The sequence below is a fragment of the Frankia sp. CcI156 genome (assembly GCF_001983015.1).
Lineage (GTDB): Bacteria > Actinomycetota > Actinomycetes > Frankiales > Frankiaceae > Frankia > Frankia casuarinae.
The window spans coordinates 1-57,671 of the sequence record NZ_MOMD01000021.1; the positions used below are offsets into that span (position 1 = coordinate 1).

The 57,671-nt window shown below is 70.2% G+C and carries 58 protein-coding genes and 5 pseudogenes (1 of these 63 running past the window's edge); 21 read left to right on the forward strand and 42 right to left on the reverse strand.

The window, feature by feature from the left end:
• Positions 1-285, reverse strand: a 285-nt coding sequence (locus CcI156_RS09335) for a transposase family protein (protein ID WP_139341459.1), incomplete at its 3' end; no start/stop codon positions are given.
• 689 nt (positions 286-974) lie between these two features.
• Positions 975-1,425 (reverse strand): annotated as a pseudogene (locus tag CcI156_RS27680) (protein-tyrosine phosphatase family protein).
• A 196-nt stretch (positions 1,426-1,621) separates the two neighbouring features.
• Here CcI156_RS27680 and CcI156_RS09345 point away from each other — a divergent pair.
• A complete protein-coding gene (locus tag CcI156_RS09345; protein ID WP_076805320.1) occupies positions 1,622-2,065 on the forward strand; it encodes a hypothetical protein in 444 nt (147 codons plus the stop codon).
• A gap of 205 nt (positions 2,066-2,270) precedes the next feature.
• Here CcI156_RS09345 and CcI156_RS09350 read toward each other — a convergent pair whose 3' ends face one another.
• The 10 genes from CcI156_RS09350 to CcI156_RS09395 form a co-directional block, all read right to left on the reverse strand.
• Positions 2,271-3,506: an MFS transporter gene (locus CcI156_RS09350; protein WP_023840326.1), complete on the reverse strand. Its 1,236-nt coding sequence runs from the start codon at positions 3,504-3,506 to the stop codon at positions 2,271-2,273.
• Positions 3,503-3,892 carry a CrcB family protein gene (locus CcI156_RS09355; protein ID WP_011436736.1) on the reverse strand — a complete coding sequence of 130 codons (390 nt, stop codon included), beginning with the start codon at positions 3,890-3,892 and terminating at the stop codon, positions 3,503-3,505. The genes CcI156_RS09350 and CcI156_RS09355 overlap by 4 nt, the downstream gene beginning before the upstream one ends.
• Entirely contained in the window at positions 3,889-4,236 is a 348-nt protein-coding gene (locus CcI156_RS09360; RefSeq protein WP_076805386.1) for a DUF190 domain-containing protein, read from the reverse strand. The genes CcI156_RS09355 and CcI156_RS09360 overlap by 4 nt, the downstream gene beginning before the upstream one ends.
• Positions 4,233-4,754, reverse strand: a complete 522-nt coding sequence (locus CcI156_RS09365; RefSeq protein WP_011436738.1) for a CrcB family protein — start codon at positions 4,752-4,754, stop codon at positions 4,233-4,235. Before CcI156_RS09365 ends, CcI156_RS09360 begins: the two co-directional genes overlap by 4 nt.
• Positions 4,755-5,048: 294 nt before the next feature.
• Positions 5,049-5,456 (reverse strand): arsenate reductase ArsC, encoded by a 408-nt coding sequence (locus tag CcI156_RS09370; RefSeq protein WP_076805387.1) that lies wholly within the window; start codon positions 5,454-5,456, stop codon positions 5,049-5,051.
• 35 nt (positions 5,457-5,491) lie between these two features.
• Positions 5,492-6,277 (reverse strand): MIP/aquaporin family protein, encoded by a 786-nt coding sequence (locus tag CcI156_RS09375; RefSeq protein WP_076805321.1) that lies wholly within the window; start codon positions 6,275-6,277, stop codon positions 5,492-5,494.
• A gap of 9 nt (positions 6,278-6,286) precedes the next feature.
• Positions 6,287-6,808: an ArsI/CadI family heavy metal resistance metalloenzyme gene (locus CcI156_RS09380; RefSeq protein ID WP_023840324.1), complete on the reverse strand. Its 522-nt coding sequence runs from the start codon at positions 6,806-6,808 to the stop codon at positions 6,287-6,289.
• A gap of 389 nt (positions 6,809-7,197) precedes the next feature.
• Positions 7,198-8,571, reverse strand: a complete 1,374-nt coding sequence (locus CcI156_RS09385; RefSeq protein WP_051623968.1) for an alpha/beta hydrolase — start codon at positions 8,569-8,571, stop codon at positions 7,198-7,200.
• Positions 8,572-9,287: 716 nt separating this feature from the next.
• Positions 9,288-9,668 (reverse strand): hypothetical protein, encoded by a 381-nt coding sequence (locus tag CcI156_RS09390; RefSeq protein ID WP_011436745.1) that lies wholly within the window; start codon positions 9,666-9,668, stop codon positions 9,288-9,290.
• A complete protein-coding gene (locus tag CcI156_RS09395; RefSeq protein ID WP_076805322.1) occupies positions 9,665-9,922 on the reverse strand; it encodes a hypothetical protein in 258 nt (85 codons plus the stop codon). The genes CcI156_RS09390 and CcI156_RS09395 overlap by 4 nt, the downstream gene beginning before the upstream one ends.
• Before the next feature lie 146 nt (positions 9,923-10,068).
• On the opposite strand from CcI156_RS09395, the gene CcI156_RS09400 reads away from it, so the two are divergent.
• The gene (locus CcI156_RS09400; RefSeq protein WP_198031033.1) at positions 10,069-10,386 is read left to right on the forward strand and encodes a hypothetical protein; all 318 of its coding nucleotides are present in this window, start codon (positions 10,069-10,071) and stop codon (positions 10,384-10,386) included.
• Between the two features lie 72 nt (positions 10,387-10,458).
• On the opposite strand, the gene CcI156_RS09405 is transcribed toward CcI156_RS09400, so the two are convergent.
• Entirely contained in the window at positions 10,459-10,818 is a 360-nt protein-coding gene (locus tag CcI156_RS09405) for a type II toxin-antitoxin system PemK/MazF family toxin (RefSeq protein ID WP_076805323.1), read from the reverse strand.
• Complete coding sequence (locus CcI156_RS09410; RefSeq protein ID WP_035733467.1) at positions 10,815-11,084, reverse strand: hypothetical protein; 270 nt, start codon at positions 11,082-11,084, stop codon at positions 10,815-10,817. Before CcI156_RS09410 ends, CcI156_RS09405 begins: the two co-directional genes overlap by 4 nt.
• A gap of 658 nt (positions 11,085-11,742) precedes the next feature.
• Between CcI156_RS09410 and CcI156_RS09415 the strand changes: the two genes are divergently transcribed.
• The 5 genes from CcI156_RS09415 (at position 11,743) to CcI156_RS25570 (ending at position 15,194) form a co-directional block, all read left to right on the forward strand.
• Complete coding sequence (locus tag CcI156_RS09415; protein WP_076805324.1) at positions 11,743-12,948, forward strand: acyltransferase; 1,206 nt, start codon at positions 11,743-11,745, stop codon at positions 12,946-12,948.
• Between the two features lie 96 nt (positions 12,949-13,044).
• Positions 13,045-13,437, forward strand: a complete 393-nt coding sequence (locus CcI156_RS24700; protein ID WP_076805325.1) for an AMP-binding protein — start codon at positions 13,045-13,047, stop codon at positions 13,435-13,437.
• A 54-nt stretch (positions 13,438-13,491) separates the two neighbouring features.
• Positions 13,492-14,361 (forward strand): tryptophan 7-halogenase, encoded by an 870-nt coding sequence (locus CcI156_RS09425; protein WP_076805326.1) that lies wholly within the window; start codon positions 13,492-13,494, stop codon positions 14,359-14,361.
• 2 nt (positions 14,362-14,363) lie between these two features.
• Positions 14,364-14,942 (forward strand): alpha/beta hydrolase, encoded by a 579-nt coding sequence (locus CcI156_RS09430; RefSeq protein WP_083718399.1) that lies wholly within the window; start codon positions 14,364-14,366, stop codon positions 14,940-14,942.
• Positions 14,943-15,029: 87 nt separating this feature from the next.
• The gene (locus CcI156_RS25570; RefSeq protein WP_023840318.1) at positions 15,030-15,194 is read left to right on the forward strand and encodes a hypothetical protein; all 165 of its coding nucleotides are present in this window, start codon (positions 15,030-15,032) and stop codon (positions 15,192-15,194) included.
• Positions 15,195-15,245: 51 nt separating this feature from the next.
• On the opposite strand, the pseudogene CcI156_RS27475 reads toward CcI156_RS25570, so the two are convergent.
• Positions 15,246-15,887: pseudogene (locus CcI156_RS27475) on the reverse strand (transposase); the annotation flags it as partial.
• A gap of 176 nt (positions 15,888-16,063) precedes the next feature.
• Here CcI156_RS27475 and CcI156_RS09440 point away from each other — a divergent pair.
• Positions 16,064-16,540 carry an NUDIX pyrophosphatase gene (locus CcI156_RS09440; RefSeq protein ID WP_198031032.1) on the forward strand — a complete coding sequence of 159 codons (477 nt, stop codon included), beginning with the start codon at positions 16,064-16,066 and terminating at the stop codon, positions 16,538-16,540.
• Here CcI156_RS09440 and CcI156_RS09445 read toward each other — a convergent pair.
• The 3 genes from CcI156_RS09445 to CcI156_RS24705 all read right to left on the reverse strand — a co-directional run bounded on the left by CcI156_RS09445 (position 16,525) and on the right by CcI156_RS24705 (position 18,502).
• Positions 16,525-17,136, reverse strand: a complete 612-nt coding sequence (locus CcI156_RS09445) for a hypothetical protein (protein ID WP_076805327.1) — start codon at positions 17,134-17,136, stop codon at positions 16,525-16,527. The two genes, CcI156_RS09440 and CcI156_RS09445, sit on opposite strands and share 16 nt — an antisense overlap.
• Positions 17,137-17,210: 74 nt before the next feature.
• Entirely contained in the window at positions 17,211-18,179 is a 969-nt protein-coding gene (locus tag CcI156_RS09450) for a tyrosine-type recombinase/integrase (protein WP_076805328.1), read from the reverse strand.
• A 29-nt stretch (positions 18,180-18,208) separates the two neighbouring features.
• Entirely contained in the window at positions 18,209-18,502 is a 294-nt protein-coding gene (locus CcI156_RS24705; RefSeq protein ID WP_023840315.1) for a hypothetical protein, read from the reverse strand.
• On the opposite strand from CcI156_RS24705, the gene CcI156_RS09455 reads away from it, so the two are divergent.
• Positions 18,501-19,451 carry a site-specific DNA-methyltransferase gene (locus tag CcI156_RS09455; protein ID WP_175637562.1) on the forward strand — a complete coding sequence of 317 codons (951 nt, stop codon included), beginning with the start codon at positions 18,501-18,503 and terminating at the stop codon, positions 19,449-19,451. The genes CcI156_RS24705 and CcI156_RS09455 overlap by 2 nt on opposite strands.
• Positions 19,452-19,483: 32 nt before the next feature.
• On the opposite strand, the gene CcI156_RS09460 is transcribed toward CcI156_RS09455, so the two are convergent.
• From CcI156_RS09460 to CcI156_RS09485, 5 genes are all read right to left on the reverse strand, one after another.
• Positions 19,484-19,801, reverse strand: coding sequence for a hypothetical protein (locus tag CcI156_RS09460; RefSeq protein ID WP_011436758.1), 318 nt, complete (start codon positions 19,799-19,801; stop codon positions 19,484-19,486).
• On the reverse strand, positions 19,798-22,548 hold the full coding sequence (locus CcI156_RS09465) for a Tn3 family transposase (RefSeq protein WP_076805329.1): 2,751 nt from the start codon (positions 22,546-22,548) through the stop codon (positions 19,798-19,800). The genes CcI156_RS09460 and CcI156_RS09465 overlap by 4 nt, the downstream gene beginning before the upstream one ends.
• Positions 22,549-23,132: 584 nt before the next feature.
• Positions 23,133-24,167: an AAA family ATPase gene (locus CcI156_RS09475; protein WP_076805330.1), complete on the reverse strand. Its 1,035-nt coding sequence runs from the start codon at positions 24,165-24,167 to the stop codon at positions 23,133-23,135.
• A 7-nt stretch (positions 24,168-24,174) separates the two neighbouring features.
• A complete protein-coding gene (locus tag CcI156_RS24710) occupies positions 24,175-24,498 on the reverse strand; it encodes a hypothetical protein (RefSeq protein WP_139341461.1) in 324 nt (107 codons plus the stop codon).
• A 137-nt stretch (positions 24,499-24,635) separates the two neighbouring features.
• Positions 24,636-25,343 carry a histidine phosphatase family protein gene (locus CcI156_RS09485; protein WP_076805332.1) on the reverse strand — a complete coding sequence of 236 codons (708 nt, stop codon included), beginning with the start codon at positions 25,341-25,343 and terminating at the stop codon, positions 24,636-24,638.
• Positions 25,344-25,762: 419 nt separating this feature from the next.
• Here CcI156_RS09485 and CcI156_RS09490 point away from each other — a divergent pair.
• Positions 25,763-26,320: pseudogene (locus CcI156_RS09490) on the forward strand (recombinase family protein); the annotation flags it as partial.
• Positions 26,321-26,372: 52 nt separating this feature from the next.
• On the opposite strand, the gene CcI156_RS09495 reads toward CcI156_RS09490, so the two are convergent.
• Both CcI156_RS09495 and CcI156_RS09500 read right to left on the reverse strand, forming a co-directional pair.
• Complete coding sequence (locus CcI156_RS09495) at positions 26,373-27,782, reverse strand: hypothetical protein (protein WP_139341462.1); 1,410 nt, start codon at positions 27,780-27,782, stop codon at positions 26,373-26,375.
• Positions 27,783-28,045: 263 nt separating this feature from the next.
• A complete protein-coding gene (locus tag CcI156_RS09500; protein WP_011436765.1) occupies positions 28,046-28,480 on the reverse strand; it encodes a hypothetical protein in 435 nt (144 codons plus the stop codon).
• Positions 28,481-28,653: 173 nt separating this feature from the next.
• Between CcI156_RS09500 and CcI156_RS09505 the strand changes: the two genes are divergently transcribed.
• From CcI156_RS09505 to CcI156_RS25575, 5 genes are read left to right on the forward strand one after another with little or no spacing between them, the layout of a single operon-like run.
• Positions 28,654-29,070, forward strand: coding sequence for a hypothetical protein (locus CcI156_RS09505; RefSeq protein WP_011436766.1), 417 nt, complete (start codon positions 28,654-28,656; stop codon positions 29,068-29,070).
• A gap of 8 nt (positions 29,071-29,078) precedes the next feature.
• Positions 29,079-30,521, forward strand: a complete 1,443-nt coding sequence (locus CcI156_RS24715) for a relaxase/mobilization nuclease domain-containing protein (protein ID WP_217697684.1) — start codon at positions 29,079-29,081, stop codon at positions 30,519-30,521.
• Between the two features lie 12 nt (positions 30,522-30,533).
• Positions 30,534-30,713 (forward strand): hypothetical protein, encoded by a 180-nt coding sequence (locus CcI156_RS09515; protein ID WP_023840308.1) that lies wholly within the window; start codon positions 30,534-30,536, stop codon positions 30,711-30,713.
• The gene (locus CcI156_RS09520; protein ID WP_076805336.1) at positions 30,707-32,632 is read left to right on the forward strand and encodes a toprim domain-containing protein; all 1,926 of its coding nucleotides are present in this window, start codon (positions 30,707-30,709) and stop codon (positions 32,630-32,632) included. Before CcI156_RS09515 ends, CcI156_RS09520 begins: the two co-directional genes overlap by 7 nt.
• Positions 32,633-32,647: 15 nt before the next feature.
• A complete protein-coding gene (locus CcI156_RS25575) occupies positions 32,648-33,505 on the forward strand; it encodes a hypothetical protein (RefSeq protein WP_011436769.1) in 858 nt (285 codons plus the stop codon).
• Positions 33,506-33,608: 103 nt separating this feature from the next.
• On the opposite strand, the gene CcI156_RS09530 is transcribed toward CcI156_RS25575, so the two are convergent.
• The 9 genes from CcI156_RS09530 to CcI156_RS09575 form a co-directional block, all read right to left on the reverse strand.
• Entirely contained in the window at positions 33,609-34,661 is a 1,053-nt protein-coding gene (locus tag CcI156_RS09530) for a zeta toxin family protein (RefSeq protein ID WP_076805337.1), read from the reverse strand.
• Positions 34,651-34,962, reverse strand: a complete 312-nt coding sequence (locus tag CcI156_RS25580) for a hypothetical protein (RefSeq protein WP_011436771.1) — start codon at positions 34,960-34,962, stop codon at positions 34,651-34,653. Before CcI156_RS25580 ends, CcI156_RS09530 begins: the two co-directional genes overlap by 11 nt.
• A gap of 50 nt (positions 34,963-35,012) precedes the next feature.
• Entirely contained in the window at positions 35,013-35,591 is a 579-nt protein-coding gene (locus CcI156_RS09540) for a DUF4913 domain-containing protein (RefSeq protein ID WP_011436772.1), read from the reverse strand.
• Positions 35,566-37,374, reverse strand: a complete 1,809-nt coding sequence (locus tag CcI156_RS09545) for a type IV secretory system conjugative DNA transfer family protein (RefSeq protein ID WP_076805338.1) — start codon at positions 37,372-37,374, stop codon at positions 35,566-35,568. The genes CcI156_RS09540 and CcI156_RS09545 overlap by 26 nt, the downstream gene beginning before the upstream one ends.
• The gene (locus CcI156_RS09550) at positions 37,359-37,814 is read right to left on the reverse strand and encodes a hypothetical protein (protein WP_217697685.1); all 456 of its coding nucleotides are present in this window, start codon (positions 37,812-37,814) and stop codon (positions 37,359-37,361) included. Before CcI156_RS09550 ends, CcI156_RS09545 begins: the two co-directional genes overlap by 16 nt.
• Positions 37,815-37,870: 56 nt before the next feature.
• Entirely contained in the window at positions 37,871-38,557 is a 687-nt protein-coding gene (locus CcI156_RS09555) for a recombinase family protein (RefSeq protein WP_023840304.1), read from the reverse strand.
• 166 nt (positions 38,558-38,723) lie between these two features.
• On the reverse strand, positions 38,724-39,968 hold the full coding sequence (locus tag CcI156_RS09560) for a nucleotidyl transferase AbiEii/AbiGii toxin family protein (protein WP_076805339.1): 1,245 nt from the start codon (positions 39,966-39,968) through the stop codon (positions 38,724-38,726).
• An 8-nt stretch (positions 39,969-39,976) separates the two neighbouring features.
• Entirely contained in the window at positions 39,977-40,222 is a 246-nt protein-coding gene (locus CcI156_RS09565) for a hypothetical protein (protein ID WP_139341463.1), read from the reverse strand.
• Between the two features lie 1,078 nt (positions 40,223-41,300).
• Entirely contained in the window at positions 41,301-43,748 is a 2,448-nt protein-coding gene (locus CcI156_RS09575) for a Tn3 family transposase (RefSeq protein WP_076805341.1), read from the reverse strand.
• Between the two features lie 87 nt (positions 43,749-43,835).
• Here CcI156_RS09575 and CcI156_RS09580 point away from each other — a divergent pair, with 87 nt between their 5' ends.
• A complete protein-coding gene (locus CcI156_RS09580; RefSeq protein ID WP_076805342.1) occupies positions 43,836-44,402 on the forward strand; it encodes a Tn3 family transposase in 567 nt (188 codons plus the stop codon).
• Here the strand turns inward: CcI156_RS09580 and CcI156_RS09585 are convergent.
• The 3 genes from CcI156_RS09585 to CcI156_RS09595 all read right to left on the reverse strand — a co-directional run bounded on the left by CcI156_RS09585 (position 44,330) and on the right by CcI156_RS09595 (position 47,682).
• Entirely contained in the window at positions 44,330-45,214 is an 885-nt protein-coding gene (locus CcI156_RS09585; protein WP_076805343.1) for a ZIP family metal transporter, read from the reverse strand. The genes CcI156_RS09580 and CcI156_RS09585 overlap by 73 nt on opposite strands.
• Positions 45,215-45,629: 415 nt before the next feature.
• Complete coding sequence (locus tag CcI156_RS09590; RefSeq protein ID WP_011436781.1) at positions 45,630-47,015, reverse strand: HAMP domain-containing sensor histidine kinase; 1,386 nt, start codon at positions 47,013-47,015, stop codon at positions 45,630-45,632.
• Positions 47,008-47,682, reverse strand: coding sequence for a response regulator transcription factor (locus tag CcI156_RS09595; protein WP_076805344.1), 675 nt, complete (start codon positions 47,680-47,682; stop codon positions 47,008-47,010). The genes CcI156_RS09590 and CcI156_RS09595 overlap by 8 nt, the downstream gene beginning before the upstream one ends.
• A gap of 212 nt (positions 47,683-47,894) precedes the next feature.
• Between CcI156_RS09595 and CcI156_RS09600 the strand changes: the two genes are divergently transcribed.
• Entirely contained in the window at positions 47,895-49,169 is a 1,275-nt protein-coding gene (locus CcI156_RS09600) for a hypothetical protein (protein ID WP_076805345.1), read from the forward strand.
• A 182-nt stretch (positions 49,170-49,351) separates the two neighbouring features.
• Positions 49,352-49,429 (forward strand): annotated as a pseudogene (locus tag CcI156_RS26780) (IS6 family transposase); the annotation flags it as partial.
• 254 nt (positions 49,430-49,683) lie between these two features.
• On the opposite strand, the pseudogene CcI156_RS27685 reads toward CcI156_RS26780, so the two are convergent.
• Positions 49,684-49,776: pseudogene (locus tag CcI156_RS27685) on the reverse strand (recombinase family protein); the annotation flags it as partial.
• 354 nt (positions 49,777-50,130) lie between these two features.
• Here CcI156_RS27685 and CcI156_RS09610 point away from each other — a divergent pair.
• The gene (locus CcI156_RS09610; protein WP_254847349.1) at positions 50,131-51,618 is read left to right on the forward strand and encodes a recombinase family protein; all 1,488 of its coding nucleotides are present in this window, start codon (positions 50,131-50,133) and stop codon (positions 51,616-51,618) included.
• A gap of 102 nt (positions 51,619-51,720) precedes the next feature.
• On the opposite strand, the gene CcI156_RS09615 is transcribed toward CcI156_RS09610, so the two are convergent.
• The 4 genes from CcI156_RS09615 to CcI156_RS09630 form a co-directional block, all read right to left on the reverse strand.
• On the reverse strand, positions 51,721-51,972 hold the full coding sequence (locus CcI156_RS09615) for a hypothetical protein (protein WP_023840299.1): 252 nt from the start codon (positions 51,970-51,972) through the stop codon (positions 51,721-51,723).
• A gap of 619 nt (positions 51,973-52,591) precedes the next feature.
• Positions 52,592-52,870 (reverse strand): hypothetical protein, encoded by a 279-nt coding sequence (locus CcI156_RS09620; protein ID WP_076805347.1) that lies wholly within the window; start codon positions 52,868-52,870, stop codon positions 52,592-52,594.
• 948 nt (positions 52,871-53,818) lie between these two features.
• Positions 53,819-54,733 carry an aminoglycoside phosphotransferase family protein gene (locus tag CcI156_RS09625; protein WP_076805348.1) on the reverse strand — a complete coding sequence of 305 codons (915 nt, stop codon included), beginning with the start codon at positions 54,731-54,733 and terminating at the stop codon, positions 53,819-53,821.
• The gene (locus tag CcI156_RS09630) at positions 54,730-55,947 is read right to left on the reverse strand and encodes an XRE family transcriptional regulator (protein WP_254847350.1); all 1,218 of its coding nucleotides are present in this window, start codon (positions 55,945-55,947) and stop codon (positions 54,730-54,732) included. Before CcI156_RS09630 ends, CcI156_RS09625 begins: the two co-directional genes overlap by 4 nt.
• Positions 55,948-56,178: 231 nt before the next feature.
• Between CcI156_RS09630 and CcI156_RS24735 the strand changes: the two genes are divergently transcribed.
• Together CcI156_RS24735 and CcI156_RS09640 are read left to right on the forward strand one after the other, a co-directional pair.
• A complete protein-coding gene (locus CcI156_RS24735) occupies positions 56,179-57,084 on the forward strand; it encodes a hypothetical protein (RefSeq protein WP_217697686.1) in 906 nt (301 codons plus the stop codon).
• 10 nt (positions 57,085-57,094) lie between these two features.
• Positions 57,095-57,671 carry the 5' portion of an ATP-binding protein gene (locus tag CcI156_RS09640; RefSeq protein ID WP_076805392.1) on the forward strand. Its footprint extends 17 nt past the window's final position, so 577 of the gene's 594 nt are visible here — the first part of the coding sequence; its start codon is at positions 57,095-57,097; the stop codon falls past the right edge of the window.

Consider the following 57,671-nt stretch of genomic DNA (forward strand, 5'->3'; position numbering starts at 1 on the left):
CTCCTCGGGCACTCGAGAGACGCCGAGCAGGCCCGCGACCGCCTGGCCGGCGTCGGCGGACCATTCACCGATCGCGGTGAACGACCGCGCCCCGGCGAGCACCGCGCAGGTCGCCAGCGTCAGCACAGCGGCCAGGCTGTGCCGCCTGCCGCGGGGCTTCCGGGGGTCCGGTAGCTGGTTGAAGACCGCCAGCAGACCCGCCGGCGACGGAGGCTGGTTGCCGGCGCCGACGGCAGCCAGCCGATCGAGAACAGGGGCAGGCGGTAATACTGGTGCGGCGGGCATGGCACCTCGAGACGATCATGACGGTGTAGGAACCTCCATGATCTCCAGGAGCCGTGCCCGCACCCATGACGCCCCCGGCCTCGCGTCAGAAGCGCGCTACGCAACCCCACTKGAAGCCCCACACAACGCCGAAAGTCTGCTTACCAGCAAACTTGCCGAGGCCCTGGGTCCCCACCGCGATCGGTTTTCTTGCCCGGACTGGATCCGCACCGCCGCGGCCACCGTGTCCCGATGAACGTCGAGCCCCGCGCAGYGCGGGAACACAACCTCCACCCCTACCTCCCTTCCCAACCAGGAAACACCCTCCAAGGTGCGTTACCCGGGGAAGCCTGAACACGGAAACTGAGGAACGCGCTCACGGCAGCAGGAACAAGTGCCCCAGGCCTCCGCCGCCATACTCAAACACGGGCTCGTCCGCACCAGAGACAGCCGACGTCGACCGGGCAACGCCCCACCATCATCCCAGACACGGCCCGGCACCCAGCAAACAGCCCACCGCAGCCCCATCAAATTCTCAGACAAAATCATCCTGTGGCTATCCGACGTTCCACAGCCGCACGGTGCGCTCGTTGCCGCCGCTGGCCAGCGGTGTGCCCGTCCGGGCGAAACGCCCCCGACAACACCCCGTCGGTGCGTACGAGTGGCGGGCGGCACCCTGGAGCGTCTTCCAGGCCAGGCGAGCAGCCCGGTCAACGGTTCGGGAACCGGGTCACCCAACGGCGCTGCCAGGGGGTCTCGATGGCCCGGTGGTGATGGTGTTCCCGGGTCCAGGCGACAGCGTCCGGTGGGTCCAGTCCGGCCAGAACGGCGAGGCAGGCAAGGACGGTGCCGGTGCGGCCGACGCCGCCCCCGCAGGCGACTTCGACCGCCGTGCCGGCCCGTGCCTGCTCGTGCAGCGCCCGGATGTGCCGGGCGGCCTGGTCCTGGTCACGGGGACAGGAGGAAGTCGGGCCAGTCGATCCACGTGCGCGGCCAGTCCAGCTCCCCGTCGTGGCGGCGGCGAAGACGGCTGGTTCCCAGGTAGAGGCGGATCCGGATCACGAAACCGGGCAGACTGGTGCCTTCACCGCCAGCCGGTCGAAGAACACGGGCCGGTAGATAGCGGAACGCTGGAAGAGCCCCTACGCAAAAATCTGACAGGCTCTCACTGCTACATCAGGCTGGAAATCCTCGCCAAATCCGACCCGGCCGGCGACGGACTCACACGACACGCACAAGATAGCCGTGATACCACGGCCACTCACCGCATAACCTGAACATGGAGGATCGCGCAGGGACGATCTTCTAACACCACACCAGCGGACGTGACCCGAACATCGATCGGGAGAGGAATCCGATGACGCGCAAGCACCTCGTCAGCACAGCAGCGAGCGCTGCACTTGCCGCCGGGCTGGCCCTGACCGGCGCAGCACCGGCCCGGGCAACTACCGCCCACGTCGCCCGCAGCGTGGCCACTCCCGACYCCCGCGCCTCCTACCGGCTGTGGACCCAGCGCGGATACGGGTACGCCGACGTTACCAAGACCTGGTCTGCCCAAAAGGGCTACCCGGGCTTCTACCATGGCACCGTCTCAGGCTGGGTCTACCATTACCACGCTCCCGCCAACCGCAAGGTCGCGGTGCAGGTGAGCGCCGACGGCCGTGTTTTTCCCCCGGAGGGCGCGACATCGAGCTACCGGTACTTCTCCGTCAAGTACGCCTACACCAAGCGGGTTCTGGTCCGCGCCTGCCTGTACCGCTCCGGCGCCAAGGGCGTGTCCTTCTGCGGCCCCTGGAAGTGACCAGCGGGCATTCCCCGTTGGCCGCCGTCAACTCCGCGCTCCGCGCGTCCTGCGACGCGCTGCCCGCGGCCAGGTGCGCGATCCACACCGGCCAGGTGAACCCGGGACAGGACGCCCGGGCGTGGAGTGGGTAGGCCTGTTGAGGTGGACGGGCGGGCCTCGCRTCCTCCTGCCCGACGATTAGCGTTAGCGTCGTTGTGCCTGCTCAGGGGCGGATGCGCCGGCTGGCCGCGAGGAGCGCCAGCGCCGCGACCTGCACGGCGGCGGTGACGGCGATGAGGGCGGGGATGGACAGGTCGTAGAGCGCGCCGGCCAACGCGCCGCCGCCGGCGGTGGTCGCGCCGACCACGCCGGCGAAGACGCCGTAGGCGCTGGCCCGGCGGGCGGGCGGGACGAGGTCGGCGACGGTGGCCCGCAGGGTGGATTCCTGCACGCCGATGGCCGCTCCCCACACCAGCGTCCCGGCGACGGCCAGCGCGGGGGTGTTGGTGAACGCCAGCGCCGGGACGGCGGCGGCCAGCGGCGGCAGCACGGCGAGCACACCGGGGCCGTGGCGGTCGTAGGCCCAGCCGGTCGCGAGCGCGGCGAGGGCGTCGACGCCCATGGCCGCGGCGTACACGACAGGCACCGCGGCCACCGGCAGCAGGCCACGGGTGACCGCGTGGAAGGACAACACGCCGAACGTCGCCAGCCCGGTGGTGGTCGCGGCCGTGAACCCGGCATACGTCCAGAAGGCCCGGGGTAGTCGGGCCCGGGGCGCGGCGGCCGGGGCCGGGCCGGTACGGGGGACGGGCACGGCCGGCGGCTCGTCCGGCTCGTAGCCGGCCGGGTCGGGCACGCGGGCCCGCAGCCAGAGCAGAACAGCAAGGACACCCAGGCCGGGCAGGGCCAGGACGCCGAGCGCCGGGCCGTAGCCGGCGCCGGAGGCGAGCACCGCGGCGACGAGCAGCGGCCCGGCCAGCGCGCCGAGCTGGTCCATCGCCTCGTGCACGGCGAACCCGCGGCCCCGGCCGGTGGCGGCGGTCGCGTGGGAGAGCAGCGCATCCTTGGCCGGGCTGCGAACCGCCTTCCCGACCCGTTCGGCGATCACCAACAGGCCGGCCGCCCACAGCACGCCGGTCACGCCGAGCAGGGGCACGGCGGCGACGGTCAGCGTGTAACCGGCGATCGTCCACGCCCAGAACCGGCCGGTGCGCTCCGCCAGCGGCCCGCAGACCAGCCGGGGCAGCAGCGCCGCGGCCTCGCCCACCCCGGTGACGACACCGACCACGACCGCCGACGCGCCGAGGGAGGCCAACAGCGGCCCGGTGACCGACCGGGCGCCTTCGTAGACGACGTCCGCCAGCATGCTGACCACGCCGAAGACCAGGACAAACCGCCACGGCCGTAGCCTGACCGCGGCGGCGGGCGCTGTGCTCGTGCCGTGCGCCGGTCGGATCATCCCCACACCGCCCGCGCCAGGGCCGCGCCGAGAGCGGCGGCGCCGAACGCGGCGAGCACACTGCCGGCGACGTTGGCCGCGGCCAGCAGCCGGGCGCCGTCCTCGGCCAGCCGCAGCGTTTCGTAGGAGAACGTCGAGTAGGTGCTCAACGCCCCGCACAGCCCGGTCCCCACCAGCGACACCACCTGCTCCGACGCCACCCACGCCGGCGGCGCGCCCGCGCCCGCGGCGCCGGCGACCAGGCCGAGGAGCAGACTGGCCGTGACGTTGACGGTGAACGTACCCCAGGGAAAGACCGTGTCGTGTCGGGTCTGCACCGCCCGGTCGGTCAGATAGCGCAGCGGCGCACCGGCCGCGGCCCCGGCGATCACCAGCAGCCAGTTCACCGACTCGCCTCCCGGCCGACGTAGCGGATCACTTCGACCTCGTCGAGGATGACCAGCCCCTCGGTGACGAGTTCATCGAGTTGCGGGAGGAAGGCCCGTACCCGTTGCTCGTCATCGACGATGACCACCGCCACCGGCAGGTCCTCGCTCAGCGACAGCAGCCGGGCGGTGTGCACGATCGAGGATGYGCCGAACCCCTCCACGCCCCGGAACACGCTCGCCCCGGCCAGCCCGGCGCGGTGCGCCCGGTGCACGATCTCGCTGGCCAGCGGCCGGTGATGCCACACGTCGCTCTCCCCGACGAACACCGTCAGCCGCAACGCCCGGCCGCTCAACCTCATCACGCCCGCCTTCCCGCGACCCGTCGCGTCCTCGCCACGAACCATCGCATCGCAGCCGCCGCCGCCCACACCGCGCCCAGCGCGGCGAGGACGCTCAGCACCAGGTACGCCAGTGCCAGCCCGGTCCGCCCGCCGTCCACCAGCCGCTGCGCGTCGAGCGCATACGTGGAGAAGGTGGTGAACCCGCCCAGCACCCCGGTGCCCAGGAACGGGCGGACCAGCGGATGCACCGTCCGCACGTCGGTGATCAGCACCATCAGCACACCGATCGCCGCGCAACCGGCCGTGTTCACCGCCCAGGTGGTCCACGGGAACGTGCCCGGCATCGTCGGCCACACCAGCGACGCCCCGTACCGGGCACATGCCCCCACCGCCCCACCGGCCGATATCACCGCCAGCAGCAGGACCGCGACCGGCGCGTGACGAAGCTGCCGGCGCCGCACCGGGACAGGCCCATCACCATCAGGGTCGGTGCCATCAGGGTCGGTCGGTGCACCGACCGTCTGCTCGGTGTCGTCCACGCCCGCCCCCTACCTGCGCGACACCCGGGCCAGCCAGGCATGACTTGTCACAGGTAGGGACCGTTGGYGGCGCGCTGCCGCGGTTCGGGTCCGGCGGGCCCCACCGCCGCGCGGTGACCGAAAGCCGCCGCCGTCACACCATACCGGCTTCACTGCCACCGGTTCACCGCCACCGGTTCACCGCCACCGGTTCACCGCCACCGGTTCACCGCTACCGCCGGACGTCGTCAGCCCCCACCAGGATGCCGGCAGCCGCCAGGCCGGGCGGGTGCCGGCCTGCCCGGCCTGGCGTGCTCAGGCGGCAGGCAGGAGTTCCCCGATGAGTTTTTCGACGCGGGCGCGGATGTCGTCGCGGATGGGTCGGACGGCGTCGAGATCCTGGCCGGCGGGGTCGTCGAGTGCCCAGTCCTCGTAGCGGATGCCGGGGAAGACGGGGCAGGTGTCGCCGCAGCCCATGGTGATGACGACGTCAGAGGCCTCGACGGCGTCAACGGTGAGGATTTTCGGGGTTTCGGCGGTGATGTCGATGCCGACCTCGGCCATCGCGGCGGCGGCGACGGGGTTGATCCGGTMGGCGGGTATGGAGCCGGCAGAGCGGACCTCGATCTTCCCGGCGGCGAGACGGGTCAGCCAGCCGGCGGCCATCTGGGAACGGCCGGCGTTGTGGACGCAGACGAACAGCACCGAGGGCTTCGCAGACACGACGGTGTCCTTTCCGGTCGGGTTGCCCAGGTCGATCACGAGACACCTCCAGGAAGACGTGAAGGGGCGGCGCCGTTGGGTGCCACGGCGCTGTCCGGGTGGGTGAGCAGCACCCCGGCGGCCTGCGCCGGGCCGGCGGGAGTCGGCGGGTAGAGCAGCCGCACCAGCCCGTAGCCGACCGCGCCGCCCACCGCCTGGGCGGCGATGAACGCGGGCACCGAGGCGGGGGCGATCCCGGCGAAGGTGTCGGAGAACATCCGCCCGATGCTGATCGCCGGATTCGCGAAGCTGGTGGAACTGGTGAACCAGTAGGCCGCGCCGATGTAGGCGCCGACCGCGGCCGGTGCCCGCTCACCCCGCCCGGACCGCACCAGCGCGAAGATCAGCAGGATGAGGCCGGCGGTCGCGACGACCTCGGCGAGCAGATGCGCCCCGGACGCCCGGTGATGCGTGGAGATCGACACCGCCGACCGGTCGAATATCAGGTTCGCCAGCACCGCCCCGGCGACGCAGCCGAGGATCTGGGCGGGCAGGTAGGCGACGGCGTCCCGCCACGACAGCCCCCCAAACGCGGCGTCAACCACCGTGACCACCGGGTTGACATGCGCCCCGGACACCGGCCCAACCATCAGAATGATCGCGTAGAGGCCGGCGGCGGTCGCCGCGGCGTTCTCGACCAGCTGCAGGCCTGTCTGGTCCGGGCTGAGCTGCGCCGCGGCGATCCCCGACCCGACAACCAACGCGGCGAGCAGCATGGCGCCCAGCGCTTCGGCGGCCAACCGCCGCACCAGCGGCGGCCGGCCCTCCCCGTYGTCTGTCACCGTTCGCTCTCAGTGACCGGTGCCGGCGGTGGCCGGCTCGATCGTCACCGCCGGCACCGTGGGAGCGCACACCGGCCCACAGCCACACGCCGACCCGGGAGCACCCCCGGCCCCCGGTTCCACGGTGCGCAGCTGCGGGCCCGCGCCCTCGGCGATATCGGCGAGCACCGTGTAGATCTCCCACGGCGCACCGTCCGGATCATCCACCCACACCTTGTCCTGCAGCGCGTAGCAGCAGGCGGTGTTCTCCTCCACCGCCGTCACCAGCCCCGCCTCCCGCAGCCGGCTGGCGGCGGCCGAGACCTCCTGCGAGGTCTCGATCTCCACCCCGAGATGGTTCAACGCCCCCGCCACCCCCGCGCCGCGGGCGTCCGGGTTCTCGATCAGCACCAGCTTCAACGGCGGCACGTCGACGGCGAAGTTCGCATATCCCGCCCGCCGCTTCGCCGGCCCGACCCCGAACAGCGTCGTGTAGAACTCCACCGCCGCGTCCACGTCCGAGACGTTCAACGCCAACTGCACCCTGGCCATCCAGCCCACCCCTTACATCGACACCCATCTATGTTCTTGCGGGCCGAGGATGACCGCAAACATAGACGTCTGTCAATGGCTGGGGCATGTCGGCGGCACGGCGACCGCCTCCCCACCGGCGGGCCTCCCGGTCGTCGACCCGGTCATCACCCCCGCGGCGGCCGGCCCGCCCGGTCTCGCCGGGACGATCTTCGCGTGCCGCGCTCCACTCGCCCGCGCCCCGCTGTGCGCCGACCGGGGCCGGCGACCGTTACGCCGGCCCGCGCACCGGCGAAGTCGTCGCCTTTCCGGATAATCCTCACGGTGAGCCTGAATCGCAAAGGCCATGAATCGCAAAGGCCCTGAATCGCGAAGACGCTGAATCGCGCAGACCGAGAGAAGACCGAGACTCAAGAGCCCGCCGCTGTCGGGACGTCAGGGCAGATCGTACCGCGCTTCGGGAGTATCAGGTCGACCAGGTAACGCTCGACAGCCTGGCGGACGCAGCCACTGTCCTGGAAGTAGGCGGTGTGCGTGTAGGAGCGCCATGTCAACAGCACGCTGTTGGCGAGTTGACGGGCGAGGGACACAGCCCCGGAGTAGGGCGTTGCCGGGTCGCCGGTGCTGCCGACGAGGAGAATCGGCGCAGCGCCGGTGGCGTGGAACGGTCCGGTGTAGCGGGAGGCAGCCTTAACCGGCCAGACCACACAGGCAAGGGCACCGAGACCAGAAAGCAAGCCGAAATGGGGACTCTCGCGGTTGAGTTCGTCAGCAAGTCGCTGGTAGGCGCCCACGGTCGGGAAGACCTTGTCGGCGCAGGTGATGGCCGTATGCGCGGCGATGGCCGTATGCGCGACATCGGCGCTGGTGGAGGTGCTGTACGGCAAGGGGAGGATGGCCCCGATCGGGTCCTGCGCTGCGAAGGAGAGCAGCTTGGAACCGTCGTTGTTGTCGTCGGCCAGTGCCAATGCTTCCGCGAGCCGCGGCCACATGGCATGGGAGTACAGCGCGGACCGGACCCCGATCATGGCGGTCACCCAGTTGAGCGTGCGGGCGGCGCCGGTGTCCTTACCGCCGGCCGGGATCGGCTTCTCGATGAGCCGTTCGACCAGGCGGTCGAAGGCGCCGGCCGGGTCGCCGTGGCCGAAGCCACAGTTGGGCCGGGCCTTGCAGTCGGCGAGGAATGCGCCCAGCGCGGTCTCGAAGCCCTGCGCCATTCGGCGTAGGTCCTCCTGCGGTTGGTTCATCCACACGTTCGGATCTTCTACGCCGTCCAGCACCAGCGCCCGGATCCGGGTCGGGAACATGCTGGCGTAGGTGGCGCCCAGCACKGTGCCGTAGGATCCCCCGTAAGAGGTGATCTTGTCCTCGCCGAGCGCGGCTCGCAGCAGATCAAGATCCCGGGCCGCGGCCTCGGTCGACAGATACGGCAGTTCAGCGCCGCTGAACCGTACACAGCCCTGCGCCCACTGACGCCTGTCGTCAACCAGCTCCTGGTACACGTCRTCATCCTCACTCCCAGCGCGGGAAGCGCGGGAGTCGATCGCGAACGGGGAGGTGGCGGCCGGCGGATCATTATCCTGCCCGCTGCTGCAACGGACCGGCGCGCTCCCACCGACACCCCGCTGGTCGAACCCGACGATGTCGAAACGGTCGCGCAACGACGCGCCGAAGAAGCCCAGCCAGTCGCGGATGAACCCGACTCCCGACTGGCCCGGCCCACCGGCCAGCATCACCAGCGAGCCGATCCGCCGGTGTGGCTGGCGAGCCGGAGCACGGATCAACGCCAGGTTGATCGTGCCTGCGRCAGGCCTGGCGTGGTCCAACGGAACGGGCAGAGTCGCGCACTCCAACCCGTTCTCACACGGTTTCCAGGTTAGCTTTGTCYGGGTGGCCGCGGCGGCGGACCCAGACAAGCCCGACCCTGATATACCGGTCAGCAGCGGCAGGCTTACCGCAAGCACGGCAGCAAGGAATGGGCGTGGTATACGGGCTGATCGGGACGGGCGCATCTGGCCTCCGCTCTCCGGTTCGGTCGAGTGCGTGGCGCTTGCGCCCACCTGCCAGCATGAGCATGCATATAGGCCTCGTTCCAGGAACTCGCCCTCACCCGGCCGGGTGGCGTCAGCGAGCTTTACCGCCGGAAATGTCGCGCAGCCCGTACCCGAGGTAGGTGAGCGAGCGTCTGCCGAACCCTCCCGGCTCCCCTTTTCGTCTTCTCGCCGTGACGGCGGCGGCCACGACCCGCCCGCGGGCGCCAAGACGGGTGTTGGCCGCGGTGGAGCCGCCGGGCCGGTGGCTGCCCCGTCCCCTCGTTACCGTCGCACGGCATGCCGTCGGGTGCGACCGGGGACTGACACATCGTGGTTCCTCACCAGCTCACCCTGGCCTGGCGCCGTGACGATCGGCGCTAGATCGTGACCGACTGCCACTCCCGCGGCCCTCACGGACCCGGCCGAGGCGACATCCGTCGTGCTCGCCCCATCCGGGCCGGACCAGCTCACGGGCGGAGATCCAACAGGCGCACCGGCTGACCCGCCCACCGGTCCGGCGCCGCCGTCGCGATCACCGCGCCCTCGGGACGCTCCGGGGCGGGCTCGGCCGCGTACCGCACGTGCGCCGGCGCCCACCCGGTATCACGGGCCACCGCGAGCGCGGCCGCCAGGTCCAGCTCCACGATCGTCACCGCGGGCAGCGCGGCGATGTGCTCGGCGGTCCCCGGCCGGGCCCGGTCCGCCTCCACCAGCGCACACGCCGGCGCGTACAGAAAGTGCCCCGGCCCGGTGTGAGCGCGTTGGATCAGCCGGGAGGCCAGCACGTTGCCGTAGCCGGCCGAGACCATCGCGGTCTCGTCCAGCACCACATGCAGCGCGTCGCTCACCGTCCCAACGCCCGTGCCAGCCGCCGGTCCAGCTCGGCGTCGGCCTGCGCGGCCTCCTCCTCCGTCGGGTCGTAACCACTCCACTCCCGCAGCACCGCCCGCGCCCGCTCGGCGCGCTCAGCCCGCTCCGCTGGCGTCAGCAGCGTGCTCGCCAACCGGGCCAGATACGCCCGCAACGACAGCCCCTCCGCCGCCRCCACCTCAGCCAGCCGATCCCGCGCCTCCGCCGGAATCCGCACATTCGCATCCGCCATGGACAGCCTCCTTTCACCCACCCCACAGGATACKGGTACGTTCGCGTACCCGTATCGAACCCCGGCTACCTGGTAGCGGCGGCCAGCCAGATCAGGGGCGCAGAACTGCCAGCCCGGCCAGCATTTTCGCTGTGATGATCGCGTTGGTGACGACAGTGAGGCAGCGGGCCTGGTCGGTCTGCTGCTCGGGCCCGGAAAGCCGYTACCCTCAAGGCCGTTATCCTCTGCTGCAACCGACCGGAGCGGGGGAAACGATCTTCACCTACGAGTTCGCCACGGTGGAATGGTTGTGGGACCAGGGGTCCATCCGGGTCAACATGCCCCGGGGTAAGGAGCGGATGTTCCCCGGCAGCTACGACGAGCTGGTCACGGTACTGTCCGACCTCGGCGGCCAGGGCTGGGACGTGGCCACGTGCGCGGCCACCGGGAACTGGCTGTTCTGGACGCTGCGGCGGCAACGCTGATGTCGGGCTGAATGGGACGGGGGTTGACGTGGCGAACCTGCGCGGCTCGCCAGCCGTGCCCGCGGCGGCGGGTCAGCAGAAGGCGACCATCTCGCGTAGCCACTCGCCCAGCTTGGCGATTTCGGTGGCCGACGCGGTGCCCAGCGGTGTGGACCGGGTGAACCGTTGGGTGGATACCGCCGTGATCTCCTCGGTGYGCGCCCAGCTCGGCCGGTCCAGGCCGGACTCGGGCGAGTCGATGCGCACGTGATGGTCCAGGCCCCGGTCCCGCGCGGTCAGGGGCACCACGAGGGCCATGTCGATCGGGAACCGGCAGTGYGTCGCCGAGCCGACCACCACGGCCGGGCGCGGGCCGCCCTGCTCGTGCCCRATCGGCTGACCGAAGTCCACCAGCCACACCTGCCAGGACGCGAGTCTCAGCGCCCGGCTCACCGGTGGTACTCCGGATACTCCTCACGTGCATCCGGCAGGCCGTCGCCGGCCGCGTCGTCGGTCAGCCGCGCCTCGGCCCGGTAGCTGGCCCACTCCTCGGGGTCGGCGCGCAGCTCCTCGTACCGCCGCATGATGCGGCTGATCTTGTGTTCCTTGACCAGGCGCCGGACCGCCTCGCCCAGCGGCACGCCATGGAAGTCCCGCTCGGCGATCTCCGCCAGTTCGTCGCGTAGCCCGCTGTCCAGCTGCATAGATGTCGTAGCCATACACTCCAGTGTGGCACGTGCTATGGACCAAGCTATGGCCATGGGTCGAGCTGCGGCCGGAGGCCGACTCGGTCGTGGTCAAGGACGCTGGCCGCTTCGTGCTGTGGGTCGCCMATGTCGCCCGTGCTCGGCGCGATGGTGCCTACGGGGCTCGATGCCCGGCCGCAGGTCCCCGGCCGCACCAGCCTGATCGGGCACGGTTCGGATCGCCGTTCCCCGCGCCAGACATACGCTCGGACGAACGTTGACGTCGTCAAGCGTCGCCCGCGCCCGACCGGCCGATGCGCACCCGGCCGGCATTCCGGGTGACGTGCACCTGCTGTGACCAGCCACGTGCCCTGACCACTCACGTGCCCTGACCATCGGACCGGCTTCGGACAGAACGACGTATCGAGCTCCTGACCCGGGGAGGGACGGGGCCGCCGGCAGGACCACGCGGCACAGGGAAACGGTGGTCCGATCGGAACACGTCACCGGATGTTGCTTTCGTATACCTCATGACACACACAGTAAACACTACCCTTACGTTAGGGTTGAATGGTGTCGGTGCGTGATCGCCCACGAGGCCGGCGATCGAGCAGCGTCACCGGCGCCGGATGTCCACGGAAAACGGATGTTCGGTGGGAAAGGAACGTCCGGAGGAAAGGGACCACACCGCATGACCGATCAGCACCCACCGTTCGCCAGGTCTCCCCGCCGGGTCCCCCACCAGCGAAGCCCCACAGCGGAGCCGATACCCGTACCCACACCCAGGGCCGGCACGCTGGCCGCGGCCTTCGATCCTCACCGCAACAACCTCAACGCGCTGCGTCTCATCCTGGCCGGCGCGGTGCTCGTGTCCCACTCATGGCTGTTCGTCCGGGGAGAACCGGACCCGTTGACACGTCTGCCCGGTGCCCCCGACCTCGGCACGTTCGCCGTGGACGGCTTCTTCCTCCTCAGCGGCTTCCTGATCATCCGTAGCCACCTGCGGGCACCATCCACCGCCCGTTTCCTCTGGCACCGGTTCCTGCGGGTCGTGCCCGCCTTCTGGGTCTGCCTCGCGCTGACCGCCGTCGCGATCGGTCCACTGCTGTGGCRCCTGAACCGGGGCACCACCGCCGGCTACCCCTGGACCGGCCATGACTCGGCGGTCCGCTACCTGCTCGTCAACGCGGCGCTGAAGATGAACCAGTTCAACATCGGCGACCTACGCGCCGGGCAGGCCGTGGACGGCCCCCTGCACACCCTGTTCTTCGAAGCGCTGTGCTACCTGATGGTCGGCGTTTTCGGCACGGTGGGGATCCTGCGCCGCCGCCGYGGGCTCGTCCTCACCCTCGCCGTCGGCGGGTGGCTGCTCGCCGTCGGCGGGGCGCTCCTCGGCGCCAACCGGCTCACCGACTCCCACATCCTGAAGTACACGGCCGTCTTCCTCATCGGGGCGGCGATGTTCCTCTACGCCGACCGCATCCCGCGCAGCCGGGCCCTACTCATCGCCGCCGCCGCCCTGCTCGCCGCGGGCCTGCTCATCCCCCACGCCTACCGGCCCCTCGCCCTGGCCCCGCTGGCCTACCTGCTGCTGTACGCYGGAACCGGACGGGGGCTGTCGCGGGTGGGGGCGCGCCGCGATCTGTCCTACGGCATCTACGTCTACGCCTGGCCGCTGCAACTGCTCCTGCTCGAAGCCGGGGTCGATGCGGGTATCGGTACGGGTGCCGTCGTCGTGCACATCGCGGCCTCCCTCGCCGTCACCTCCCTCGCCGCCCTCGCAAGCTGGTATGCCATCGAAGCACCCGCCCTTGCGCTGAAATCCTGGCAACCGCCGTCGCCAAGACGTTCGACGGACGCGGGTGCGGCGCACCTGTTCGTCCCGCGGAGCCGTTGACCCCCCGCAAAGGCCGACGCAACGCCCTACCCCACAGATGGATCTTCTAAGTAGCAGATCGTCCGGGTCGACGCAGCGGCCGAAGGATCCACGGTCGTGATCGATCCGGTGCCGGCGGTCCAGGCGGCGGCACCGGCCGGCGGTGCCCACGAGCGACTCGCCGCGGCTGGTGCCGCCGGGCTGGTGCTGCTCAGCAGCGGCAGCACCGGCACCCCGAAGGCGATCTTGCACAACCTAGACGCGATCATGGAAGACAAGCTCGGGAAACGGGCGCGCACCGGCGGTCGGCCCGCCAACATCCTCATGTTCCTGCTGTTCGACCACATCGGCGGCATCAACTCGCTACTCGGCGAGCTGCGCGCGGGCAACACCGCGATCGTGCCGCGGCAGCGGACGCCGGAGGAGATCTGCGCGCTGATCGAGCGATACCGGATCCGGTTGCTGCCCACCAGCCCGACCTTCCTGAACCTGATCCTCATCGGCGGCTAGGGTGAGTCCCCCTGCGTGGTGTAGATCGGGATCGGCTGGTCCTACGACTCCGAGGTGTTCTCCGGGGACCGGTTCTTCCTCTGCGGGGACGCCGCCTGCTTCACCGACCCGTTGTTCTCCCAGGGCGTCCACCTGGCCACCCAGTCCGCCGTCTCGGCGGCCGCCGCGATCGATCGGATCATCGCGCACGAGGACGAACTGGACGCCGTCCACCAGTGGTACGGGCGCAGCTACCGGGAAACCTACGAGCAGTACCACGAGTTCCTGGCGTCGTTCTACACGTTCGCCTCGTTCACCGAGCCGGAGTCGGAGTTCTGGCTGCGCCGCCGGATCAGCGAGTCGGACGACGACCGGCTGAACCGCAAACGATGGTTCGAACGGCTGGCCGCGGGCGACGACGACACCGACACAGCCCGGTCGGTCGCGGGCTTCCGGGACCGTGCCGCCACGATGATCTCCATCGGTCGGCACAAGCGCATGGATCTCAGCGACGAGTTCAGCGACGACGAACTCAACGGCGCGCGGGTCCGCTGGATCACCCACCTGACCAAGCAGCTGAACCGCATCACCTGGCTGCGCTGGAACGGCGACGAGGTCCTGCTGCGGCCGTACTACAAGGTCKAGCCGCTGAGTTTCCGGCTGGAACGCAAGCTGGTGATCGGGAACGAGCTGGGCCAGGACATGATCAAATATCCGTTGGAGGAAGAACACCGGCTCGTCTTCGAGGAACTCCTCAAGGACCGGGTCGGTTACCGGGCCCTGATCCGGCAGCTTGGTGACGCCGGAAGGCAGGATGTGAGCAGCCAGATCGTCATCCGGCTGATGGAGACGGGTCTGCTGACCGGTTTCGACAAGAACGACAACCGGGTCCACATCCAGGACCGCCTGCGCTTCGACGGCGTGGGCACCRACTACGAGGTGTGAGCATGGAGCCAGCGGACGGCATGGAGCCAGCGGGCGGCGGCGAGCCGGCGGTGACGTATGTCTTCATCGCCGGCATCGGGAACTCGGGGCCGGAGCACTGGCAGTACATGTGGTACAAGCGGGCCGGCAACGGGGTCTGGGTGGACCACGAGTCCTGGGACAACCCGGTGYGCGACGCCTGGGTGAAGGACCTCGACGACGTGCTCACGGCGATCGACGGGCCGAAGATCCTGATCGCGCACAGCCTCGGCTGCACGCTGGTCACCGAATGGGCGTGCGAGCATGCCGACGACGCCATCACCGGGGCCTTCCTGGTGGCGGTGCCGGACGTGGGCGGGCCGCGGTTCCCGACCGGCGCGGTCGGGTTCGGCCCGCCGCGACACGACCCGTTGCCCTTCCCGACCGTCATTGTCGCCAGCGAGAACGACCCGTACGGCTCGCTGGCGCATTCCGTGGCGGCCGCCGGGAGGCTCGGCGCCCGACTGGTCAACGTCGGCTCGCGGGGCCACCTCAACGCGGACTCCGGGCTGGCGGACTGGCCGGCGGGCTGGTCCGTCTTCCGTGACCACTTCGCGGGCTGACCGCACGCCGGCTGTAACGGCATCGGCCGTAACGGCATCGGCCGCTGTGAAACCGGGCCCCGGGGGCCGGGGGGAGAGAAGGCGGGCGTGAAGGTTCTGGACGCGGGGCAGCGCGACACCGGCACGGGGTTCCAGCGCTGGAGCAACGGTGATCTGGCGGCGGTGGTGGGGGCTGCGGGCGGGGTGGGGGTGTCGACGGTGGTGGGCCTGCTGGCGCCACGGCCTGTGAGTAAGTATTCGGAAGTCGTGTGAGGGCATGGTTGTGGGCGGCGTGACTGTGGGTCACGCCGCGCCGGGTGGTGGTCAGCCGGGTGGCTGTTTCCACGTGGCGAGGTCGTCGGGGCTGGCCAGCCAGGGCAGGAACCGGTCGAGGTCGGTTCCCTGTGGGGGTTTGCCGCCGGCTCGGCCGCAGGCGTCGAGGTAGGCGGTCAGGTAGGTCAGCGTGTTCAGTCCGTGCTTCTCGGCGGTGCCCAGGACGGTCCAGACGGCGGCGGCGAGGRCCGCGGCGTCGTCGGTGCGGGAGCCGTAGGCGTTCTTGCGGGTCACGACCGGGTGGCGCGGGGCGCGCTCCGCGGCGTTGTTGTCAAGATCTACCRTGGGGTAGTCGCGGTGCGCGACGACCCCGTCCCACTCGCGTTCGAGGGTGGCGAGGGCGTCCTTCGCCGCGGGCTGTAGCCCTGGGGAGGCCTGCTGCTCGCGGCGGGCGGTGTCGATCGCCTCGATCGCGCCGTCCCAGGCGGTGTAGGCCTCGGYCAGCCGGGTGTCGGCGTCGGGGCCGGGGGTGTCGCGCGCTCGCGCCCACGCCGTGGCCAGTTCCCGGTGGGCTGTGTAGAGCGCGCGGAACCGGTCGAGCCAGGCCTTCTCCCAGTACTCCAGCTGGACCGGGTTCGACAGCCTCGCCCGCGGGAAGTAGCGGCGAAGGTGGGCGACGCAGTAGAGGTTGACGAGGCCGGCGCGGCGGCGGCCGACGGAGACGTAGACCGGGTGCCGGTAAGAAACCTGTCACCAGGTGCAAACGCGGATGATCTTGTGTTGGCTGGTCACGTGTCGCGTTGCGGGCGCGGTTCCTGGTCAGCCGTGGCTTCGGTGGTCGGCCGAGGGCGCCGTCCTACGATGGTGTGGTGACCGACACTGTGGGTGGCCGTGCGGCGTTTCAGGTTCTGGTCCTGCCCTACCGGCAGACCGGGCAGGGCACGGAGTACGCCTTGTTCCGGCGTGCTGATGCCGCCTATTGGCAGGGTGTCGCCGGTGGTGGTGAGGCGGGTGAGTCCCCGGCGCAGGCAGCCCGGCGGGARACCGCCGAGGAGGCCGGTCTGGTCGGCGAACGTGAGTTCATCGTGTTGGACGCGCGGGCCACGATCCCCGTCGTCTACGTCACCGGGGAGTTCACCTGGGGGCCGGACGTGCTGGTGATCCCGGAGTACGCGTTCGGTGTCCGTGCGGAGGACGCCGAGGTGACGTTGTCGGACGAGCACACCGAGTTCGGCTGGTTCGGCCTCGACGACGCGGTGAAGGTCGTGCAGTGGGATTCCAACCGCACCGCTCTGTGGGAGCTGGACCATCGGCTACGCCACGGCATCGGTCACCGCGCCGCCTGAGCGACCAGGTCCGTGACCCCGCGGCCGAGCACTGTCGGGGTGTCCGTTCCCGACTCGCAGCGKGCGGCTGCGACCGACTTCGCGCACTCACGTAGTCGTCGACGATGCCCCCGCGCGTGGTCCGCGGTGAGGCGTGCGTGTTCGTGGGGATCGTCGAGGAGACCGTCGGGGAGACGCGCGGCGGTCAGAGCCGTGGTGCCCTGCCGGGTGTCCAGCCTCCGCCAGACCGCTGGTCTCGCCTCGCGGAACGCCATGTCGATGAACGCTGTGACCGGCCCGCCGGCGGCGCGTGCCACCGTGAACGCCGCTGCGACCGTGGCGGCGGGCAGGTAGGTACKGTTCTCCTCGTCGGCGAGGGTGCCGGTGGCACGGGTGAGGTCGCGGAGGGCGGGGAACAGGGCGATCGTGGGCGCGCGCAGCCCGATCGTGGTCGGTAGGGCGTGGACCTGGACCGGGCCGGCGGGGTTGAGGAACGCCAGCGAGTTCGCGACCAGTGCCACCGGCCCGGCGACGCCGGTCAGCAGGTGGAGCAGGGCGGTTGTCTTGCCGCTGCCTCGCCCGCCGAGCAGGCACACCGCGCCCGTCGGGGTCAGCACGCTCGCCGCGTGTAACGGGATCCGGGGGTCGAGGAAGAACCGCGCAGGATTGAACGCTTAGCGCCGTCCGGGGCTCACGAGTCGCCGGGCAGGAGTTCGACGGCGCGCAGGCGGTCGGCCTCGGTGGGCTTGGTGTAAACGCGCGTGGTGTCAGTGCGCGCGTGGCCGAGGAGCTCGGCGACCAGGACGAGGTCGGCRCCGCGGCGGAGCATGGCGGTCGCGAAGGTGTGCCGCAGGACGTGCGGGGTCAGGTCGTCGATCCCGACGGAGCGGCCGAGGTCGGCGACGACCTGGTCGACGGTGYGGGTCGACAGGCGGCGGCCGTAGCGGTTGAGGAACAGCGCCGGGTCGGCCTCGGCGTTCGGCCAGGCGGCCCGGGCGGGTTTCCAGTCGGTCAGCGCCCGGCGGGCCCGGGGGTTGGCCGGGATGGTGCGCGGCTTGCCGCCGTCGCGGCCCTTGCCGGCCCGGACGTGGACGGCTCCGGTGCGGGCGGTGACGGGCACGTCGTCGAGGTCGAGGGCGACGAGCTCGGCGCAGCGCACGCCGGTGTTGTAGAGCAGCTCGATGATCGTGCGGTCGCGTAGCGAGGGCAGCCGTTCGGCGGCGCGCAGCACGCGGCGGGCCTCGTCGTCGGTCAGGGCGCGAGGGGCCTGCTCGGGAAGGTCGGCGCGGTCGACGACGGCGCGGCCGAGGTGGCGCCAGGTGAAGAAGTGGTCGAGCGCGGTCAGGTGCGCGTTGATGGTCGCGGGCCGCTTCTTCGCGACCGTGAGCAGGTGGGCCCGGTAGTCGCGGACGGCGAAGTCGCGGGCGTGCGCGTCGGACAGCGGGTCGGCGCCGGTGGGGTCCGCGGCGGCGCCGTCGGTGTCGAGCCAGCGCAGGAACCCGGCGACCCGGGAGGCGTAGGYGCGCCGGGAGTGCTCGGCGAGCCGGACGTGGTCGAGCTCGGCGCGGTAGGCGGCGAACAGCTCGGCGTACCGGTCGGGCGGGCGTTCGCCRCCGCGCCGGCCGCGGCCGGTGGGTGGTGCGGTGGCGCTGGTCGTCACCGACCACGTCCTCTCGGGGTAGCGGCGGTTCAGGCGTGCGGCTGATGGTCCGGGTCGTAGTCGGTTCGCGGTCCCACCACGATGTCGTCCTCGGTGGTGGCCGGGCCGGCGACGTGGCACCGGCAGCGTGCGATGACGCAGCCGTACCGGCCGTGGTCGTCCACGGGGTGGTCGCACCAGGGATCGACGCAGCGCTCGGCGGTCTCGAGTTCGGCGGCCCGGTCCAGGAACCGGCCGGCAGCCTCGGGCTGGCGGGTGGCCTCGGCGCGGAGCCAGGCGATGAGCTCCTCGGTGGTCGCGGGCGGAGCGACGTCGGTGGTCATGGGTTCTCCGGTCGGCCAGGCGGCGCAGGTCCTGCGGGGTCTGCCGGACGCCTCGGTGCACTGTGTGGTGACCTCGCCGCCGTACTTCGGGTTGCGTGACTACGGCGAGCCCGGCCAGATCGGCCTGGAGCCCACGCCCGCGGCCTACGTCGCCCGGCTCGCCGAGGTGTTCACGGAGGTTCGCCGGGTGCTGCACCCGGACGGGAYGTGCTGGCTGAACCTGGGCGACAGCTACGCGGGCAAGGCCAACGGCGGCCCGTCGGTGGGCCTGACACGCCGCGCCGACCGGGCCGAGCTGATTCCGCCGCGGCGGAACACCACCGCGGCCGCGCCCTACAAGAGCCTGCTCGGTATCCCCTGGAGGGTCGCGTTCGCGTTGCAGGACGCCGGCTGGACGGTCCGCAACGCGATCGTGTGGGCCAAGACGAACGCGATGCCGGAGTCGGTGACCGACCGGTTCGCCTCGCGTACCGAGACGCTGTTCCTGCTGACCCGCTCGGCGCGCTACCACTTCGACCTCGACCCCGTCCGGGAGACACCGGTCGACCCGACCGGCGGTGCTGAGTGGGCCCAGCGCAGGAAGCAGGGTGTGCCCGGCCGGCGGGGCCGCAACCCCGAGTCGTCGGTGACGRCCGCCGACCGCGACTTCGCCGCCCACCAAGCCGGCCGTAATCCGGGYGACGTCTGGCAGATCCCGGTCGCCAACTTCCCCGGCGCGCACTTCGCCGTGTTCCCGCCCGAGATCCCGCGGCGGGCGATCCTGACCGGCTGCCCGCCCGGCGGGGTCGTGCTCGACCCGTTCTCCGGGTCGGCGACCACCGRCATGGTCGCGCTGCAGCTCGGCCGCCGCTACGTCGGGATCGATCTCAACCCCGACTATCACCGCCTCGCGCTCCGTACCCGGCTGCTGGAGCGGCCGCTGCCCGGTATCGACCAGCCGGCCTCCTGACCAGGCCCACGCGGCTCGATCGGCGCCGTTGATCAGCGGTAGTAGGACATGTCGACCGTCATCGTCAGCCGCAGCTGCGGCGGTAGCTTGTCGCCGTCGTCGTCATAGCGCAGGTCCGCGAAGCCGAAGCCGAGGATCACCGCGTAGAGATGGTCGTTCATCCAGTCGCCGGCGGCGTGCAGCAGGTCGGACTCCTCGCTGCCGTAGAAGCTGACGACCTGGGTGGCGGAGCCTTCGTGGGCGATCTCGACCCGCACCGGGCCGTGGAAGGTTCGTGTGCGCCCGGTCGGGCGGCCAATCCGAGGCACCGCCGTGTCCTGCCCCGCTGGCCGGTCGCCATCCTCGGTCATGACTCCTCCTGATCGTTCTCGCCCGGGTCACGCAGAGGGCGCAGACCCGTGCCGGTGGGCGGGGCGGCGAAGGCGTAGCGGCCGAGCATGTTGATGTGCCGGTCGGCCAGCGGGGACAGCCGGGCGACGTCGAGGTCGTGCACGTCGTGGCCTGCGGTGCGCAGTGCGGTGAGGGCGGCGTCGAGGTAGCGGGTGTTCCACAGCACGACACCGACGCGGGCGAGGTTGACCCGGTGCCGGGCAATGGCGTTCAGCGGCCCGTAGTCGCCCTCGGCGTCGCCGGGCAGGGTGGCACGCCACAGTCGCTGGTCGGACAGGTCCGCGATCCGCGGGGAGAACCGGTAGCCGAGCAGGCGGAACAGGCCGAAGACGATGTCGGAGTAGCTGGCGGTGTCGGTCGCGACCATCTCCGGCTTCGGCCCGGCGTCGAGGGTGAGCAGCGTGTCCAGGATGTAGAGCGAGTCACGGACAGTGCCGGGCACGACGACCGCGCCGATCCCTGCGACCTGGTCGTTGACCGCGTTCAGCCAGGTCACGCCGCGTTTGAGCCCGAAGTAGCGGGGGCTGGGTCCTGCGTTGATCGTGCGGACCGGGACGACGAACCGCAGTCTGTCGACGGAGGCGACCAGCCCCCCGCCCCATGCCTGGGCGAGCCCGATCTGTGCCTGGGCGGTGATCAGAGCCGCGTTCGCCGCGGCGTGGGTGTCGGCGCGCAGGTAGTTCTGGTCGACGTGGGAGAGCCGGTCGCGGCTCAGCGCCGGCTCGCTCGGCTTGGTCACCGGGGTCAGCCCGACGTTGCATGCCTCGGCGACCAGCAGCGCTGCGAGGGAGATGTGCAGGTTCTCCATCCGGCTGCCCGACCCGCCCAGATGGGTGTAGGCGCCGAGGAACCCGGTCCAGGCGTGCACCTCCAGCAGCAGATCGGGCAGGTCGACACGGGGCAGCATCGCCGCGGTTGTCGCCCGCAGCGCGACCAGGCTGTCCRGTTCCCCGAGCGCCTCCAGCCGGCTCACGGCCAGGCGCATCCGCCCGTCGGCCGCCGGCTCGACCCGCACCGGGCTGTCCGGTCCGGCCTCGGCGAGCCGGTCGACGGTCTGGCGCCACGCGGCGTCCAACGAGCCGGCGAGCTCACGCAGGTGGGTCTCGACCGGGGCGGCCAGGCCGAGACCGGCGAGCACCTCGCCGCGGACCCGATCCCATCCCTCGCCGGCGAGCAGCCGGGCCCGCGGGTCAGACCATCGCTGCGAACGCACGGCGAACACGTCGCGCCGGCGCAGCGCCCGATGCAGCTGCTCCAGCACGCACAGCACGTAGCCGTCGCGGTCGACCGTGCCAGCCGGCAACGTCGGGTTGGCCAGCACCGCGCGCCGCCACACCGGCGGCACCAGATCGATGTCGACCTCGTCCGGGCGGATCCGGCGACGGCCGACCAGGTTCGGCAGTAGCCGGACCGCGTCGAGGACCGGCTGGCCGTCGCCGGTCGCTGCCAGCGGCAGCGCCTCGGCGAGCAGGAGGAGAAAAGGGCGGACCGTGCCGTAACGGCGGGCCAGCTCGGCGCGCATCACCGTCTCCAGGCCGGCGTCGCCGGGCACCAGCTCCTCGACCAGAGCGGCGGCCTCCAGCACCCGTTCCCGCGGCGCGACCTGCTCCACGACCGCCCAGGCTGCGGCGACGTCGAGCGCCTCGCCGGCCGTGCCGGCCAGCAGGCCCAGCAGCGCGGACGCCGCGCCGGCGAGGGTGACCGACGCCTTCTCCAGCTTCGGCAGGACGGCGAGGCGTTCCTGCTGCGCGGCGCGACGCGCCGGGTTGAGCAGCCGGGTGGCCATCAGCACGTCGAACAGGTCCAGGGCGTCGTCGACCGCCGCCGCTTCCAGACCGCGCACCGTCGCCAGCAGGGTCGCGGTACGCCGCGGCTCGGCGAGCTCGCGTAGCAGCGGCGCCTTGGCCGCCAGGCCGTAGCGGGCCAGCGTCGCCAGCCGGTTCGCTGGCACCCCCGACACATCCGCCGCGCCGGCGCCCACCACGATGACCTCGCCGGCCCGTGACAGCGCCCGCTCCAAGCCCGGCCCCGACGTCCGCGTCGGCCCCCGCCGCAGCCGCTCCAGCTCGCTTACCCGGGCACCCGGCGCCACCTCGAGGAGACTGCGCAGCCGTCCGGCCAACTGCGGATCGGCCTGCTCAGCCGCGACGGCGAGCTCCTGGTGCACCCGGTCGGTGGCCTCGCTGCGCACGGAGACCACCAGACGGGCCAGAACACTCACCCCTGGCAACAGCACCCGGCTACGGCGCAGCCACGCCGTGGCCTGACCGAACAGCGCCACCGGACCCTCTGCCTGCGTCCACGCCCGGCTCGCCAGGAACGCCCGCAGCTCCGTGGCTGCCTGCGGGTCGGCGAAGTCCCGGTAGCCGTAGACCGACCGGATCTCCCGAGCATGCTCATGCTGCGTCGGCAGCCGCTCGGTGTACCGCTTCACCACCGACGAGTCCGCAACGTCCAGCTGGCCCGCGAGATAGTCCACCACCACCCACGGCACCTMCAGCGGATCGCTCAGGAACGTCCCAAGGAACCGCACCGTGCCCAGCTGAACGGCGAACCCCAGACGCGAGTGCTCGCCCCGGCGCCGGACGACGAGCTCCCGGTCGGCGTCATCCAGAAAGAAGAACCGCTCCAACTCAGCCCGCACAGGTTCACCATCGAACCGCCCGTACGCCGCAACCTGCTCATCCGTCAGGAACTCCACCGGCACACACAGATCATCGACCCGGCGACCGCCAGCGACCGAACCGCCCTAACCGTTCAATCCTGCGCGGTTCTTCCTCGGACCCCTTACCGGCACCCCAAGTAGGGCGACCGCRCCAGCAGCTGGTCAGCTCGGACGCGGGGGACATGACAGCCGATCACGAGCGCTGCTTGACCTCCCACGGTTTGTCTCRCTCTCCGAACTGGACAGTGCGCCACATCGTCACCCCCGCGCCTGGCCCGATCCCCGCCTCGTTCCTGGAGCGCGTCACCCGCAACCTGGCCGACCGGGACCGCGCCGCCGGCGTGTTCGCCGGGCAGGATCCCCCCGGTACCTCTGCGAGCTGTACGGAATTGATCGCACTCTGTACCGGACCTACGACCTTCCCGCCGAACCCCGCCTGACGGGCGTGCGTGGTCTGCTCGGCGCGGCCTACCCCGCCTCCTCTCAGCCGAGTGTCCGGCCCCCGACGTCGGCGCCCGTACCCCGTACGGGCGTCTCACCCGGGCCAGAGACGGCCGGGCCGCGGCGGTCTGGCCGGTAGACCCGCCGGCTTCACCGGGTTACATGGCGATCTATCTAGATCATCTTCATCGGTGGGGCCGCGGTGAGTTCCCCGTCTCCGGGGGAGGCTGCGGCCGACGCCTGCCATCCTGTCCAGGGGGTGTCCTCTCCGGGGGAGGGAAAGCCCGCCGTATGATCTTCGCCGCGTCCGRCCGGGCAATACGCTCTCGAAGAGCTCCGTGTGTAGCGGTGTCGTGCACGACGCGGCCGGGAAACTCGGTCGTGTTGATGACGATGATGCGTCCGGTCTGGCCGCTTTGCTCAAGAACGGCGAGCCGGTGGCTGCTCGCCGGCGTTGTCGTTGTCGATCCATTCTGGTCGCGGAAGGCACTCGACAGCCCGGCGCGGGTGACCCAATGGCGGCCAAGAGTGTCGCGGCCGGCCTCTACGTCACGGCGTCCGCTTTCCCACCGCTGGTAGGTACGGTCGAGGAGAACTTGCTCGGATGCCTCCAGGCAGATGGCCTGTGGTGGTCCGTATCCGGCCCGACGGAACTCCGCGATACMGGCCTGCATTCCGCTTAGATCTCCGAGGGTGTTCTGCCATCCGACATTCCAGTCCTGCATCCGTGCGACGGCGGCGACTCTGTGCGCGAGATAGGTTCCTTCGGCGTTGATCAGATCATGGAGTTCGGCGGGTACGACAGGTATTCCGTCGAGGCCGTCACGTAGCTCGTGAGGGACAGGCAGAGTCCCCTGCGTAGCCAGCTCGTGTAGAAGTATGCGCATCAGCTCGTCGCGTTCGAGCATCAGTGTCCCGGACAGCTCCATCCCCTGGGCCCCGGCAGCGGTCAGGGCTGAGGATTTGCCGGCACCAGGCGGCCCGACGATCAGGCTAAGCTGTCGGCCAGGATGGGGCAGTTGGCCGTGCTGGGCGACGTGAGCTGTCAGGTAGCGGTCGACGACCCGGTCATAGATCGCGGCACGTTGCTCGCTGGGAACACCACCGGGCAGGGCCTGGTCTGCGGTGGCGTAGGGAGATCTGGTCGACAGGATCCCGCCGGGCGCAAGCAGAGTTTCCAGCGTGTGGGCGTAGCTCCGGTACTCGTCCGAGGAGGCCATCTGTCTATCAGGTCAGGTCGCTAYGGTGGCGGCGTACTTGGGCGACGAGCGGCCGCGGCAGCAGGCCGGCATCACCAGCCGCCTCCACGACAGCGAAGCTGTCCGACCATGGCTGAGCCTCATCCCGGTGAGGGTCATGGGCTTGGTATGGCCAGATAGCGAGGATCTCTACCAGCCGTTCACTGGGAAGGTCGCCGCACACATACAGATCGATGACATCGGCGAGTTCCCACCGTCCCTCGTGAAGATACGGGCCGGGGGCATGCAGCCGCGCCGCGTCCAGTGCACCACGCACTGTCGGATCGCTCAGGATGACCAGGGGCAGGCCCATCGCGGCATCCTCGCGAGCCGCGGCCAGTGCTACACGGCCAAGCGAACGGTCGGCGATACGCAGTCGTGCCTGGCTTGCCGTCCGTTCMTGCCAGGCATGACGAACGCGCTCAGCCGATGACGATGAAGCAGAAGGAGTCACGAGTCGCCGTCCTGAACGTCGTCGAAACCCGTCGTCGGTAAGGCGATGAGATGGGCGGTGTCGTTGTGGGAAACCAACGTCCACCGAGCCGAGCCGATCTCGGGAGTACGGTGCACCCAGCGGGTCAAAGAAGCATGCGCCACAGTGAAGGCCACCCGCGCCGAGGACCCGGCGGGTAGACCCAGCAGCAGGGTATGCATCGCCTCGACGGTTTCCGCATGCGCGAGGATGAGAATCCGCTCGCCAGCGTGACGCGTGACGATGTTCTGCAAACAATCGGTCGCCCGGGCGAGAAACGCGTTCCAGCTCTCGGCACCGGCAGCGAACGGGCGGTCCGGCTGGTCAGCAGGACTCGAGCCGAAYGCCTCCCAGATATCCGTCCACGGCTTGCCGTCGGCGTCACCATGCGCCGGGCCGGACAGACGTGGCTCAATGTGCGGCGTCAAGCCAAGGCGTGGGGAGATCACGGCGGCGGTCTCAYGGACCCGTCGCCGCGGCCCGGCATACACCACATCGAACTGGCGGTCGTGGTGCATCCATTCCAGCCGCCGGCCCGCCTGGTCTACTTGGCCACGCCCCCGCAGCGTCAACCCGGTGCAGCCCCGGTCGCCGCYAGCGATGCCCGCGAGATTGCAGTGCGCCTCTCCGTGCCGAACCAGCACAACATCCGTGTMCACCCGCACCCCCGTTCCACTGCCATACATGATCAAACCGGCACAATCCGCGTTTCCAGCACACAACCCTATTACGGCCTGTGCGCACCTGCTGACTGAACGGGCCGGTGAATGCGAGTCAGGGGTTCGGAGGCCCGCGCGGCCGCGAGACCATCACCCATCCCACAGACCGACCGCTGGCGAGACAACCCGATGGACGGCGCACTGTGCGCTACCACCACCGTGATGTCATCGCGTTCGTCGAGGCTCGCCACGCCGCAGCCAGCCCCCGGACAGAGGGCGGATTGGCGTCGGCGGTTTCGCGTCCGGTTGGGGTACACCCCAACACCACACGATCAACTAGCGCGAGAAGTGTCAGGTTAGAGTCCGTCGCAGCGTTTCTTGACGTATGTCTACTTGGTTCTTAGAGTCCATCCTGACATTTCAGGGTGCGGAAGGGGTCAGGGCGGATGCGGGTCGGCTACGTCAGAGTCAGCAGTGCCGACCAGAACACGGTGAGGCAACTTGACGGGGTGGACGTCGAGCGGGTGTTCGTCGACAAGGCGTCCGGGAAGGACAGCGACCGGCCGAAGCTCGGCGAGATGATCGCGTTCGTCCGCGACGGCGACACCGTGCTCGTGCACTCGATGGACCGCCTCGCGCGCAACCTCGACGATCTGCGCAGCACCGTGCGGATGCTGACGGGCAAGGGCGTGCGGGTCGAGTTCGTCAAGGAGGGCCTGACCTTCACCGGTGAGGACTCGCCGATGGCGACCCTGTTGCTGTCGGTCATGGGCGCGTTCGCCGAGTTCGAACGCGCCCTCATCCTCGAACGCCAGCGCGAGGGCATCGCCGCCGCCAAACAGCGCGGCGTCTACACCGGCCGCAAACCCGCCCTCACCCCCGACCAGGCGCGTGATCTGCGCGAGCGCGCCGCCGGCGGCGCGCGGAAGTCCGACCTGGYCAAGGCGTTCGGCATCAGCCGCGAGACCGTGTACACCTACCTGCGGGCCGCACGCCCGGCCGGATGTGGCAGCGGATCTCCACCATCTGACTCACGTGACCGCGCCGACGGCGCTGTCACCTGCCGGTATGGGGCGGCCTGCCCGGGATCGTCGGCGACGCCGGGATCGTCGATGCAGCCGAGTCGGACGGTGACGGGGGCGACGCCGGCGTGACGCCCGCCCGGGTGGGAGGGAAAGCAGCGCCGAGCAGGCCGGCCACGGCGGGCGGACGGGCGGGGGCCGGGCGGGGCTCTGCGGGATGCTCGTAGGTACGCCGTAGGGCGCGGTCCGGCCCGTACAGCTCGCCGCGGTAGCGTGGTGGATCCTGTCCCTCGGCCGGCACTGTCCCCGCCGCGGTCGCGTTGACGTCGCCGCGCAGATCCCGGCTGTCGACGGCGACGATCTGGCGGTCCGGGCTGTACATCTCGCAGCGGACCAGAAGTGCCGCATCGTCCCCGACCTGCCCGCGCAGGCGGGCGATCTCGTGTGCCACGACGCTTTCGGCCACACGGTGCGGGTCGGCGTCAGCCCGGGGCGTTCCGACGCCGTACAGCACCCAGCTCTGTCCACCGTCGGCGGAGACGAGCAGCTGCCCACGTGGCCCGGCGGTCGGACCTGCCGCCGGCGCTGGGGCGTCGAACTCCCACCGTCCGCGCCGCAACTGCAGCCAGTCGACCGGCGGCGCCGGTTGCCCGGTGTGCAGACTGACCCAGTCGCGCAGCATCTGCCGGTTCTCCGTCGACGCCCTGCCGGGGTCGATGCGCACCCGGGCTATCTCCACGTCGTTCTCGGTCAGGACCAGGGGAGCGGTCGTCGCGCTGCGGCTYAGGGCGTAGCGCACGGGTTCCGCCGGCCCGGCCAGCGCCGGCGCGGCCCCCTGCGTACCGGTAGCGGCATGCTCGGGATCGTCGGGCAGGTAGGGCAGGTCTTCGACGTCGAGCCCTGCTGCTGCGGCCGGTACGCCGGCCACCGCCAGCGGTGCGTGGTCGTGGACCGCGACGACGAGAAGACCGCTGGCGTCGCGGTCAAAGATTTCGACGCGGTAGTGCGCCCGATCATGCAGATCCGTGCCATCGCGGCGGTCCGCCTCGACGGCCTTCTCAGCCTCATGCATGGCGAAGTCGGCCGCATCGCCCTCGCGCAAGACGATGCGTAGGCCACRCAGTGTCCAGATCTGCCTGTCGGGCGAGGTGGACACCAGCACCGTCCAGGCCGCCGCGGGAAACGGGGGAGCGGTTTGAATGCGGCGCAGACCAGCGTGGACAGGTGCCCAGTCGGATAGTGGTGTCCTGACGTCGGTGTGCAGAGTGATCCACTTGTCGAGGAGGCCTTCCTCGGCTGATGCGGCCACATCCAGTCGGACTGCGGCAGCCTGCTTGCCGTCGATGGCCAGAGTGGCGTCGAGAATATTGCCGACTCGGGTGGTAGCGACATCGACGGTGATTCGTTGGCCGACGCCGGCGGTCGCCAGGGAGGCGGTCAGCACACGTTGTTCGGTCAGGGCGGCGGCGAGGGCGGATACATGTCGTCGAACGACATCTGCCCCAGCAGGGCCGAGATCGGCACCGTCCGTCGCCGTCGTGCCACGATAGCCGCCTCCCTGGACCGCTTCCGAACCCGTCGTCTGCCGTGCACGTTTTGCGTTGTCCGTGACGCTAACGGGTGACATGCTCACATGGCGGAGCATTATGGGGGAAACAGCAGGTCCGAGGGGAGATCATGCACTTCTCTGGCTGCGTGACGTCACGATCAGGCCGAGGTTTCCGCACTGTCCGTCGCAGGGATGTCCTGCGTGGGCAGGCGGCTGTCCGCGCTGGTGGGGCGGCCTGTCGGCGCCGCCGTAGGGGTGGACGGCGAGGTACGTCGGCGCCGGGACAGCGGCGGGTAGTTCAGCGCGGCGAGCTCCTGCTCGGTCCATCCGGCGTCCACCGCGGCGGCGCGTCTGGCCGCGTAGTCGTCGTCCGCGGCCGCGATTTCCTCGACGGCGGCGTCGGTCAGAGCGCGTCCTTCGGCGCGGGCGGCGGCGAGCAGCTCGGCCGTGCGGGCCTTTGCCCGCGCGGGCCCGTCGGCGGCGTCGGCGCGCCGGGCCGCCGCGAGACCGAGGTCGCCGATCGCGGCCACCCGCCCGCCCAGTGCCTCAAGCGCCGCCTGTTCCGCGGCCTTTCGGGTTGCCTGGGTTGCCATCGCCTCACCGTCTCCTGCCGTGAAAACGCGGCGACCGCCCCGTCCAGCCGCCGCTTTGGACCGGGCCACGCTGGCAGCCGCCGCCGGGCCCTGTCACCTCAGATCGCGGCAGCAAGATATCCATCCGTCCCACGGATGGAGGGTCCGCGCCGGCGGGCGCGGACAGGGCGGCCGTGACCGGCACGAGTGGGGACGGCAGCGGCCTGTCTGCGCGGCCGCGCCGCTACCGGCCCCCGGGACAGGGCCGGGCGGTGTACCGGATACGGCTCGCGGACGACGAACTCGCCGAGTTGCGCGAGGCAGCCGGACGCGTCCAGATGAGCCTCAGCGGCTACATCGCCGAGGCAGCCCTCACCGTGGCACGCAACACGCGACCGCCGACCCAGACGCCGTGGCGGGACGCCCTGGTCCATCTGGCCGAGGCATCCGCTCAGCTACGCCGCGTGGGAGGAAACCTCAACCAGCTCGTCGCCCGCTTCCACACCGTCGGTGAGCCTCCCGCCCGGTTGGAGGAAGTGYTGCGGATCGTGCTCGCCCACGCGGAACGGGTGGAGCGGGCCGCAGACCGGACCGCCGCGAAACTTCCATGATCGGGAAGGTGGTGCGGGGGAAGGAGGTCCACGGCCTGCTCTACTACCTGTTCCGCGAGTCGRAGGAGCACGTGGACCCACATCTGGTCGGCGCCTTCGACGACCACGAACTCCTCGAACCACCACGCCTGCCTGACGGAAGCCGCGACATAGGCCCGTTGGGCCGGTGGATGAACCAGTTCATCAAACTCACCCCACCGCAGATCCGTCCGAAGGCGATCGTGTGGCATCTGTCGATCTCCGCCGCACCCGAGGACCGGACGCTCACCGACGCCGAGTGGCGGCAGGTGTGCGCGGACATGGTCGTGCGCACGGGTCTGGCCCCGGCCGACGATCCACACGGCTGCCGGTGGGCTGCGGTGCGCCACGCTGACAACCACGTCCACCTCGTCGTCGTACTGGCCCGTGGCGACGGGCGACGGGCTCATCCGGACTCCGACTACCACCGGGTAGGGGAGGTGTGCCGGGACGCAGAGATCCGCCACGGCCTCCGCCGCACCCGCCCACCCAACCGCACCGTCGGCCCCCAGACGACCCGCGCCGAACGCGAGAAAGCTGCCCGGCGTGGGCAGAAGGAGCCGGTGCGGGTCCGGCTGGCCCGCACGGTGCGCGCGGCCGCGGTGAGCGCGCATGACCGGGACAGTTTCGCCGCCGCGCTCGAGCGGGACGGGTTGCTGGTCCGCTGGCGGCACAGTGACCGGGACCCTGGTGAGATCACCGGCTACGCGGTGGCGTGGCCCGATGATCTGACCGGCGACGGGCAGCCAGTCTGGTACGGCGGGTCGAGGCTGGGCGCCGACTTGTCCCTGCCGAAACTCGCCCGCCGCTGGACCCCACCCGCGGATGGCGACGTCGCGGAGGGGCGGCGGATCGTCGATCCGGCCGCCCGCCGGCAGACGGTCGCCGACGCGGCCCGCGCCGCCCGCGTCGCTGCCGGCCATATCCACACCGCCGCCACCGATCCGGCCGCCGCGGGGACGGGGGAACCGGCCGCGCATGCCGCCGGCGACCTCGCCGGCGCCGCCGCCCACCTGTTCGGCGGAGGCGGGCCGGGTGTGCTCGACGGCGCCGCCCGCCGTCTGGTGCAGGCCGGCGCTGCCCCCTACGGCCGTACCCCCCACGCCGATGGGACTGCCGATCTGCTGCGTGGGCAGGCGCGGCTGCTGCGTGCGCTCGGGCGGATCGGCGGGCAACGCAACGATGCCGCCGAGTTGCTGCTCGCCCTGGCCGAGCTTGCCGAGGCCATCGCCCGGCTGCGCCGCGCCCAGCAGGCCCTCGACGCCGCCCGCGACGCCCAGGCCGCCGGCGATGCGCTGCGCCAGCATACCGCCGCCCTGAGCCCGCCGCGCCCCCGCACCGCCGCGGTGCGGGCTTCTACGGTGGCCGCACCGTCGCAGGACGCCCGGTCGACCCTGGCTGATCCGACGCCGCCCACCCGCCCTCACCGGTAGGAGCCGCCCGCCATGCCTGACACCGATGCCGCTCTGCGTCAGCGTCTCGATGACCAGCAGACCCTGCTCGACGCCCAGCAGCAGCAGATCGAGGATCTGACCGCCGCCTACGAGGCGCTGACCGACACTGTCGCGGCACTGCACCGCCGCCTAGCGGCGGTGGAGTCGTCGGCTGGCTCCCGGCCGTGGTGAGCGGACCGGGACCGGTCGAGCCGCAGGTCGCTGCCCACCTGTCGGCCGCGGCCGCGCAGGCGGGCAGCCGCGACGGCTGGGCCCGGTGGCTGGCGCTGGCCGGGCAGGCCCGCACGCGAGCAAACCCGGTGCGGGACGCTGCCCTGCTCGTCGACCCGCTGACCCGCCTGTTCCACGCCCGCGGCTACAGCCTCGCCGCCGGCGAGCGTGGCCAGGTGCGGATGGACCGCGTCCACCGCACGGTCACCCACCCCCCGACGTTCCTCGCGGATCTGGGGATCATGCAGGATCTCGCGCATGCCGCCGCCCACCTGATGCTGCACCCGGATCTTGGCCCGCAGGTCGACTGCGTCGGGCGGGACCGCGCCGAGGCGCTTAGCGTCGCCTACCTCGTCGCCGCCCACGCCGGTGTCCCCCTGCCCGTCCCTGATGCCCTGCCCGATCCGCGGCAGTGGGCCGCCGGAGCGGATCCGGCCGGCGTCGTCCGTGAGGCCACCCGTCGGGTGTGGAGCGCCGCCGACCGGCTGGGCCATGCTCTGGCTCCCGGCCCGCGCCCGGGTGCCCAGCAACTCCGCGAAGCACGCCGGCGCGCTAACACTCCCCGGACCGAAGGCCTTGCCACCCGGGCGCGGACGCTGCGCGTCCACGCGGACTCGTCGCTACCGCCCCCACCCCGACAGGCCAGCGCCGAGCATGCCCGGCTCTACGACGCGATCCGCGCAGCCGCCCGCTGGTACACCCTGCACCTCACCGGCGCCGCCGACGGCCCGGCCGGACGGATGCTCGCCGAGCGGGGCCTGGCCGACGTCGCGTCTGATCCGCGGTGGATGGTCGGCTACGCCCCGCCCGGCTGGACCGGGCTCGTCGACCAACTGCACGCCCTCGGGTTCACCGAGCAGGAGCTGCTCGACKCCGGCCTGGCCGCTCGTACCCGCCGCGGCACCCTGGTGGACCGGTTCCGTCACCGGCTGCTGTTCGGCCTGCGTGACCCCGACGGGCGGATCGTCGGGTTCATCGGCCGGGCGCTTGACGGGCAGACCCCGAAATACCTCAACAGCCCCACTACGGTTCTCTTCGACAAAAGTCGGCTGCTGTTCGGCCTGGCCGAGCAGCGCGACCTGCTCGCGGCCGGCGCCCGGCCGGTCGTCGTGGAGGGGCCCACCGACGTGCTCGCCGTCGCCGTCGCCGCCCGCCAGACCGGCCGGGCCCTGGCCGCGGTGGCGGCCTGCGGCACCGCGTTCACCGCCGACCACGCCCGTGTGCTGGGCTCCGCCACCCCCGGCCGGGACGGGATCACCGTCGCCCACGACCCCGACCCCGCCGGGCTGCGTGCCGCCGCCCGCGCCTACCAGGTGCTACGCGACCTCGACACCCGCCTGCACCACGCCGACCTGCCCGCCGGGGCCGACCCCGCCGGGCTGCTGGCTACCGCCGGCCCGGACGCGCTGCGCGCCGCGCTGAGCGACCCGGCGCGGCTACGGCCCCTGGCCGCCGCCGTCATTGACCAGCGCCTTGCCTGGCTCGACGACGACCACCGCCGCTTCCTCGAACATCAGTTCACCGCCCTGCGGGCGGTGGCACCGATCATCGCCACCGAGGATCCCGCGCTCGTCGGCGGACTCGTCTCCTATACCGCCGGGCGTATCGGCCTGGACGCCAGTGATGTCATCGGCGCGGTCTTCGACGCCGTCGGGGACCTGTCCGGCGCGGCGCTGGCCCGTCTGCACAGCGGCACCGGCAACCGGTCCGCCGCCGAGATCAGCGCCGCCGCTGCCCTGCCGGGTGCCGGGGGGCCGCGGGCCGCGGCGGCGCTCGCCGCCGCCTACCCGTCCTCCACCCGCCCTGTCCTTGCCGCCCTGTCCCTGCCGCCCCGGCCCGCCTCGGTGGACACCGCCGCCGACCAGTCCCGTGCCCGCTGACCTGGAGTCCCTTTCGTGACCGACCCGCAGCCCACCCAGGCACCCCCCAGCTACCCGGATCCACTGACCGACGCCGTCAGCGCCGCCGCCGAGAAATCGATCGGAGCGCTGACCGCCGTCACGTTCGCCGCGCAGATCCTCGTCGAACGCAAATCCGGAAAGACCGAGCAGGAAACCGCCCGGCTCCGCGACCAGCAGGACGCCTGGGCCTCCCACCACCATGCCCGCCGCTTCCCTCACGGCGACGGTCCGGGCAACAGCGCCGACCGAGACGGGTCCGCGCGGGACCGCGGCGCCGATCGGCAGGACTCTGCCGCCCGGCAGCACCGCACCACCGACCTGCCTGCCGAGGACCGGGCCGCCGCCAAACAGGCCGTCAGCGCGGTGTTCGCGGACAGGCCCGCGCTACGGGACGCGATCCGCGAGGCGGACGCGTTCGACGCGTTCGCCCGCCGGCTCACCACACTTGCCCGCGACCTGTCCCTGCATCCCGCCGACGTGCTCCGCCATGCCCGCGGCATGGCCGGCGGACTGGAACGGCGGGACGCAGCGACAGCCGCGGCGACGTTGCACGCCCGCCTCGGCTGGCTGGCCGACCCCACCACCGCCCCCCGCTGGGCCCAGCAGCGGGCGCAAAAAGCGCACAACGCCGCCCACCGACAGGATCGTGTGACCTCGCGCAGCCCGCAGCCCCGCCGCCCCACCACCTCCTCCCAGACCCGGCAGAGCCGCGGCGGCTCCGCCGGGCAGACCCGCCGCGCCGCCTACCCCGCCAGCCCGCTTCGCCCCACCCCACCCACCGGCCCCGCCAGCCCACCCCGCACCCCAGAGGCCGGCCCCACGCCACCCCGCACGGCCGGTCCACGCCGCTGACCCCCAGCCGGACCGCGCGAGGCGGCTACGGCTGTGACGGGTCTCCTGCTGCGGCGAGTCCTCGAGGAGGCAGGCAAGAATGCTGATCATTACGGCATTGTCATTACCGGCGGGGGTGGCCCTCTTGGTGGGGCGATGGTGGAGACGGGGGCTGCATCCGCTGGTTGCTCTCCTGCCGCACTCTCGCGGTTGCTATCGATTGGAGGGGTCGAGGRAAGCCGGCRGCCAGGGTGCCACCGGCCAGGCAGGGCAGGAGGTCCGTCGCTGGGAGAGGGGAGTTCGTCCAGGGGGCGGCCAGCAGCGGACGGGCCAGGTCGATCACGTCCTCCACCATCTCTTTCTCGACCGTGGCCCGTGCCAGCGCATGTACTCTGCGCGCGGCCTGCGCAAAGCGGCGTGTTTCGGTGGGGGTCCATGTCCGGGTTCGTTCGGTGTGGATCGCTGCAGCCGTCCGCGGAGGGTGCCGCCACAACCCGTCGGGCTCGCGACTGTTCAGGTACAGAGACGTGTTTSCGCGACGGAACACGCTGGTGGTGTGCACGGGAACTGTTCGGAGATCGATGGCGTCTGCTTCACGAAGAATCGCCTCGAAGCAGGCGTCGTGAATGGTTGGATCGATCGGYCGGCCGTAACCGTGTGCGGCGACCTGCGTCCAGTACCGGTCTAACACCCCCAGCCGGCTCAGCGCCGCGGGGACGGCGAGAAAGGCCACCTCGACGCGGTAGCCGGCCGCGGCGAAACGCCGCGCCGGATGTTCGAACTCGTCCGGAAGTCGCATCGCCGACTCCATGAGCACGTCGATGCGGTGGTCGATAGCCCATTCCTGGGCCTTCTGCATCCACCGGCGTCCGTCGATGYTGGTGTAGGCGCCGGCTGTGGTGTCGTCCGCTGCCATGAGCGACGGGTACATCGGGTGATACGGCTTGAGAACATCCAGGTCGATGTGGATGGCTCCGCCGCGCCGGTCGAGCGCCTGAGCCACCATGAGCGCCGTGGCGGTCTTACCGGCACCCGTCTGTGCTGCGAGGAACACCACGACCGGMGCGGCCTGCCTCGGCCGTCCGGCATACTCCGTTGGAACGATCAGATCATGGAAGATCTGGTCGTTGCGGGCCTCGGACAGCCGGTAGCGCTCCCGGTCAACATCACTGGCCACGCATCGACTCCAGGTAGCGCAGTGCCGCGGCGGAGGCACGCCGCGCCTCGGTGACGGCCTGCGGGTCGTCGGGGCGCAGCTCCCGCCGGAGGTCGGCAAATGCCTTCATCTGCTGCCGCCACCCCGCGACGTCTGTGGGGCTGGAACCTCCCGGGTCGTCGGCCGCAGCCGACACCAGCGAGGCGTAGCCCCCCACAACCTGGTTGATCTCCTCGACCGCAGTCTCACAGGACGCCGCAGTGGCGTCATGCCATTCGAAGGCTGTAAGGCCACCCACGACGGACTCTTCGGTGTTCTCCATGCTGTCTTTCTCCTCTCCCGCCGGTCAGTGAGACAGGATTCTCCACGCCCTTATTTCAGATAGGCGCCGGCATCGCCGTCGTGGCCGTAGGGGTCGTTGACCTCCGGGGCGCCGGCGGGCCAGCCGGCGGATGGGGGGACGGTACGCAGGGACTGGTCGGGTTCATGGGGGTGGGTGGCGCGGTCGGGGTTGCAGCGGGCGAACGGGCCGGTGGGGCTCATCAGCCGGTGCAGGTGGGGGTAGAGGTGGTGGGTCAGCCAGTCGGAGATGCCGGTCTGCGGGTTGAGTCGGAAGTGTTCGAAGGTGCGCCAGCAGGCCTCGAGGATGAGGCCGGCTTCGGTGTGGTCCCACCAGTGGGGGCACCAGCGGAACTCCCCGCCGAGTGGCCGGGCGAAGGCGGGGGCGAAGAACTGTTCGACGAACGCGACCACGTCCGGGTAGAGCGGGTCGGCCTGTTCCTGCTGTTCCTGTCCGCGGCTGTCGGCGCTGCCCGCCGGGGCGGTCGGGGTGCTGGTGAGGTCGCTGAAAGCGGCGTCGTGGTCGTCGATGGCGGTTTCCAGGCGGGCCAGGCGGGCGGTGAGCGCGTCGAGTGTCACCTGCAGGTCAGAGGTGGGTGAGGGGGCTGTCATCGGTCTCCTCCTCGCCGGCGGGGTGGGCGCCGGTGGCGCGGGCGGTCAGGGTGGCTTCGGCGGTACGGATGGCGGCGGTGATCTCGGTGGCGCGGGGGCCGGTGTACCAGGGGCGCAGGGCGATCGCGGCGATGCGGGAGCCGGTGGCGAGCAGCAGCGCGCGGCCTTTGGGGATGGCGCGGATGTCGGCGGCCTCCAGGATGCGCTGGCGGCGGCTGCTGACCGTGCTGGAGGCACCCTGCGCGGAGTAGCTGATCGAGGTGGTGTCGACGTCGTGGTCGCCGACGAGGCGGGAGAGGTCGTCGGCGAGGCGGGGGTCGTCGATGCCCGCGCCGATGATTTTGATGGTGGCCGCCGACCACAGGGCGTCCATGCCGGCCTCGCCCCAGACGCGCACACCTTGGCGGTAGGACTGCAGGATGGTCAGGGGGACGATGCCGCGGCTGCCGAGGTGGGAGTACAGGTCGGGCAGGTCGGCGATCTTGCAGATGTTCGCGGCTTCGTCGAGGACGAKGGCGAGCGGCGGGTCGAGGCGGCCGCCGGTGCGTTCGGCGGCGGTGACGGCCGCGCGGACGATCTGGTCGGTCAGCGCGGCGACCAGCGGGCTGGCGGCGCCTTCGTCGGTTTTGGACAGCAGGTGCAGCACGTCGCGGCTGGCGGGGATCGTGGTCACGTCGAGGTGACGGTCGGTGTGGCCGGGGGTGACCCAGGCGAGGATCCGGTCGTTGCGTAGGCAGCGGGCGGCGGCGCGGGCGGTTTCGTAGACGCCTTCGCGGGTTTCGGGGGCGCCGGCCTGCCGTCCGCGCAGCCCGGCGGCGACGGCCGGGTAGCCGCCGGCGGCGAGGAGTTCGGCGGGGACGGGGCTGGCGGAGTCGTTGAGCCATTCGTAGACGTCGAGCAGGGTGCGCCCGCTGGTGGCGGCGGCGAGGAACAGGGCGGCGAGCAGGTCCCCGGCGGCGGCCTGCCAGAAGTCCCCGCCGGTTTTCTCCCCGCGGATCTCCTGGAGGAAATGCCCGGCGAGCCGGTCGGCGTCCTCGACGGCGTGCACGGCGGCGAGCGGGTTCCACCACCAGGTCTGGGGGGCGTGGGCGATGGCCTGCGGGTCGAACGTCCACACCCGGCGGCCGTCGCCGGCCCGCACCTGTGCGGTGGCGGCCCACAGGTCGGCCTTGTTGCCGGTGGCGAGTACCGGGCCCGGCGCGGCGAGGGTCATCGGGATCGCCAGCGCCGTGGTTTTCCCGGCCCGGGGAGCCATGACCGCCAGGAGCACGTCCTCCCAGGATGCGCGTAGCGGCAGCCCGCGGGGCAGCAGGTCACCGAGGAGCAGGCCGGCGTCGTCACCGAGCCGGCGGGCATCGGCATCCGACAGGGAGGGGCGCAGCGCGCGGGCACGGTCGGCGGCGCCGGCAGGGGTGAGCGTGGCCAGGTCGGCCGGGTCGGCGAGGGAGGGCAGGGCAAGCCGCCAGGGTGCCGAGCGGCGCCGACGCCGCCGTGCCCGGCGCACGGCGCGCACGGCGACGACGGCCAGGGCGGTGGCGGCGGCGAGGGCCAGCACGGCGAACACCACAACCCACCCGGCCGGGGTTGCGCCGGTGGCCCGGGTGGCGTCGCCGGCGAGCACGGCGGTGACGAACGCGCCGAACGCCGGTGGATGGCCGCCCCCGACGACGGCCGCCAGGCGGACGGTCATCCATGCCAGCCAGCCGACGCCGATGCTGCCCCACAGGCCGCCGAGGATCACCCAGGGCAGGACCGGCCCGCGGCCGTTCACCGCACGTCCCACATTGCCGCGTCGCGGATCGCGGCGTCGGAGTCGTACAGCTCCGCCTCGGCGGGCAGCAGGGTCATCTGCACGGGTATCCCGAGCCTCCCCCCGGTTTTGATCAGGTATTTGCCGCGGCCGGGGTGGCGGGCGCCGGCCCGCCAGGAGTCCGGCGCGCTCCAGGAGGTGACGAGCTGTTCCTCGGCGTCGGTCAGCGGGGTGATCTGCTGGACGCGGGCGAGTTCGCGGGGCGGCAGGCCGGCGAGCACGGTGATCGCGGCCCGGTCGATGAAGCCGGCGGCCTTGGCCCGGTCCTCCTCGGTGGGTAGCGCGTCGAGGTCGGCCAGCGAATGGGTGACCATGAGGCTGGCCATGCCGCGGGCCCGGTTGAGCCGGGTGAGCGCGTCGGCGTGCTCGACGAGGCCGGGGGCGCCGCGCAGCGCCHGCCACAGCTCGTCCATGACCGCAAGATGGGGTGCCGGTAAGAAACGTGTCACCAGCCGCAAACGGCGATGATCTAGCTGGCCTGCGGCGGGGCGGCGTCGAGCTGGTGGCGGGTCCGGCCGGCGGCGCGGAGTTCGCGGAGGTCGGGGATGTGGTTGTAGAGGGTGCCGGGGCTGACACCGAGGAGCTTCGCGATCGAGGTGACGCTGGCGTCCGGGTTGGGGAGCATGTCGCGGGCGGCGCGGATGATCTCTGGGGTGGCGACGGTGGGCCGGCCRCCGACGCGGCCGCGTTCACGGGCGGCGGCCAGGCCCTCGCGGGTTCCAGTAACGATGAGCTCGCGGATGAACTCGGCCAGCGCCGCGAACACGTGGAACACGAGCCGGCCGCCGGGGGTGGTGGTGTCGAGGTTATCGTGCAGGGAGGTGAACCCGACGCCGCGGCGGCGTAGGTCGCCCACGGTGGTGATCAGGTCTTGCAGGGAGCGGGAGAGCCGGTCGAGGGCGGGCACGACGAGCGTGTCCCCGGGCTGGGCGAAGGCCAGGCAGGCGGTGAGCTGGGGGCGGTCGGTGTCGCGGCCGGACTGCTTCTCGGCGAAGATCCGCCGGCAGCCGGCGGCGGTGAGCGCGTCGATCTGGCGCTCGAGCTTCTGCCCGCCGGTCGACACCCGGGCGTAGCCGATCCGGATGTGGGTGAGCACCGCCGGCTCGGCGGCGAGGAACTTCGCGGGCTCGAAAGCTGCGGTCACGACCGCGATCATCTCAGCAAACGGTCCCGCCGGGGTTGTTGACGGTGCCGGTTTTTGAAGGAGTTTTTGACGACTCCAGGACTGTTGTGGATCATCTCGGGCCGAGCTTCAGGAAACGTAGGTTTCTTGAAGCTCGGCTACTTCCAGGGTGGCGCAGAAACGCTGCGAAGCAAGTCCTCTATCGCGTTGGTGGCCGGGGCGCCTGGCCCGGGTGAGGCGGGAGCGTGCGAGGCTGCGCGGGCGGGGTCCGTGGACCGGGTCTGAGAGATGGTGGCCGGGGGAATGCCAGCGCGTGGAGATCCGAGCGGGGAGGGGACCAGCCGCGTCCTGGTGCCCAGGTGCTGGTCGGAGACGCTGTGGTCAGCTCTGCCACGAAGCCTGCCGCGGCGCGTTCCATCGCGTCGAAGTCGGGGTAGCGCGCGAGCTGTGGCTGGTCGGCCTTGAACGTGTTCACCGCCGACCGCCAGGGAACGTCGAGTTCACCGGGTCTGCGGCCGGCTCCGTAGACGTGGTAGGGATKGGGCAGGCCATCGCGGCCGAAGCGGACCTGGTTGTTGACCTCAAGCGCCTCCCGCATGTGACGGGCCTCCACGGAACAGGTACGGATCATGTAGTGGATGTCGAAGAGGTCCTTGTAGCGGTGGCGAGGGCCAGGTGCGACCTGGCGGGACGAACCGGGGGCTGGCCCRCTCAGCATGGAGATCTTGTCTGCGAGCTGGCTGGCCGTGGGGTACATCATGGGGGTAACGGGCGCCAGGCCGGGCACGGCGATGCCAACGATGGACCGTTCGGCGTGGTGGGCCGGGCCGAACAGAGGAACCCGGTCGGGCGGCTTGATGTCGATCTCAAGTCCGATTGGGTCGTCGACGGGACGTGCCTGGCCGGGCCCGTATCTCGGGTCGATCGGCTGGGCGACGATCACTCCCATGATTTTCCCGCTGTCGTAGACCCTGACATCGGCGCTGTAGCGGACCAGTCCTCCAAGGCCCAGCCCACGCTCAGCTCGGGCGGTGTCGCCCGCGTTCACCGTGACCGCATCCACAGCCTGCTTGACATGAACGCCGTAGGATTCCGTGATGTCGAGAGCGCACAGGYCCAGATCGAACGCGGATCGGGCCATCACATACGCGGGATGGATTTCGTTCGGCTGAGCGGGAAGAAAGTCGGCAGGCCACGAGAAGTCTGTGGCGGGCCGGGAAGGAAGCGCCAGCGAACCGAAGATGATCCAGTCGTGCGGGGTTCGGTTCATGAGGCGCGCTGCGAAGTCCCCGGTCAAGATCTGGTGAAGTGCGCGGTCGGCATTGAACTCCGCTGCGCGAGCCCGATCGGTGACGTAGGAACGGAACTCCGACCATGAGGGGAACGCCTCACGGAACTCCGGCCCGATGTGGGAGTCGGGATTATGGCTGTCTGTGTCGGCCATGGGCTTGACTAGCGCTGCGGGTGGGCGGGGAAGTCTACGCTGTCCTCGTCCGCCGCACGCAGAATCGACTCCAACGAACYCGCGGTTTCACCGCTGTAGGGCGATGTCCTGGCGGTTACTTCCAGACCTCGAGCCAACTCGGTCTCGTTCGCTAGGTGGGTGCGCAGAAAGGCGTSGGCGACGCGGCCGAGTTCGGCGAGGTCGAACCGCCCGCTGTAGGTTAGATCGCGCAATGTGCGTGCGGGAGTGGTCACAAAAAGATCGGACCGGGTCGTCCACTCATCGGCAGCTACCTCGCCAGAGTGCAGGACGATGCCAGGATGAGAGCTCCTTGGCCGGGCTGGGCCAGCGGGAAGCGTGAACTCCACGCCGAGTCCCGGCCGGTCACCAATCCCGTAGACCCGCAGCGCCGTGGCATGGGAGACAACGCCGCACCCCGGGGCATCCCGCAGCCACCCCGGCCGCTCCGGATCCARCATCAGCCACTGGCTGTACAGCCGCGGAAAAAGATGCCTCCCACCAGCGCGAATACGCATCACCCCCTCGATGACAGGCTCAACGACCCCTGCTTCTTTGAAACGCCCAAGCTCGACGACGGAGACACCGGCTCTCTCCGCTTGCCGCTCCGTGACACACCCCCACTGACCTTCAGCCAAATCACATAGCGTAGCGACCCGATCGATCATGTGCTTATGCTAACGTATGGCGCCCGTTGGTGTAGACCGCGCAGACACAGCGCAGGGCACGGAGGGCGTGGACATGAGCAGCGAATGGCTTACCACGTTGGAAAGCGGTGAGGAACCCCACGTTCTCCATCDAATGCGCACTGGATGGGCAGTGCTAGGCAGCACGCAGCATCTCCCCKGCTACTGCCTGCTCGTCTACGCCGGATCGGCAAACCATCTGACTGACYTTCCCCGCCCAGAACGAATGGACTTCCTTTTTGACCTGTCCCTTCTCGGCGAGGCCGTCTYGCAGGTATGCGCGGCTCGGGACGAAGACTTTCTGCGGATCAACTACGAAGTGCTGGGGAACCTCTGGCCGCATCTCCACGGCCATGTACACGCACGTTACAGGTGGGAGGAGGAGAGTCTCCGGGTCGGCCCCGTTTACCTATATGGCGCGGAGCGGACGAAGAAGGAACACGCGATTAGCGCGGCACACAACCAKCTTCACGCCGATCTACGAGCGGCACTATCCACCCTCACACGCGACGCGTATGGCACGTGACGAGCGTCGTTGAACTCTCCTGGCGAGGGATGCGGTTACCAGCCGGACCCGGCATGTCTCAGTCTCTTCCCCCCGACCCGAGGCATGCCRGGCTGTTCGGGTCTACACCAGCGGCGCCGCGGCGGACACGCTGAGTGTCAGGCGGCTGGTCATGTCGAGTTTCACCTCGCCGTACGGGGCGACGTGCGTCCAGAATAACGGGGTCAGGCCGCGCCGGTCGGCGTCGGTGAGCTGCTCGGCCCAGGCGTCGTCGGCGAGGACGTCCTGGACCATGAGCGTGTTGACGTAGACCAGGGCGGCCTGCAGGACCCGTAGGSAGAGGACGGAGAGTTCCTGTTCGTCGCGGCGGTTGGTGGCGATGTCGCCGCCCTTGCCGAAGAAGATKACGCTGTTGGCGCGGTTCCAGGACTCGACGACGTTGAGGCCTTCGCCGATCTCGCGTTGCAGGTCCCGGTCGCGTAGGTAGCGGGCGACGAACAGGGTCCGCTGCGCCCGCCCGACCTCGATCATGGCCTGGTAGGTGGGGTGGATCGCGTTGGTCCGGGTGAAGCGGCGCAGGATCGCCTCGGCGGAGGCGGTGCCGGTCCGGATCGCGGTGGCGTATTTGATCATCTGGTCGTACTGTTCGGCGACGACATCCCAGCGGATCGGCCGGGTCAGCGCCGGACCGAGCCGCGGGTAGGCGTCCGGTTCGCCAGCAGCCGGCCGGTAGAGCCGAACCTTGTTGATCCGCTTGATACGTGGGAGCAGGTCGAAGCCGAGCAGACGGGTGATCCCGAAGCCGATCTCGGACTGGCCGTGGGAGTCGACGTAGGTGCCCTCGACMTCCATCGCCGTACCGTGCCGGATCGCGCCCTCGACCATCGCCGCGACCTCGGACGCGGTGCAGCTGATCAGCTGAGAGTGGATCGCCATGCTTTTACGTTCGACGTGCCAGTAGATCAGCACGCCGCGGCCGCCGTAGCGGGAGTGCCACTCGGTGAAGATGTTCTGGTCGAACGCGCCGAAGTGCGTCGAGTCGCTGGCCACCGCGGTGGAGCCGGAGCCCCAGACCTGCTGCGCCCGGGCGGCGAAGGTGGCGTTGGCGATCTCGACGGCGACCGTGCGGGCGAGCTCGGCGGTCAGATACCGGCGGCGCACGTAGCGCAGGTCGTCCTCGCTGTGGCCGTTCTGCGCGTTGCCGGCGACCGCGCGGATGCCGGTGTTGGTGCCGTAGGCGTAGATCGCGAGCATCAGCCGTTCGGCGAGCACCTCGGGGGCCAGGTCGCCACGGCCGGCCATGGTGGTCGCGGTCGCGAGGCAGCCGGTGCGCAGGACCGCCTCCTTGAGCATGTCGATCAGGGGGACGGTGCCCCACYGGGTCCGCACCTCGGCCTTGAGGCGGCGCAGGTTGCGCGGTTCGGGTGCGGCGTCGAGGTCGGTCAGCCGGATCGGGCCGTTCCTGCCCCGCTCGGCGATCTCCAGCCAGGGCAGCTTCGGCAGCGCGGTGTCGAGCGCCGCGAGTTCGGTCCGCATCTCCTCACGTAGCTGGTCGATGAAGGCGGTCGGGTCCAGCGGCTTACGCAGGGCGGCGTAGTGCGTGGCGCGCTGGGCCTCGAAGTCGGCTGGCAGGTCTTCATCGGGGTTGCGCCACTTCTCCGCGCCGACGACCCAGATCTCCTTGCAGCGCAGGCTGTCGCACAGGGCCTGGAAGGTGCAGATCTCGTAGACGCCGCGGACGACCCGCTTCGGGCCCTTGGCCGGGTCGGTGAACACCAGCTCGTTCCAGTCGCCCAGCAGCCCCTTGTGCGTCGGGACCGTCTCCCCGACGGGGAGGTACGTCAGCCGGGTGTCGGCGTATCGGCGGATCAGGTCGAGGGCGTCGAGGACCGGCCGGTGGGTGTCGTTGTTCGACCGGAACTCCAACACRTCGAGCAGCGCGATCAGCCCGCGCCGGTAGTGGTTCGAGTACGACGCCTTCAGCGTGGTCCGCACGGTGCGCCGGTACACCGGCCCCTTCGTCTTGAACTCGGCCACCAGCTCCCGCAGCGTCTGCTCCCCACCCGCGACCGCCGGGAACACCACCTCACGGACCGGCTCGTCCGGACTGCTGAGCGAGGCCTCAGCGATCGCGAACAGGATGTTCTCCTTGCCGGTCACCCGCTTGAACGCGTTGATCAGCTCCTCGGTGACCTTCCGGTCCGCCCGCGCGCCGATCCGGTGCACCGTCGAGATCAGCAACTCCACCAGCGTGTCAGTGATCTCCCCGTGCYGGTGGTGCAGCAAGGCCGCGAGCAATGTCAGCATCAGCGGGTCGGGATGGTCACGCAGGTGCGACGGGGACTCCACCGCGGCCCGGGTCCGCCACGCCGCGACGACCCGCGGGGCGACATCGGCGAACAGACCGTCGGGCAGGTCGACCGCGCGGACCGCACGCAGCTTACGGATCTCGGTCAGCATCGAGTCCAGGCTGACGTTGCCCGGCACCGACTTGATCAACGCCAGCACCGACTCCTGACCGGTGTCGTCGTCCGGGACATCGACCGCGACCAGGGCGCGGATCAGCCACATCTACCAGAACTACGTACGGGCCGAGACGCACGCCGCCGCGAACGCCCCGCTGATCGCCGGGCAGGCCGACATCGCCACCGCGCAGGCGTGGGGCGGGGCCTGGTCGCCGCGGTCGACGGCACCCGGTTCGTCGTGCCGGTCCGCTCGATCCACGCCCGGCCGAACCCGAAGTACTTCGGCCGGCGTAAGGGCGCCACCTACCTCACCATGGTCAACGACCAGGGCGTGGAGGTGGCCGGAATGGTGCTGTCGGGCACGCCGCGGGACTCGCTGCATGCCATCGACCYGATGTACCGCAGGATCTTCAAGACCCTGCACGTGCTGGCCTACGTCGACGCCGAGTCCTACCGGCGAGCTATCAAACGGATGCGCAACCTGCAGGAAGGCCGCCACGGCCTGGCTAAGCACGTCTTCCACGGCCGGCGCGGGGAACTACGCGAGCCGTACCACGCCGGCATGGAAGACCAGCTCGGCGCGCTCGGCCTGGTCATCAACTGCATCACGTTATGGAACACGGTCTACCTGGACGCGGCGTTGGACAAGCTGTGCGCCGAGGGCTACCCCGTCAACGGGCCGACGGGTCAGGCACCGCCTGCGGTGRCGACGGCGTCGGTGAGGAACCCGGCGGTAAGCCCAGCCAGGATCCCGACGTAGAGCAGGTCCTTGCRGCCGAGGCGCGACGCCACCCCGATGAGCTGCACGACGACGTAGAGGATCGAACCCGCCGCCAGCGACAGGAAGATCACGCTCAGCGGGTCGCTGGTGAACTGCCGGCCGATGGCAGTGCCCGCCACGGTGGGACCGCCTCCGATGAGCCCACACAGCAGCAGGAAGCCCCAGCCGGGCCGGTCGGTCTCGGCGGCGAGCGGCGCGACGATCCCGAAACCTTCGGTTGCGTTGTGTAGCGCGAAGCCGATCACGAGGAGGGTGGCCAGGGCGATCTCACCCCGGCCGGCGCTGCCGCCGATGGCCAACCCCTCACCGAAGTTGTGCAGGCCGATGCCCACGGCGATGGTCATCGCGAGCCGGCGGGCCGGGGAATGGCCTGACTCGACCGGCGGTGTGCGTGCGGTGAGCTCGTCGGCCGCCATGGCACCCGGCCCGACGCGACGCGGCCGCCCGGCCGCATCGACGGGCTGTGGCCGGTGAGAACGGCGCGCGAGCGCACGTTCGTAGCCGAGCAGGCCCAGGAGCCCGATGGAAAGGCCGCCCAGAAACAACGCTCCGTACCCGAAGACTGGCGCGAGGCCGCCCGTGTGGTCATGCACCTTGCCCAGCGCGGCGTCGAGAGGCTCCCAGGCGTGCGCGAGCACGTCCCACACCAGGAAGATCAGGATACCGACCGCTGYCGCGTTGAGAAACTGGCTCACGGCCGGCATCGGCCGGCGCAGCCGGCCCAGCGGAAGACCGAGCAGGATCGTCACGCCCGCGACTAACCCGAGAATCAGTGTCCGTGTCTCGCTCACATCAGCCCCGTCGTCGTGTCCCCCACCGATGGAGCCGAAGCTTAGGTTAACCTCAGCTACGACACAAGCATGCGATCGCAAGCCGCGCTTGCCGCGGGAAGCAGCACCCGGACGTGCCCCGGCGCACGCCGATCCGGCGAGGCCGGCGACGTCATCTGGCACGAGTTCATGGGCGAAGTGGGCCGAGACCGGCCCGGCCGTACACCCTCCACGGCTATGAGCTGTTCAAGACCAAGCATCCGAGCCGTCTTCCAGCCGTAGGGGCCTGATCCAGGGCGGGCTGAGAGCTGAGGCGTGTTCGAGGTCGGATCTTCGCGGGCGACCCGACCGGCGCCCGCCACGGCTGGCCGCGCGGGCTCGAGCGGCCGGGGCTTGCGAGCTGAAGCAGTTTGCCCGAACCGCCGGCCGCGACGAGCTAGTGCTGGGTGCGGGCGGCGCGGCCGCCGGGGAACATGACGGCGAAGGTGGCGCCGCCGTACTGGTTGTACTGTTCGACGAGCGAGACGTCGCCTCCGCCGCTGCGCGCCACCCGTTTCGCGAGCGAGAGTCCGAGGCCGGAGCCCCCGTTCCCGCTCCAGCCGGGTTCGAACAACGTCTCCACCCACTGGTCGGGCACCCCGGGGCCGCTGTCGGCCACGAGTAGGGTCACGTTTCGGCCGTCGGCCCGCGCACTGACCCAGGCGCGGTCCGAGACCTGGAGTGCGTTGTTCAGGATCGGGGCGAGCGCGCGGATGGCGAGTACCTCGGGAACGTTGATCGAAAGCGCCGGGGACAGGTCGACGTTCACGTGGCCGCGGGGCAAAGGCAGGCCTTTGAGCTTGACCGCCAGGTCGTCCAGCTGCGTGCGGTCGCTGTGAAGCGCCTGGCGGTGGCGGCGGGCAAGGTCCAGCAGCGCACTGATCGTGTTGGACATCGACGCGCTGGAGTTCTTGATGAGTGCGACGTCCTCGCGCGCCTGGTCGTCCAGATCGGTGCGCAGCGCGAGCAGGTCGGCGGCTCCGTGGATGGTGGTCAACGGCGTCCGAAGCTCGTGGGCGAGCTCCGAGGTGAGACGCTGCTCGGCCCTGATGACGGAGGCGACCTTGTCCAGCAGCCCGTCCAGGGTGCTGCCGAGAGCCCGGATCTCGTTGGTCGGGGCTCCGAGTGCGAACCGGCGCTCGAGGTCGTGCTCGCTCCACTCGGCGGCCGTGCGTGCCATCTGCTCCACCGGGCTCAGCACCCGCCTGCTGATCCACGCCGCCGAGCCGGCGGCCATGAGGACGAGCAGCGCCCCGGCGATGATGGAGACCACCATCGCTGCCTGCTCGTTCCGCTCGTAGGGAGCCAGGGGCTCGGCGAGGATCACCACCCCCTGCAGCTTCGATGAGGTCGTGAAGGGCAGGGCCATGATGGCGAAGGGTTCGCCGCCTTCGACGATGCGCTGCCTGTCCGTTGTGGAAAGTTCCTTGTACTCCTCCTGCATGGAGGGCGGAATGGTTCCGGCGACCCGTGACCCCGAGGTGTCGTAGACCGCGACGCCCGGGTTGAGCTGGGATCGGGGCACGTGGAGGGCCCCGTCGGGTGACGCCGCACTGATGCTGGCCACCAGGGCCTTGACGTGATCGTTCAGCACCCTGTCCGTGGTGCTGCGCGCGGCGCCGGCGAGGGAGATCTGGACAACGATCACCAGACCGGCGGCGACGGCGCTGGCGAGGAGGGCCGTGATCGTGACGAGCTGTGCCCGCAGACTCAGTCGGTCCCGCCACCGCAGGCGCCAGGTCACGACCCGGGAAGCCCAGTTCGCCACCGTTCGCCTAGCCATCCTTCCGCGTCATCGTGAATCCGACGGCTCGAATCGTCTCGATTCCCGTCGGCGAGTCGATCGACTCGAGTTTGCTCCGCAGACGGCGGATGAAGGAGTCGACGGTGTTGTCGCTGACGATCGCTCCGTCGGGCCAGGCAGCGGCGATGACACTTCTTCTGCGCACCACCTCGTGCGGCCGAGCGGTGATCGCCGCCAGCATCCGGAACTCGGTGGGGGTGAGGCGTACCTGTCCCGCCGCGGTGCGGGCCGAGTGCGTGACCGGGTCGAGGACAAGCCCGCCCGCGCTGATGGCGCTGGCAGGTCCACGGCGCGCCAGAACCTCGAGGCGTGCCAGAAGCACCCGCAGGTCGAACGGCTTGGTGACATAGTCGTCCGCGCCGGCGGCGAAACCGGCAAGATGGTCGTGCGTCRCACCGAGCGCGGTCAGGAAGAGGACGGGAGCGCGCTGCCCGACTGACTTGAGCGCCTGGACGACATCGCGGCCGTCAGCGTCCGGCAGGCCGATGTCCATGATGATCACGCCGACGTTGTTGTCCGGGCTGAACTGGCGGAGCGCCTCGCGGCCATCGTGGGCGACGACCACCTCGTAGCCAGCCTGACGCAGCCCTCGGACAAGGATGGTCCGGATGGACTCCTGGTCCTCGCAGACCCCGATCGTGATCATCGCTTCCTCCGTCAGTACTGCGACCCTTCATGTCCGGTCCGCATGATGACGAGCAGAACCTGCACGCAACCTTGACGGCCAGTCGGCGCTTCGCGGCGCAGACTCGGCGGCGGGCGCCGAGCCGAGGTGTTCTCCGCGTCGCGGCGACGCCTGCTCGTGACCCAGACGCTCGGGCCGACACTCGTACAGGTTGATTGCAGGATCTCTTCGCGATGCTGCCACACATGACCACCGAACTGACCGTCAGCCGACCCTCCTCCCGGGAGGGCGAGATGCTGAACAAGGTCCCCGAGATCACGATCTGGTTCTGGGTAATCAAGATCCTCTGTACCACCGTCGGCGAGAGCTTCGCCGACTGGATCAACATGACGCTCGGCGTCGGCCTCACCAGGACGGCGCTCCTGTTCACCGCTGTCCTGGCCGCGGTGCTCTATGCGCAGATGCGGCTGCGCCGATACGTGCCGTTGGCCTACTGGCTCACCGTCGTGGTCGTGAGTATCACCGGCACGCTCTACACCGACATCCTCACGGACAGCCAGGGCGTTCCGCTGAAGGTGAGCACCACGATCTTCGCTCTCCTCCTGGCGGTCGTCTTCGGCGTCTGGTACGCGCGTGAGCGCACCCTGTCGATCCACAGCATCACCTCGACGCCCCGCGAGGCGTTCTACTGGCTCGCGGTCCTGGTGACCTTCGCGCTCGGTACCGCCGCCGGCGACTGGACCCTCGAACTCAGCGGCTGGGGYCCGGGCAAGGCGGTCCTGCTCCCGGCCGCCCTCATCGCGATCGTCGTCGTCGCCTGGCGGTTCGGCGGGCAGCCGGTGCTCGCCTTCTGGTTGGCCTATATCCTCACCCGGCCGCTGGGCGCCAACATCGGCGACTGGTTCGCAACCCCGAAATCCGAGCAGGGACTGGGCCTGGGCACCGCTCTCACCAGTGTGATCTTCCTCGTCGCCATCGGGGCCACCGTCCTMTACCTCACCTGGTCGAAGGCGGACGTCATCCCCGAGTCGGAGGCGCCGGACACCGGCGTCCACGGCGCGGGCCCCGRCCGAGAGCGACTCGCCCTCAGCCTCTACGCCGTGGCCGCACTCGCGGCCGGGCTTCTGCTCCACCACACCGCGCAGACCCCGCACACCTCTCCGATCGCGGCGGAGGAGGGCGGATCGGCCTCCAACACCATCCAGCTCACCCCCGCCCAGGCAGTCGCTCACTTCCCAGCGGCCGATATCGCCAGCCTCAAGGCGATCGTCGACGACACGCTCACCAAGGTGAACACGGGCGACCAGAGCGGTSCCAAGGCCCGGATCAAGGGTCTCGAGACGACCTGGGACGATGATGAGTCCACGCTCAAGCCCATGGACAGCAACGCCTGGACGTTCCTCGACGGTCGGATCGACGACGCCCTCAGCGCAGTGCGGGCATCCCACCCTGACCCCGCCAGCGAGAAGCAGGCGTTGACCGCGCTGTCCACGTCTTTGGGCGGCTGACGAGTCACCGGACGGTGGATGGTCATCAAGCCGGCTGCCGCGCCTCTGTGGGAGAGGCACGGCAGCCGCCTCGGCGAGTGCGCGGCGTAGGCGGGTCCTGTCGGCCTCAAGGACCCAGCTGGTTGGCACTGTTGCGTCGGCGAAGCTCGCCATCTCGGCGACCGATCAGTCATGCTCGAGTGATGCGTCGACGTCGTGTCCGTCCACCGGTTCCGACGTCAGAATTCGCCGGGTTCCGGTTCCCGCCGAAGGTGATTGTCCAGGGCGGCGCCTGTGGGCGTGTTCCCAGGGGGTGGGGCAACGGGGCCCGGTAGGGACGGGATTGCCTAGCTAGGGGGACCGCGCCGAGTGCGAACCAGCCGATCAGCGGCCAGCGCAGCTCCCGGTGATTGAACCAGGCCCGGCTGCCGTTGCTGGACAACTGGGTCAGCGTCAGCACGGGCACCGCGAAGCGCAGCCCGAACAGTGCGGTAAACACCGGCAGGAGCAACACGCCGCCGCCGACGCGGCCAACAGCGTCAGCCCGGGCGTTGAGCTTCGGTTTCTTGCCGCGGAGCCGGCCCTTGGCCTTGGCGATCTTCATGCCTTCCCGGGTCCGCATCCGCAGACCCGCGGCGCCGGCGGTGAGCTGCTGCTGCCGCTGGGCATCTTCCGGGACCGCAACTTCGCGCTCTCGAACGTCGCCGTCGCCGCGGCTGGCGCGGCCGTCCCGGCGGTGCTGGTGCCGCTGTACTTCTATCTGGAATCGGTGCGCGCGATGTCCGGCGCGGACGCCGGGCTCGTGGTCGCGCCGATGGCGATCCTCGCGATGGTGTGCGTGCCGATCATTGGGATCTTCGGGGACCTGATCCATCCGCGGGTGATCCCCTCGGCGGGTTTCGCGCTGTTCGCGGTCACGCTGATGATTTTCGCGATGTTCATGACGCCGGACTCAGTCATTGGCTGTTCGTAGCATATGGGTATGGGCGAAACGGGCACAGGGCCAGGGCAGGCGCGGATTCGGCGTCAGGCGCGGTACGGGCGTAAGCGGGCGTCGCGGGAGGACTGGGCGGGGCAGTCCGCGGCGATCTACTGCCGGATTTCGCACGTGGCGGACGAGGACCAGACGGGGGTGGACCGGCAGGAGCGGATCTGCCGGGAGGTGGTGCGCCGGTTGGGGTTGCGGGTGGCGCATGTGTTCGTCGACAACAACCGGTCGGCGTGGAAGCGTGATCGTAAGCGCAAGGGGTGGGATCGRCTGTTGGAGGTGGCGCGTGCTGGTGAGGTTCAGCATGTGGTGGCCTACCATCCGGACCGGCTGATGCGACAGCCGAAGGATCTTGAGGAGTTGTTGGCGATCTCGGATGATCGGGACATCACTCTTCATGGGCAGGCCAACCAGCGGGACCTGTCCGATCCGGATGACCGGTTCTTCCTGCGGATCGAGGTGGCGCATGCGTGCCGGTCGTCGGATGACACGTCGCGGCGGATGAAGGACGCGATGGTGGACCGGGCCAACGACGGGAAGCCGCATCCGGGYAAGCGCCGGTTCGGCTACACACCGGACGGCATGAGCATCGTCGAGGCGGAGGCGGAGGTGGCGCGGGACATCGCCGCGCGTTACCTGGACGGCGCCACGTCGATCCAGATCGCCGCTGTGCTCAACGAGCAGGGCAAGGTGACCGCCAGCGGGCGGCCGTGGGACGAGTTCTCCGTGCTRGCGGTGTTGGACTCGCACCACGCGGCGGGTATCCGGGTGTTTCGAGGTGAGGAGATCGGTCAGGGGATCTGGCCTGCGATCTTCGATCCGKGGACGTGGGCCGAGATCCGCGACCGGCGTTCCTACCGGGCCGCCGCGCACGCGGCGACCAGGACCCCCGCCCGGTTCTTCCTGCTGCGCGGGATCGTGACGTGCAAGCGGTGCGGCACGCGGATGGCCGGTACCGGTGGGCATGTCTCGCCGGGTTACCTGTGCTCGCGCAAGTACCGCACGGATGAGCAGAAGTGCTCCCGGCGGATCAACGCTCCGGCGTTGGAGGCGTTCGTCACGGATGCGGCGGTGGATCTGCTGACGCGGTTGGACCCGTCGGGGCAGGAAGCCGCCGCGACGTTGACGGATGCCGACCAGGCCGCGATCGAGGAGGACAACGCGGAGCTGGCGGAGTTGAAGGCGATGTGGAACGCCCGGGAGATCAAGTCGCGGGAGTACCGGGAGATGCGCCGCACCGTGGAGGAGCGGATCAAGAAGGTGCAGCGCAAGACGGTGGTGCGCCCGGCGGTGGAGGTGCTGGCGGGGCTGACCGGGCCGCATGCCCGCGCGGCGTGGGATGCGCTGGTGGAGGCCGAGGAGTACGAGCGGATGAACGCGGTGCTGYGGTTCCTGTTCGCCGCTGTGGTGATCGACGAGTCGCGGGTGYCGCGTGGCCAGTTCGACTACAGCCGTATCCACATCGATCAGAACCCGCTGTGACCCTGGCGGGTAGCAGACGCGCAACGGCCGCGGGGCCGCCCACGGTGAACGTGGGCGGGCGCCCCGTGCCGTTGTCGGTCTGTTCGTGCCGCTGTGGCGTTCTCAGGCCGCGTGGGGGCCGTCTCGCCCGTCGTCGGTGGCGGTGTCGGGTGGGGACAGCAGTCGGGCGAGGCGGTCGGCCGAGCGGCGGCTGATCGTGGTGGTGAATCCGGCGCAGACCCGCGCGAGGTGAAACGCCCGGTCGGTCGGATCACCGCCCGGCGGGTCGGTGGTCGATGGCTGGTCCGGTGGTCCGTCGTCGTCGGTGGGGGTCGGCGTGGAGGGGGGACGACGGGTAACGGACGGACCGACCAACGGCACCTCACACGGCGATGCGCCTGGTCGGGTCGACCGGGCGCGCGGTGCGGGGACACGGCGAAACAGGCCCTGACATCAATCACAACGCCGACCGGCGGCTATCTATTCCAAACGCAGGCAAACACAGGCAAACAGCGATCAGCGGTGTAGCGCGTAGCGGTGGTACCCGCCGTCCACCGGCCGCCAGAGCCGCGTGGACGGCTTGGCCGCGTCGGGCCGCTACCCGCTACACCTCTACGTCCGCGCAGGTCAGCGCGGCCACGGCGTGTAGCGGCGTAGGTAGCGCAGCCGCTACCCCCGCCCCACGCCGCTACCCCCGCCGGACCGCGCCGCGACGAGCCCGGCCGGATCGGGACARCATCGCCGTCAAGCTGCCCGCCCGGAACGTGCGGGCGGGGGTAACCGGTAAGGCCCGCCTGGGCGACCCGAGAGCCGTATTAGGCCGGGTTGACGGGTCGGGCCGCGCCGCGGGTTACCCGTTACACCGATGCTCGTGCGCAGGTCAGCGCAGGTCTCACGAGTAACCGAGGGTGTAACTCTGCGGTTACGGTCCTGCCCGGCGGTTACACGTCGACGGGCCGCCACCGGTGTCCGTGGGCGGCCCGGTGGCGGGTTCTCAGGCCGCGTGAGAGTCCTGCTGCCCGTCGTCGTCGGGCGGGGACAGCAGTCGGGCGAGGCGTTCCGCCGAGCGGCGGCTGAYCGTGGTGGTGAATCCGGCGCAGACCCGCGCGAGGTGAAACGCCCGGTCGGTCGGCCCGCCCGCCTCTGGCGCCGGTTCGGCGCCATCCGCGCCCGTGCCCGCCGCTCCGGTCCGCGGCGGCCCGTCCGCGCTGTGCGGTGGATCGTCGCGCGGGTCGGTGTGAGCGGGACGGGGCAGGCGGGACGGATCGACCACGGCACCTCACAGAACAGGCAGAGGGGGAATTCGGCGAATAAACGCTAACCGTGCGATCCGCTTTCGCCAAGAGCGGCACGTTCCGCAGGCCACCCCCCTGCCCGCGACCATGATTAGATAGGATGCYAGTAGGCAACTAAGTCTTGGCCCACTTGGGTACACCCCAGATACCCTCCGAGCTGCGCAGATGCGCCACGCCGGGTGTACCCACTAAGCAGGTACACGGTTGGGGTCTCCGTTGGGTACGCGGACGGGGCACCGGTTGGGACATCCGGCAAACGGGGCATTTTATCGCAAAAGCGGCACGGCGGTGTGGGCGAGATCACAGCGAAAGGGGGTTCCCTGTGGGCCTGCTGGCGTCCGTGCCAGATGCCGCTGTCAGGGAAAGCMGACAACTGTGGTTGTCGCTCGGCTGCCATGCGCGCGAGCTATACCGCTGCCGGAGAACGGCACGGAAAGGGGCCACATCACGGCTCCGCAGGCCGCTCCTATACTTTCAACAGTACCCGTTGGGTATTTAAGTCGCGGAGTACTTGGGTGGGTGTGAAAGGTGCTATGACCTGCGCCAGTGCGGCATCGCAGACCCACCCGTCTTTACGGGGGGTCCGGCGGGCGGGCCGATGGGGGGTCCGGTGGGCGGACCAACGGGAAGCCGGACAATTCTGGCCAAGCAGGATGTAGCGGACCTGCGGCCGCCTGCGGACGCGCTGATGCCCAGCGGCCGGGGCCACGGCCGTCCAGAACCGACGCCCGGACCCACCGGACACCCACCGAGGCGCCTCGACTGAACACGTAGACCGTGGGGGTACGAGTCGGGATGTCCTCGGGTGACCCCAGCGGCAGCGCGACCTGCGCCAGCACGCCCCAGCGGGATAGCGGCTCAAACGGGAGATCGGAACGGCGACCGGTACGGCTACACGACGGGCGGGGGGCGTGCCGCGATGATGTTCAGAGCGCAGGTTGCCATGGCCACGGTCGCGGACCGAGGAGTCCCCGTATGGAATCCACGCGTTTCCGTGCCTCGGATTGYCATCCATCGTCTTTTGAAGCCTGCTGAGCTACGTAAMAGGCCATGCGTAGCTCGCGAATGTCCCGGAGGGTTTCGAAGCCGCTCCAGTTCGTGACGTCGTGGCCGTAAACCTCGACGAACTCAGCGTACTCTCCGGCTGTGATCCAGGCGAAGGAGCTGTGTTTGATGGCGGTCGATACGAGGTCCCATTCAGGTGGGCCGATAGAGAAGCGTTCGAGGTCGAGGAGTACGGTTTGGCCGTCAGGGGTGACCACGAGGTTCCCTCCCCACGCGTCGCCGTGAACGGCGCTGAGCGGCAGCCCTGGYGGCAGGCTGTTGTACCGACTTGTTAGAGTCTCGACTCGGTTTCGMAGCCAGTGACGGTCAGCGGCGGTTAGCGTGCGTGCCCCCTCGATGCGCTCGCGTAGCCGTGTCATGGGTGACAGGGGATCGAGCGTAAATCCAGTCGGTGGTGGAATGGCGTGAAGTGCCCGCAATGCTGCTGCCACCTCCCGTGGTGTCCCGTGTCGGTGCGGGGGTAGTTCCTGCCAGAACGTCACGGCGTGCCCGCTGATGACAACTGGCTGATGGGCGGCGCCTGGCAGCGCCAGCGCGCGAACGGCAGGGAAACCGTTCTCTTCAAGCCAGCGGGAGACCGTCACCTCTTTGGCTGCGACTTTCTCCTGGCCTGCGCGGCTTATGCGGGCGATAATGCCGCCCGGGAGACGGAAGATGKTGTTCTCGCCCTCCCGGAGGAGTTCGGCCGAGCCGTACGGAACACCCGCGTGGACGCAGGCTGTCCGCAGTAGTTCTGTACTGTCCCCGCTCGGCTTGTCGCGATGCTGGCCGCTCATGCGGAGCTGGTGACCGTCTGAATGTTATGCCTGAGTTCCGCGACTTCAWCGATCCGTTCGTGTCGTTTCGCGAATGTTCCTAGCTCGCGTATGTCATCTGCCGCCCGTCGAGAATGTACTTGTCCTGCGGCGCGGAGTGCCGCGGAGCCGACGATGGCCGCTTCTTGCGGGTCGCCGGTCTTCATCATGAGCGACGCGAGTTTTGTCTGGCTGATGGCTATGGACCGGGCGAACGTGGCGCTGTGTCCAGTGACCRCACCGTCCAGACGCCGCGCAGCCTCCGGCGCGTGCCTGGCGTTTCTGACCGCCAGATCGAAAACGGCGTGACCGGTGTCTCCGACGTGTTGAGCGAGGTCGTAGTAGGCCATCCAGACCGGATCGTTTTCCGGCTCGGACTGGCTAAACTCGTCGTCGGCCTGGCCGATGATCCGTAGCGTCTCCTGCTCCCGACCCAGCTTTGCGAGCGCACGTGCCTTGGCGGCAAGGAGCATGGCGCGTTCGGTGGGCGTAAGGCGTTCGGCACGAATGAAAGCGACGTCTACCAGCGTGAGGCCCATATCAGGGTCGCCTCGCCAGATAGCCTGCCTGGCCATCGACGAAAGCGCTTTTGCTCTCAGGTGCCAGTCACCCGCCTCCTCGGCACACGCGAGCGCGAGAGAGAACATTCTTCGAGCATCCTCGTGGACGTAGGCGTCGAACGCCATGAACGCTGCGGTATGCGCGAGGAAGCCGACCGAGGTAAACAGTTCGTCGCGCAGACGTTCCGGGCAGCGTGCGTTCAGGAGATTCACGGCGTAGCGGAGCTGGCCGGCGACCGCCTCGCGTACGAGCCCGCCGCCGTACGTGTGGTCAACCGTTCCGAACAGACGCGCCGCCATTCGCAGTTGATCAATCTCTTCGCGCCCCACGACGGCGGGCACGTCGGGAGGGGGACTMGTGGCCAGCTCGGTGAAGGAGCCGGTCACGACGGCGGCGCCTACGCCTGCCATGGCGCGCAAGAACTCGCTTCGGTTCACGTCCTCAGTGTTCCGCTCTGTGCGACGTGGTCGACGGAAGCCCAGCTCCCGATCTTGCTTGGTGGCCAGGACGGCGTGAAACGCCTGCCGGTACAGCGCGTCAGGCCAGCGGATCAAGCCGCGTTCCAGCTTGCCGATGTAGTTCCCGTCGATCGCCGTCTCACGCCCGGTCTGCTCGTAGATCCAGGCGTTGACCATCTCGGCTAGCTCGCGTCGGGCCAGGGGCTCGCCTGGTGCCTCGGGCGACTCCACACGGACGCGGGCCGCCCGGAACAGGTGGTTCGGTTCCGCCATCGTCTCGTTCCTTCCGGGGCGCTAACGGCCCATCATGGCACGCCCGCCATGCGRCCGTAAGTGGTCCGTCACGGGCCGTAGACGATCAATCCCCCCTATCATCCCCTTGACATCCCTGCTCCCTGACCTGCCGGCATGAGCCGTGGACGCGCTGAACTGAAAGAAGGCCACACGGTGGCCGAAGAACACGCGGCGGAACGAGCGGGAAAGGGCGTCGGCATCATCATGGCCGGAATTAGCCTACGAGTCGAGTTGGAACGTCTACGTGATCGTATGCGCGCCGTTGGGATGACGCATGAAGAGATCGCCGCCGAGTTCTCGCGTCGCTATCGGCTGCGCCCCCGGCCCGCTTTTCGCCACGCTCACGGCTGGACGCTGCAACTGGCCGCTGACCGTATCAACGCCCGTGCCGCGGATCTGGACATCGACCCACAGGGCAAGGCGACCATGACCRTGCCTCGCCTGAGCGAATTGGAGAACTGGCCAAATTCCACTCGCCGCAGGCCGACCCCGCAGATGCTCGCGCTTCTCGCCTCCGTATACGGGACCGACGTACACAGCCTCTTGGACATCGCCGACCRCGAACACCTCCGACCGGAGGACAGGCTTCTCCTCGACACGATGAAGGCGGCCGGTCATAGGCCACAAGACCCGACGTCGGACGCCGATACGCCGGGTATCCCCGAGCGGCCGTTCCCGCCCGCACGGCCGCCGCGCTCTCCCTATTTCGGGCTCTCCACCCTCCCGCCACAACCAGAAGACCTCACCACGACGAACGTGCTGCTCTATCTCCAGCGGCTCAGGACAAGCCCCGTCGCGGGCGCAGGTGGCCCTGAGCCCGATCACATCGCGTGGGCAGCTCTCACCGAGCGGGCAGAYGCCATCGCCCACGAGTTGCGCTGGCTCACCAGTCACGTGACCAGAATCGCCGGACGGATCAGTACCGCCCCCGACCATCACAACCCGCAGGAAGGCGGCGGGTGCTGCCGTGCTCGCCCCGGCGTCCCGGATCACGACTCAGGCCATTGCGCCGACCTATAGGCGGTATCCGATGACAGGCACCCAGCGTCTCCGGCCAGCGGTCTACGTCGAGGTGTACCGGGCTCCCGCGACCGCCGCATCGGTGGGCGACATAMGGCGGCATGTCGTCGAACTGGTCCAGCAACGAGGAGCCGAAGACTGCGCCTATACGGCCGAGCTGATCGTGAGCGAACTCGCCACCAACGCCGTGAAAGCGTCTGAAACTGCGAGACAACCRATGATCGCCGTCCGGACGTCCTTCATCGGCCGCCTACTCACCGTCGAAGTCTGGGACGGAAGCCCTGCGCTACCGGAGRCAAGACCCACCGATCTCGACTCGGAAGGCGGCTTGGGACTATTGCTCGTCGACGAACTCGCGCAACGCTGGTCGTACTACCTCACAAAATTAGGGAAGGTCGTTTGGGCGGAGATCCCCCTCCCCGAGCCCGTCGCCGTGGATAACCTCTCAGGCCCAAAACAGACAGACTTGCCAAGACGCGAGCTGCTTACGGGGCTACGCACGCGCCTATCGGACTTCTCAGCCGACTTCGTGACCGACATGGCGACACTCCGGCGCGTCGTGGACCGCCTCCGCGCGCTCGACGACT

Bases quoted from the DNA above. Each gene is read 5' to 3' on its own strand.
- CcI156_RS09350 (WP_023840326.1), bottom strand. From the start codon at position 3,506: ATGATCCGACCGGCGCACGGCACGAGCACAGCGCCCGCCGCCGCGGTC.
- CcI156_RS09380 (WP_023840324.1), bottom strand. From the start codon at position 6,808: ATGGCCAGGGTGCAGTTGGCGTTGAACGTCTCGGACGTGGACGCGGCG.
- CcI156_RS09410 (WP_035733467.1), bottom strand. From the start codon at position 11,084: ATGGCTACGACATCTATGCAGCTGGACAGCGGGCTACGCGACGAACTG.
- CcI156_RS24705 (WP_023840315.1), bottom strand. From the start codon at position 18,502: ATGACCACCGACGTCGCTCCGCCCGCGACCACCGAGGAGCTCATCGCC.
- CcI156_RS09460 (WP_011436758.1), bottom strand. From the start codon at position 19,801: ATGACCGAGGATGGCGACCGGCCAGCGGGGCAGGACACGGCGGTGCCT.
- CcI156_RS09500 (WP_011436765.1), bottom strand. From the start codon at position 28,480: ATGGCAACCCAGGCAACCCGAAAGGCCGCGGAACAGGCGGCGCTTGAG.
- CcI156_RS09515 (WP_023840308.1), top strand. From the start codon at position 30,534: ATGCCTGACACCGATGCCGCTCTGCGTCAGCGTCTCGATGACCAGCAG.
- CcI156_RS25580 (WP_011436771.1), bottom strand. From the start codon at position 34,962: ATGGAGAACACCGAAGAGTCCGTCGTGGGTGGCCTTACAGCCTTCGAA.
- CcI156_RS09540 (WP_011436772.1), bottom strand. From the start codon at position 35,591: ATGACAGCCCCCTCACCCACCTCTGACCTGCAGGTGACACTCGACGCG.
- CcI156_RS09590 (WP_011436781.1), bottom strand. From the start codon at position 47,015: ATGGCTAGGCGAACGGTGGCGAACTGGGCTTCCCGGGTCGTGACCTGG.